This is a genomic window from Brucella lupini (assembly GCF_002252535.1).
GTDB lineage: Bacteria > Pseudomonadota > Alphaproteobacteria > Rhizobiales > Rhizobiaceae > Brucella > Brucella anthropi.
The window spans coordinates 114290-170337 of record NZ_NNRN01000038.1; the positions used below are offsets into that span (position 1 = coordinate 114290).

A 56048-nucleotide genomic window follows, 5' to 3' on the forward strand; every position below is an offset into this window, starting at 1 on the left:
TTGCCGTCGGCCTCCAGCGCAGGCGAGCGGAACTTGCGACCAGTGCGAATCAACAATGATGCCCACAAGCCGTTTATGACTGCGGCTACCGTGTTGATGCCAAGGCCAAGCCAGGGTTCATCGAGCGTTCGCGGTGATTGAAGCGCAAACCAGGCTTCGCGGAAGATCAAAAGTGCGGCGACCGTAATCAGAACGCCTTCCACAACAGCCGAAATATACTCGGCTTTGTGATGACCGAAGGGATGATTGTCATCGGCGGGCAGATAGCTGACCCGAATGGCCCACCAAGCGCCGATTGCCGCGATCACATTGACGATGGATTCCAGCGCGTCCGAATAAAGGGCCACGGAACCGGTCAATGCATAGGCCAGATATTTCAGACCCATCACACCAAAAGCAACGGGAATAGACCAAGCGGCAAGCCGCCGAACCTTTGCACTCGCGTCCATGATGAACCTTTGAATATCGTTATCTTGTCCCGAAATCGAGACGGGCCTACGCACAGCCCTTCACTCATTTGCTAGAGCGCGATTCGATCTGATTGAATCAGATCGGCGCTCTACGTGTTTGTTTTGAACCGCGCATCTGATCCGAAAACCGTTTCACACTTTTCGGGATACGCTCCAGCGCGCGGGACACATCCACAACGCATCTGGCATATGCAGCAGCAATTCACCGCCGTTCTATACCCCAGAAAAGCAAAACTTCGTACCCCTGTTTTCTCAGTTACGGCATTTAATTTTCTCCTGCAAATGCAAGGCATTACAGTTGCAAATGAGTTGCCAAAGCAGGCAATGGGCAAGCATAGCAAAAGCACAAAAAAGCCAGCCGCAGCGATGGCTGCGGCTGGCTCGAAATCGGAACGAAAAGCGTTCAATCAGTAGTTGGTACGGCGCGCCTTGTTCTTGCCCGCCAGATGCGTCACCACATTCTCGATCATGCGCATTCCGGCATTATGACCAAGGGTCATGATGGATTCCGGATGGAACTGAACGGCGGCAACCGGTTCCTTCTTGTGTTCGAAAGCCATGATGACACCGTCTTCAGTCTCTGCCGTCACCAGGAAATCGTCTGGCAGACGTTCCGGATCGGCGAAGATCGAATGATAGCGCCCGACCGTCACTTCCTTTGGCAGGCCCGAGAATATCCGCTCCGGCTTCGACACGCGAATGCGCGACGGCTTGCCGTGCATCGGAATACGTAACTGGCGCAGCGTACCGCCATAGGCTTCTGCCAGTGCCTGCAATCCAAGACAGACACCGAAGATCGGCAGTTCCCGCTTGCGCGCCTTGTCGATGGTCGCCTTGCAATCGAAATCCTGCGGCGTGCCCGGTCCGGGTGACAGAACCACGAGGTCAGGCTTGACCCTGTCGAACACATCTTCGGCAACAGGCGAACGCACCGTCGAGACCGTAGCGCCGGTCTGGCGGAAATAATTGGCGAGCGTATGCACGAAGGAATCTTCATGATCAACGAGCAAGATCGATATCCCCTCACCCACCTTTGCCGCCACGCGTTCTTCCGCAATTTGATTGCTCTTCTGCGCTTCACGCACAGCCGAGATCATCGCCGATGCCTTCAATTCGGTTTCGGCTTCTTCCTCTTCCGGATTGGAATCGAACAGAAGCGTTGCACCAGCCCGAATTTCGGCCACGCCATCCTTCACGCGGATGGTGCGCAGCGTCAGGCCGGTGTTCATGTCGCCATTGAAGTGCATCATGCCGATGGCGCCGCCATACCATGCGCGCGGGCTACGTTCGTTTTCCTCAAGGAAACGCATCGCCCACAGCTTCGGTGCGCCGGTCACGGTCACAGCCCATGCATGGCTGAGGAACCCGTCGAAAGCATCCATGCCGTCGCGAAGCCGCCCTTCAATATGATCGACCGTATGGATCAGCCGCGAATACATCTCGATCTGACGGCGACCGATGACGCGTACAGAACCCGGCTCGCAGACACGGCTCTTGTCGTTGCGGTCCACGTCCGAGCACATCGTCAGCTCGGATTCATCCTTCTTGGAATTCAGCAGTTTCAGAATCTGTTCCGAATCCGAAATCGCATCTTCGCCGCGCTTGATCGTGCCGGAGATGGGGCAGGTTTCGATACGCCGTCCGTTGACCCGCACGAACATTTCCGGCGATGCGCCGACCAGATATTCGTTGTCACCCAGATTGATGAAGAACGAATAGGGCGACGGATTAATCGTCTTCAACCGGCGGAAGATTTCCGATGGCGCGGTATGGCAGCGCTCATAGAAGGTCTGGCCCGGGACCACTTCAAAGAGGTCGCCGCGCTTGAAGCTTTCCTTGGCGCGCTCTACGAGCTTCGCATATTCGCCCGGATTGTGATCGCCGCGCGCAAGCTTGGCTTCCGATGGTTTGAAGGCCTGTGCAGGCGTTGCCCGTGCGAGACCATGCGTGGATGAGCCACCGCAGGTGAATTCATAACGATCCACCCAGGCACGTGCCGCATAGTGATCGGCCACGAAGATTTCATCGGGGATGAACAGCACCAGATCGCGCTGATCGTCGGGGCGCTTCAACTTGTACTGAACCGGATCGAACTGGAACGCCAGATCGTAACCGAAGGCACCGTAGAGGCCGAGATTGGCGTCTTCCTCAGAGAAGAACAGACCTACAATGGCACGCAGAACGGTGAAGACCGAAGGCATGCGCGAGCGCTCTTCCTCGGTGAAGGTTCCGCTCGGCTCGGCAATGGTCAGCTCGATGCGGTTTTCTTCGGCCTTGTCGACCGTTACTTCGGCAAGAGCCTTTACCGTGTCCAAGATAGGCCGCAGAAGAATGACGCCGCGCGCATTCAGCGCTTCGATGCGCATGGTGCGGGCGCGTGAGGTGATGACCACCGGAGGATCGACGATAGCCGTGTCCCATCGCGTATAGCGGCCCGGATATTCGTAGTTCGACGAAAATACCGCACCACGCCGTTCGTTCAGCGCATCGATATAGGTCTCGATCGCGCCCTTATAGGCCGTGAGGTGACGCACGCGCTCGACGACGATGCCGCCTGCCGTCTCGTGCTGGAATATCTCGCTATCCGCAATCTTCGCATTCATGATCGGCTATCCCAAATCTCAACTGTTTCCGAATATTTCCAGAACCCGGTTTCCCCGCCAGTCTTATTCAAACAGCCAAACAAAAAGGCCGCCCGGATAATCCCAGCGGCCTGTTTTCTAAACGCAAATGCACAAACGCCTGCGTGGCCGCTTTTAGCGGGCCCACCACCAACCGTTGATGACGATATTGCGCGAAATGTTCATGAACGTACTGTTAGCGTTCAATGTGTTCGCTTGCAACCGGAAAATTCAGCCACCCAAATGTGCCACGCAGGCCATCTTCGGGACAAAGTTCTACAGGTCTCGCAAAAGAAAATCCGGACAGTTTGGGGCTGTCCGGATTTCCTCAGAACCGGGATAAACGAAACGGAAGGAATGGGACGATTCCTCCAGTTTCAAACACCCCCTTACCCCATGCCAAAATTTACAGGTGCAATATAACTTTCAGTATGCACACTATCCTTATCACAGGTTGCGCATAATTTACAACCTGTGATTGTTATTTGCATATATGCTTACGTTTAAGCCGAATTCATCCGAGTAGTTCAAAAATTTGTAGGACCACCCAACAAGTTTCATCTTGCGTCGGGGACCGATTTCGGATTGATTTCCGTGGCAACTCAAACACATATGCAAAAATCAAGAACAGAGCCGTCACACATAAGCGGCCATTGGGGACAACTGATGAAGAATCTCGATGCGATGGACAGGAGTATTTTGCGCGCCCTTCAGGAGAACGGGCGTCTGACCAATACCGAACTGGCCGATCGCATAAATCTCTCGCAGACGGCAACTGCCGAACGCGTCAAACGACTGACCCGCGAAGGGTATATTCTCGGCTATTCGGCACGGCTTTCACCCAAGATGCTCGACCGGGCCATGCTGGTCTTTATCGAGATCAAGCTTGATCGCACCACGCCGGAAGTCTTTGAAACCTTCTCGACCTTCACCCGCAACAATCCCGACATTCTGGAATGCCACATGGTTGCGGGCGGCTTCGATTATCTCGTCAAAGCCCGTGTATCCGACATGGATCACTATCGGCGTTTCCTTTCGGAGGCGCTTCTTTCTCTGCCCGGCGTGCGGGAATCGCACACTTACGCCGTGATGGAGGAAGTGAAGGAAACCGCCTATATCGCCGTCTGAACCGGCGACAAGCCCTTCCTGAAGACATCGTTGCTGTCAGCAGAATGGCAGCAACGAACTCCCTACTTTTCACTTCCAACTTGCTATCGCTTATTTACGGGTATATACCCGCAATATGTCACATCCGTGTTTTTGTATCCTTCTGCGCCAGGCAGCCCGCAAGACATCGAGCGTCTATGACAACGCTCTGGCGCCGCTTGGCATCAATGTCGCGCAGTTCAGTACGTTGCGAAAAATCCGTCGTGCGGGTTCCATCTCGCTGACCGAGCTTGCACATCTGTCCGAGCTGGATCGGTCGACCATGGGCCGCAATGCGAAGGTTCTGCAGCGCATGGGGCTGATCGAGCCTGCGGCCAGCGACGACCATCGCGAGACCAGCGTAACGCTGACGGCAGACGGTCGCGATCTTGTGGAACGCGGCGGCCCGCTCTGGGATCAGGCGCAGGAAGAAATCGAAGCCAGGCTGGGAGAGGATGGCGTGGAACAGCTGGAAAGCCTGTTACGCAGCCTCGATTGACCGGAGACCGGTTGTCCCTTGACTGAAAACAATGACCTGAAGCCACGCGCCCGTTATGGAGCGAACGGTTTCGCCATCAAACGTATGGCTGGCCAAAAGCCAGCTTGAAACCAGCTTAAACCCGAAAGCGCCAAAGATGATTTCTGCCCGCCTTGCCAGCTTTCTCGCCCAGAGGAACATCCATTACGGATGGGTCGTCGCCGCCATCACCTTTCTGACCATGCTGGCGACAGCAGCTGCCATGGGGTCTGCGGGTATCCTGATCGAACCGCTCCAGCGTGAATTCGGCTGGACGAATGCGAATATCTCCTTCGCAATGGCGCTTCGCCTCGTTCTTTTCGGCCTGATGGGGCCGTTTGCGGCAGCCTTCATGAACCAGTTCGGCTTGCGTCGTGTGGTTGCAGCCGCTCTCATCATGATTTCACTGGGGCTTGTCGGTTCCATTTTCATGACCGAGGAATGGCAGATGGTTGCGCTCTGGGGCGTGGTGATCGGCCTTGGCACCGGCATGACGGCGCTCGTGCTCGGTGCAACCGTTGCAGCACGCTGGTTCGAAAAGCGGCGCGGTCTGGTCGTCGGCCTGATGACAGCCAGTAATGCCACCGGCCAGCTCGTCTTCATGCCGATCCTTGCCAGTGTCAGCCAGACCATCGGCTGGCGAACGTCGCTCACCATCGTCGTTTGCTTCCTTGTTGCCGCGCTTGTGTTGGTTCTCGCTTTGATGCGTGACCATCCGGCGGATATCGGCTTGAAGCCTTACGGCCGCACAGCGCCGCTCCCGGCACCCGGACCCAGAATGAGCTTCGGCACCATGCTGGCCTCACCCCTCGTCACGTTGCGCGAAGCGTCTTCAACGGCAACTTTCTGGGTCCTGTTCCTGACCTTCTTCGTTTGCGGCTTTTCCACAAACGGCCTGATCCAGACGCACTGGATCACGCTTTGCGGTGATTTCGGAATTGCGCCGGTCGGTGCGGCTGGCATCCTTGCCGTGATCGGCGCATTCGACCTGATCGGCACGATCATGTCCGGCTGGCTTTCCGACCGGTTCGACAATCGCTGGCTTCTGTTCTGGTTCTATGCGCTGCGCGGTCTCTCGCTGATCTATCTGACCTTCACCGACTTCACCGTCTACGAACTGGCATTGTTCGCCGTCTTTTACGGGCTGGACTGGGTGGCGACCGTGCCGCCAACCGTCAAGCTCGCCGCCGAGCGTTTCGGCCCGGAAAAGGCCGGGCTGGTTTTCGGCTGGGTGTTCACCGGCCATCAGATCGGTGCCGCAGCCGCAGCCGCTTTCGCCGGGCTCGTGCGTACCGACTATGACAGCTACACCCCTGCCCTGATCCTCGCCGGTGCCATGTGTTTTGCCGCTGCGGCCATGGTGTTCATCATCAACCGTCCTGCTGCAAGGCCAGTCCTGCAGGCTTCATGATGCCATACGCTTCCTGCCCTTCCTGTTCAGTGCCAGCACGCCGAGACTGATCAGGAAGGCGGCGAGCGTGTCGGTCCAACCGGGCACCTCGCCCAGAAGAACAAGCGCCAGAACCAGAGTGACGACAGGGATCAGTGCTGATAGCGCTGCCCCTGCCGCCGTTCCCAGCAGCACAACGGCACGGTTGAAGGCAAAGACGCCAAAGGCCGAAGTAAGTACGCCCTGATAGAAACCCTGCAGGGCAATATCACCCCAGGATGTCGCGCCAAGCCCCTTGGGCAGGAAGAGCATATAGATCGGCAAATAGACAATTGCCGAGGTGACGGCCGCGATAGCGGTCGCATGCAGCCCGTCCATTCCCTTTCTGCGAAACACCATGACATAAATCGCCCACACGAGTGCCGCGACGAGAAAGAAAAAGTGCCCGAGCATTTCCGGTCCGCCCAGTTGCGACAGACCGGCGATCAGCATGGCGCCGATCAGGATCAGCACGACCCCGGACCAGCGCGACGGCGCAAGACGTTCCTTGAGAAGCGCCATACCCAGAACGGCAACCATTGCTGTCATCAGCCCCGGAATGAGCGCTGCTGCATTGGATGCCGGAGCATATTGCAGACCACAGGTGGTCAGCAGCGCATAGGGAACACCTGCTCCGGAAACCAGAAGCACAAAGCCGAGCGGACCGAGCTTGCGAAAGCCGAACCCTTTCATCAGAACCACCGGCAACAGCACCAGCCCCGCCACGCCGAAACGCAACGCAATGATGTCGAAAGGCGTCAGTGCGGTCTTGAACCCGAAACGGGTCAGGACGAACGAACCGGACCACACGAGAACCCCGGACAGCCCCCAGGCCAGACCGCGTATGGTATCGGAAGTCGAGCTTGTCGGGGTGGTTTCGGTAATTACCGTCATGGTCACTCGCTGCAGGATGAGGGAAGAGCGCAGACTATTGCATCCCTGATATGCGCAAGCGTCACGGATAAGCGAGATATGAGATATTAGAGTTTCTTATGCCGCTCTGCTTCTGGCGTCCTGCGCCACGTCGCAGAACCGTTCGACCAGATGCCGGACCGGACTGTCGGCCCGAAAAACAATATAGACGGTGCGAAACGTCGGCGGATTGAGGCGGCGCGCCCGCAATCCGTGCAGATCGGCCCCCGGCAGACTGATTTCTGACAGAAGCGTCGTGCCGATGCCATGGCGCACCATTTCCAGCACCGTGGCAACGTCGCGGGTGCGCACCTGCTCGCTGCGCATTTCGCCGTCGCCATGAATGATCCTGTCGATAATCATTTCGCAGCCTGCTGCGGCGATCAACTGGCGATCCCGCAGGTCCCCGGCAGTGATTGTGTCGTTGCGCATGAAGGGGTCATCACGCCGTCCCACCACGACAAGTTCTTCACGGCCAACTTCCCGTGCTTCAAGCTCGGGCGTCGGCAGCGATGTAATGCCGAGATCGGCAATACCATCGCGCACCCATAGACTCACATCGTCGTGCCCGCCCTCGAAAGCGCTGAATTCAATGCCGGGATAAAGCCGCTGAAACGTCTTTCGCAGACCGGGCAGAACATATTCAAGCTGACTTGGAATTGCCGCGACGCGCAGCCGTTCGGGCGCGCTGGAAGCACTGCACCGTGCCTGCAGTTCTATCCGGTCGACTGCCGCGAGGGCGGCCTTGGTATCGGCAAGGATCGAATGCCCGAACGCCGTCAGGGCGGCTCCATCGCGCTTTCGCGCCAGCACATCGACCCCGAGGATTTTTTCCAATGTCGCAATCGCCTGACTGGCTCCCGATTGCGTGAGCCGCAAGCGCCGCGCAGCAGCACCGACACTGCCGGTTTCCGCGACAGCTTCAAGCAAACGTAACTGGACCAGACTGATCTTCATCGCTTTGGTTCCGGGCTTCGGTTCCGACTCAATCTTTCAATAATGCGTCGCCCCAGTCGGCGCGACGTGCCCAACGGAACAGATCGCCGTCGCGCTTGGTCAGAAGGCGTTCTTCCGCCCTGCCGTCATCCTTGCAGAGTTTAACCGAAACTTTGCCGCCGCCAACCCGTGTCGGCGCGATAACCCGCGCTTTCACTTCATCGACCGTCTCGCGCACCGCAGCAAGATAGATGAACTTCTCATCCTCCCACGGCACTTCGGCTTCCTTGGTCAGACGATGAATACGCGAGCGCGCAACGCGGCGCGAAAAATGGCACCAGTCAGGGGTGACCAGCGGGCAATCGAGCTGGTGCGGACAAGGCGCTGCAATGTTTGCGCCTTCCGCAATAAGCGCCCGGCGTGCATCGAGAATGCGCTGCCAGCCTGCCGGTGTGCCGGGTTCCACGATCACCAGCATTTGCCGTGCCGACGCCCACAAGCGCTCAATCAGTGCCTGCCGCTTTTCAGGAGCAAGCTCGTCAAGCACATAGGCAATGGTCACGAGATCGGCTTGCGGAAAATCAAGTTTCTCCCGAACCACATCCCCTGCCCGCCAGTCGAGGTCGGAAAATCCGCAATTTTGCGAAAGATCGCTGCCCACAGCTCTGATCGCAGGGCTTGCCTCGATCATCGTTGCCGAATGAAGCATGGGCCAGCATTGCTTTGCCGCCCAAAGGGCGGTTCCCGGTCCTGCACCCACATCGAGCATGGATTGCGGCGCGAAATCGGGACAAACCTCTGCTGCACTGTCCATACTGGCGCGAACCGCCGCATAGGTCGCAGGCAAACGTGCTGCCAGATAGGCCTTCGCGGCAAGATCATCGGAAATATGCATGCGTCCGTCCCGCGTCTCGGCGCGGTAACGGCGTGAAAGCATTTCAGATGCGCGCTTCAGATCGGCCAATGCCACGCCCTCAAGCGCAGCATCCACCGCCTGTCGCAATGAAGCTGGCAGTTCCATTGCCGGTCAGCGCTCCAGAACCTGTTTCACATCGACCAGATTCGAACGGACACGCAGAATGTAGAAACCCATCGTGGTCAGATGCGACGGCGTGAACCATGCATCCGGGCTACCGTTGGAAACGATGAAAGGCTGCATGTCGAGCGCGGCACGCATCTGCTTTTCCATCTCGTCCCACACACCGTCGAGGTGCTTCTCGGCCAGAACGCCGCGGAAATCCGAATGCGCCGCACGCAGCAGGCCGTAATAGGCATAGAGCTGACCATAGGCGAACCAGAAACGGTCATCTGCACGCGTATCGAACCAGCCGGCGTGGTAATTCTCGGCACGGTCCTTGAGGATGGCCGAAGTCGAACCGAGGTCGCTTGCGATACGGTCGACAAACTGGATCAGATTGTCGGCGCGGGCATCGAAGGTAGCCTGACAGTTTTCAAGCCGTCCGTTGAAGGAGCGCAGATCCTTGATCGCCGAACGGTAATAGCTCGGCGTCGGCGTCTTCGGACCGAACGGGCTCAGGCCGAAATACCAGGAATCTTCGGCAAATTGCAGATTGCCACGCGCCTTTTGCAGATCGCCGTCGATCTGCGACGTGCCGCGCAGACGGCCGATATTGTCGACGAGCTCAATCGCGGTACGGCGTACCGCTGCATTGATGCCGCGCTGGAACGACGCCTTATTGTCAAGGAACGGGGTGCGATCCCAGTCCATACCGAAAAGACCGAGCTTGTAGAGCAGCATGGATGAAATCCACGCGTTCTGGTTCACGTTGAAATCGGTGAGATCAGCGGCAACTTCCGCTATCGCCGAGCGTGAGCATTTGCGGGCCGAAGACGGGATTTGTGCCGCCTGAACCGGCTGATTCGCGGGAGCGGCATCGCCAGTCTGATTGGTTTCAGGCGTGGCAGCAGGCTGTTCCACGGGTGTTGCGGTGGACGGCGCTTCAGCCGGTGCGCCCTGCGCCTTTACCTCTTCGCCGGGCGTGGTCGCATCCTGATAGCTGTACTTGGCCGGATAGTCGGGATCGAAATTCGTCCATACCTGAGTCTGCCAGATGAAATAGACGTAAAGACCGCCAAGACCGATCACGACGACCGCAACCGCAACTTTCCACAAAATTCCGAGCCGCAGGAAAAGCCGCCACAAACCGCCGAGCGGAATGGCAATCAGGCGAGCAAGCGCGGCGATGAAACGGCCCAGGAAGGAAAAAACGCCCTTTACTGCATTCCACACTGTAAAAAATCCTTCCTTTTGCCCGAAAATCCGGGCTTTCCATCGCTTCTGCATCGCCCATGGACCTATGCATTACAAGTCCCGTTCGCAAGCAGCCAAACCTGAAAAGGCTTCACGCTCTCAAATAGAGTGTGCTCATCTTTTCGACAACCTGGAACGGTCATCCAACTGATTTTATCCGTCATTTTCCGCTGACAGGGTTGAATCCCGAGGGCCGATCCGTAACATGGCGCCAACTCGCTTCGGCCAAATGCGTGGCAATCCAGCCCGTTTCCCCTTGGCCGACGGTTCCGGAAAATGATGAGTGACAGCAGTTTCAAGTCAGGTGCGAAACGGTTTTCCGCCGGAAACTGCGACCAACGTCGCAATCGAGAACATTTTCGCCGCTGTGGTACTTGAATGGCGCAATCTTTGGTGTTTGCTAAAGCTGGAACCGGAAAAACAATCAATCCGTCAAAACGGCCCGGTAAATGGAGAGAACAATGAAGTCCGTATCGACCTATATGCTTACGCTTGCCTTGGGTGGGCTTGCCACGGGAACGGCAATGCTAAGCGCGCCTGCAACCGGTTTCGCCGCCGAACCTGAAAGCTGCTCGACCGTCCGTTTCTCGGATGTCGGCTGGACTGACATCACTTCGACGACGGCGGTGGCGACAGAAATCCTGAAAGGTCTCGGCTACAAAACCGACATCAAGGTTCTCTCCGTGCCGGTGACCTATGCGTCACTGAGCAAAAAGGATATCGACGTCTTCCTCGGCTATTGGAACCCGTCCATGACCGCCGACCTCCAGCCCTATCTGGACAACAAGACCGTCGAGACGCTGCGCACCAATCTGACCGGCGCGAAATACACGCTTGCCGTGCCAAAATATGCTTATGACGAAGGCCTCAAGGACTTCAAGGATATCGCCACGTTCAAGGACAAGCTCGGCGGCAAGATCTACGGGATCGAGCCGGGAAATGACGGCAACCGCCTGATCCTCGACATGATCAACAAGGATGCCTTCGGCCTCAAGTCATTCGAGCTGGCGGAATCGTCCGAGCAGGGCATGCTGGCGCAGGTCGCTCGCAGCATCAAGAGCAAGGAACCGGTCGTCTTTCTGGCATGGGAGCCACATCCCATGAACAAGCGTTTCGAAATCGCGTATCTCACCGGTGGTGACGATTTCTTCGGCCCCAATCTCGGCGGCGCCAAGGTCGAAACCAACGTTCGCACCGGCTACACGCAGGAATGCCCGAATGTTGGCAAGTTCCTCACCAATCTGGAATTCAAGCTCGATATCGAAAACGACATCATGGGCAAGATTCTCGATGATGGCGAAGAGCCTTCGAAGGCTGCGACCAACTGGCTGAAAGCCAATCCGGGCGCTCTCGACCAGTGGCTCGCCGGTGTAACCACCGTCGACGGCAAGGAAGGCCTGCCCGCCGTAAAGGCGGCACTCGGTCTTTAATCCCGACATGCTGCCGGGCGGTGACAAACGCGGCCCGGCAGTTTCAAGGATGCCCGCACCCTTTCTCTTTGTTTTACGCATTATCCTACGCAAATCGCATCGCACCTTTGCCGGAAATGCTCTAACACGCAGCAGGAGACTTGATCGTTGAACTGGCTGACGGACTACAAGATCCCTGTCGGACCGACCGCCAAATCCGTGGTGGACTGGCTGACGGACAATATGGGCGGCTTTTTCGATACCCTCGCCGCCGTCATGCAGAGCCTCATTGACGGGCTGCTTTTTCTTCTCAAGCTCCCGCACCCTCTGCTTCTCATCGCAATCTTCGCTGTCATCGCGTGGCTGATCCAGCGTCGTATCTCGGTGGTCGTGCTGACCGTGATCGGCTTCCTGTTCATCATCAATCAGGGTTACTGGGATCGAACGCTCGAAACCCTGACCCTCGTTTTGTCAGCTTGCTTTCTCTGCATGGCCATCGGCGTGCCGCTCGGCATCGCCGCAGCCCATCGCCCCGCGCTTTACGCCGCAATGCGTCCTGTGCTCGATCTGATGCAGACCCTGCCGACATTCGTCTACCTGATCCCGGCCATTGTCTTCTTCGGCATCGGTATGGTGCCGGGCCTGCTTGCAACGGCAATCTTCGTTCTGCCTGCGCCGGTGCGATTGACCCACCTCGGCATATCGTCCACACCCTCATCGCTGATCGAAGCGGGTGAAGCGTTCGGTGCGTCGCGTTCTCAGCTCTTGTGGAAGATTGAGCTGCCTTATGCCATGCCGCAAATTCTTGCCGGTCTGACTCAGACAATCATGCTGTCGCTTTCGATGGTGGTCATTGCAGCCCTTGTCGGCGCAGATGGCCTCGGCGTACCGGTTGTCCGGGCGTTGAACTCAGTCAATACCGCACTCGGTTTCGAGGCTGGACTTGTCATCGTCGTGGTCGCCATCGTGCTCGACCGTATCTTCCGCGCCGGACGCGAGAAATAGCATGATCCCGAAAAGTGGAAACCGGTTTTCGGAACAGATCATGCTCCAACAAAGATCAGGAGCACGCGGATGACCATCATCGCACTCGAAGACGTCTGCATCATTTTCGGCAGCAATGTCGATGACGCACTTGCTCTTGCGGATCGCGGCGCCACCCGTTCCCAGATTCAGGCTGAAACCAATCTCGTGCTGGGCGTGCACAACTGCACACTCAACATTGAGGAAGGTGAAATCCTCGTTCTGATGGGGCTGTCAGGCTCGGGCAAATCCACCCTTCTTCGCGCAATCAACCGGCTCAATCCGATTTCGCGCGGGCGCGTTCTCGTACGGGAAGGCGAGCGCGCCATAGATGTCGGCAAGGCCGACCGCGGAACCCTGCGCCATCTGCGCACCGAACTCGTCTCCATGGTGTTCCAGCAGTTCGGCCTGCTGCCTTGGCGTACGGTTGAAGAAAACGTCGCTTTCGGCCTGGAAATTTCCGGTATGGGCAAGGAAGACCGCCTTGCCAAAGCGCGCGACCAGCTTGAACTTGTCGGTCTGCAGGACTGGGCCAAGCGCAAGGTTGGAGAACTTTCCGGCGGCATGCAGCAACGCGTCGGGCTTGCCCGCGCTTTTGCAACCGGCGCACCGATTCTGCTGATGGATGAGCCATTCTCGGCCCTCGATCCGCTGATCCGCACGCGCCTGCAAGACGAGTTGCTGGCCTTCCAGTCACGATTGAAAAAGACCATCGTTTTCGTCAGCCACGATCTCGATGAAGCCATGAAGATCGGCAATCGTATCGCCATCATGGAAGGCGGGCGTATCGTTCAGTGCGGCACGCCGCAGGAGATTCTCCTGCAGCCTGCCGACGACTATGTCGCTGACTTCGTTGCCCATATGAACCCGCTCGGCGTGCTTCGGGCAGGCGACATCATGGTGCCCTTCGATCGCCAAGCGGCGCCACGTCCTTTTGCGGCCACTGCCCGGCGCGAAACGCTGGTACGCGAGTTGATGAATGCGGTGGCAGACAGCAGCGGCGATGTTGGCATCATCGAAAACGGCGCCATCGTCGGCAAGATTGCAGCAGATGACATCGTGCGCGCCCTCGCCTGGCATCAGCAACGCGGAACGTCCAGCTAGAGCGGAATGCGCTTATATTCGTTCGCGCTTTTGCTGGAGATGCTCAAAACAAAAAACCGCACATTTTCATGTGCGGTTTTTTCATTTCAGACTGCATATAGATGTAGATCAGCTATGCGCTGCCTGTCTGGCAGCAGCGCGTGCTTCCACGCGAGCCTTGATGGCATCGACATCCGCACGCGGCGTCGCAGCAAAAAGCTTCTTCGTATAGTCATGCTGCGGATTGTTGAAAACGTCGTCACGCGAGCCGTATTCAACCACCTCACCGAAATACATCACCATCACCTCATCGGCGATGTAGCGTACGACCGAAAGGTCATGGCTGATGAAAACATAGGTGAGACCGAACTCTTCCTGCAGATCAGACAGCAGGTTCAGAACCTGCGCCTGCACGGACAGATCGAGCGCGGAAACCGGCTCGTCGAGAATGAGCAGCTTCGGGTTGAGCATCAGCGCACGCGCAATGGCAATACGCTGGCGCTGGCCACCGGAGAACATATGCGGATAGCGGTTGAAGTGTTCGCGACCGAGGCCGACCTTCAACAACATCTGCATAGCCTTCGCGCGACGCTCCTCGGCTGACATGTTCGTATTCAGCAGCAGAGGTTCAGCCAGAACGTCACCGATCTTCTGGCGCGGATTGAGCGAGCCATACGGGTTCTGGAAAACGATCTGCACCTTCTGGCGCATTTCGGGCGTCAGGCCATCGCGAGCGATATCCACATCCTTACCGCCGATCTTCAGTTCGCCGGATGTCTGCGGGTCGATCATGGTGAGAATGCGGGCCAGCGTGGACTTGCCGCAACCCGATTCACCAACGATCGCCAGCGTCTTGCCTTTTTCGACCTTGAAGCTCACGCCCTTGACGGCATGAACCACTTTCGCCTTGCCGAACAGACCACCGCCAACATGATAATCGCGCTTGATGTCGCGCGCCTCGAGAACAATCTCGCTCATCGCGCTTCTCCCGCACCATTATTTTCAAAGACGAAATCGGAAACCGTCGGAAGACGATCACCGGTCGCATTTTCCGGCAGGGCCGAGAGCAGCGCACGGGTGTAAGGGTGCTTGGGCGCAGAGAACAGCGACAGCACGTCGGCATCCTCCATCTTGTGGCCCTTGTACTGCACGATCACACGGTCCGCCGTTTCAGCCACGACACCCATATCGTGGGTAATCATGATGAGACCCATGCCGTGTTCCACCTGAAGCCGCATCAGAAGATCGAGAATCTGCTTCTGAATCGTAACGTCGAGAGCCGTTGTCGGTTCGTCGGCGATAAGGAGCTTCGGGTTGCACGCAATCGCGATAGCGATCATAACGCGCTGGCACTGGCCACCCGACATCTGATGCGGGAAGCTTTTCAGGCGTTCCGCAGCATCGCGAATGCCGACGAGTTCCAGAAGCTCGATAGCACGCGCACGGCTCGCCGAGCCGTTCATGCCCATATGCTGCTTCAGCACTTCCTCAAGCTGATACCCGACCGTGAAGCACGGGTTTAGGCTGGCAACAGGTTCCTGGAAAATCATCGAAATATCACGACCGATGATCTTGCGGCGCTCCTTGTCGGACATTGCCTGCAAGTCCTTGCCATCGAAGGTCATGGTGTCTGCGGTAACAGTTGCCGTCTTAGGCAGAAGCCCCATGACGGCAAGCATGCCGACCGACTTGCCCGAACCGGACTCGCCGACAATCGCAAGCACTTCGCCTTTGTCGACCCTTATGTCGATCCCGTCGACCGCCCTGAACGGGCCGGTCGAGGTGTCGAAAGAAACCGTGAGGTTCTTGATTTCAAGCAGAGCCATCGATCAGCTCCTCTTCAGTTTCGGGTCAAGCGCATCGCGCAGACCGTCGCCAATCAGGTTGATGGCGAGAACAGTAATCAGGATAGCAAGGCCGGGGAAAGTAACGATCCACCAGGCACTCAGGATGAACTCACGCGCTTCGGCAAGCATCGTGCCCCATTCTGGCGTTGGCGGTTGCGCGCCCATGCCAAGAAAGCCCAGAGCCGCAACGTCGAGGATGGCGTTGGAGAACGACATCGTTGCCTGCACCACAAGCGGAGCAAGGCAGTTCGGCAGAATCGTCTTGAACATCAGGCGCAGCTTGCTTGCACCGGCAAGCTTGGCCGCGGTCACATATTCGCGTTCCTTTTCCGCCATGACGGCAGCGCGGGTGAGACGCGAGAAGTGCGGCAGCAGAACCAGCGTGATCGCCAGAACGGCATTGATCAGGCCGGGTCCGAGGATTGCCACCAGAACCAGAGCCAGCAGGAGCGACGGGAATGCCAGGATAACGTCCATGATGCGCATGAACACCGTATCGACGCCGCCACCGAAATAGCCGGTGATGAGGCCGATGGTGATGCCGAGGCACATCGAAATAATGACGATAACAAAGCCCACGAGCAGCGAATACTGCGCGCCATAGATCAGGCGGGACAGAATATCACGCCCGACAGCATCCGTTCCCAGAAGGAACTGGGTCGAACCGCCATCTTCCCAGAAGGGTGGAACCTTCACGAATTGACGGAACTGTTCCGTAGGATCGTGCGGCGCAATCAATGGAGCGAAGATCGCCACCAGAATAATCGCGAGGAATACGAAAAGACCGATCACAGCGCCACGGTTGACGCTGAAATAAAACCAGAAGTCCTTCAGCGCACGCATCTTGCCAATGTCGTTCGCGGCTTCCGGCTGAATAGCTGAGTGTGTCATGATACCCTCACTTGTGCCGGATACGCGGATTGATAAGGCCGTACAGCAGATCCACGACCAGATTCACCAGCATGATGATGAATGCAATCAGCAGCAGTCCGCTTTGCACGACCGGATAATCGCGACGGAAAATGGAATCGAGCATCCATTTGCCGATACCGGGCCATGAGAAGATCGTCTCGGTCAGGATCGCACCAGCCATCAGAACGCCGACCTGCAGGCCGATGGTCGTGATAACAGGGATCATCGCGTTGCGAAGTGCGTGCAGTCCGACAACGCGACGAACCGGCAGGCCCTTGGCGCGAGCGGTGCGCACATAGTCCTCGCCTAAAACTTCCAGCATGGCGGAGCGGGTCTGACGCGCGATAACGGCGAGCGGAATGGTCGCAAGCACGATGGTCGGCAGGATGAGATGCGAGACCGCCGAGGCGAAAGCGCCCTTCTGATCCGACAGCAGACTGTCGATCAGCATGAAACCGGTCACAGGCGGGAAGAAATAGAGCAGCGATATACGACCGGAAACCGGTGTCCACTGCAGCACGCCCGAGAAGAAAATGATGAGCAGCAGCGCCCACCAGAAAATCGGCATCGAATAACCGACCAGCGAAATGCCCATCAGGCCCTGATCGAACCACGAACCGCGCTTGACAGCAGCGATGACGCCGGCAGGAATGCCAAGGAGAATAGCCACGATGATCGCGCAGATGGACAACTCGACAGTTGCAGGAAACAGCGCGAAAAATTCGACGAGAACAGGCTTCTTGGTCACCAGAGACTGACCGAAATCGCCATGCAGCAGGTTCCAGACATAGTCCAGATATTGCTGCCAGATCGGGCGATCGAACCCAAGTTGCGCCATCAGCTCGGCATGGCGCTCAGGGCTTACGCCGCGTTCGCCGGCCATCAGTAGCACAGGATCGCCGGGAAGAACCCGGACGAAGGCGAAGGCTACGATTGTAATGCCTATGAAGGTCGGAACCAGATAGACGAGTTTGTTGAATATGAAACGGAACATACAAAAACTCCGACCGGGTGCAGGGGATCACCCTACACCCGGCCGCTTGTGTTGTCAGATTTTACTCGGAAATATCAACGTCTTCGAAGCGATAATCGCCGAGCGGGCTCTGTTTGAAGCCCGTAACCTTGGCCGACATCGGCACAAAGACCGTCGAGTGAGCAAGCGTATTCCAAGGAGCCTGCTCCTTAAAGATTACCTGTGCTTCTTCGTAAAGCTTCGTGCGCTCTTCCTGGCTGGTCGAAACCTTGGCCTTCTGGATCAGGTCTTCGAACGGCTTGTAGCACCACTGGGCGCGGTTGTTATTGCCAACACCGGCGCAGCCGAGAAGCGTACCCAGGAAGTTGTCCGGATCGCCGTTGTCACCGGTCCAGCCGAGGATGACGGAGCCGTCGCGGTCCTTGTCAGACGACTTCTTGAGGTATTCACCCCATTCCATCGAAACGATTTCAGCACTGACGCCAACTTTGGCCAGATCGGACTGCATGAGTTCAGCAGTACGACGTGCGTTCGGCATGTACGGGCGGCTGACAGGCATGGCCCACAGCTTCATCTTCAGATCCTTGACGCCAGCGGCTTCGAGAGCCTTCTTGGCAGCTTCCGGATCGTACTTGTCGTCCTCGACCTTGTCGTTGTAGCCCCACATTGTCGGCGGGATCGGGTTCTTGGCAACCTGACCCTGACCCTGGAACACGGCATCGACGATGGCCTGCTTGTTGATAGCCTGGTTCAGCGCCTTGCGCACTTCCGGCTTGTCATAAGGTGCCTTCAGCGTGTTGTACGCGAAGTAAGCCACATTGAGGCCAGCCTGTTCGTCAACCTTGAGGTTGGAATCGGCCTGCAGGCCCTTGATGTCTGCCGGAGCGGGATAGGACATCAGGTGGCATTCGCCAGCCTTGAGCTTCTGCGCGCGAACAGCAGGATCGGTCGTGATTGCGAAGACGAGATCGTCGATCTTCGGCTTGCCACCCCAATAGTTTTCGTTGGCCTTGAAGCGGACGACGGCGTCCTTCTGGTAGGCAACGAACTGGAAAGGACCAGTGCCGACCGGAACCTGATTGAGATCGTCCTTCTTGCCGTCGGCGGCAAGCTTGTCCGTGTATTCCTTCGAAATGATCGAAGCGAAAGGCATCGAGATATTTGCGAGGAACGGTGCTTCTGGACGGTTCAGCACAAACTTGACGGTATAATCGTCAACCTTGGTGATTTCCTTGATCAGCGCACCCATTTCCATGCTGTCGAAATATTCGTAGGTGATGCCAGCGGTGTACTGGTGCCAAGGATTGTCCTTGTTGCGCATGCGATCAAACGAGAAAATCACGTCGTCGGCGTTGAAATCACGGGTCGGCGTGAAATAGTCGTTCGAATGGAACTTGACGCCCTTGCGCAGATGGAAGGTGTATTCCAGACCATCGGCGGAAACATCCCAGCTTTCTGCGAGACCCGGCACAACTTTCGTCGTTCCGTTTTCGAATTCGGCAAGGCGGTTGTAGACCGGATGCGCCGAGGCATCGAACGTATCGCCGCCGGTATAGGCAGCCGGATCGAAGCCTTCAGGCGAAGCCGGCGAGCAATATACAAAGGTCTTTGCCGATGCAGCACCGCTCATCAGAGCCACCAGCGCGGTTGCTGCCAGGAGTTTTTGGTAGAATTTCATTATTGTCCGCCTCCACGGAAAAGCATGCCGCGCGCACCCCATTGCCCGCAGCTTGCGCTTATCGAAACGCGTGGACTGTCACTTTGCAAGCGCAATCTGTAGAACCAGTTCACATTCTCAACGGGTTTTGGCCCCAATGGTTAGATTTTTATTCCATCAATCGACGCAATTTCGAAATATTGCGCTAAAGCCCCTTGATTTATAATATTATTCGCACGCATTTTGCATGGGATAATGCAACTTATGCATCACCGACTCAGGCGCGACATCAATGCGGCCGATCAATCGGAAATTGCTTGCAGTTTTGAACGTCCGGCATAAGGACTCCACCGAATTCGCTGGCTCTATCGAATAAGGCACAGTATTAAGTGGATAATATTTGTCATATTTGAGTCTGACAGCCATGCCTGAAACCAATCCAATTCGCCCGACCACGCCTGAAGCCATTCAGCTTGCCAAAACCCTGTTGCGGACATCGCGCTACGGTGCCATCGCCGTTTTCGACGCTGCGACCGGCAGGCCACTGGCAAGTCGTGTCTCCGTAGCGACGGATATGGACGGAACGCCTCTCATCCTGGTTTCCGGATTGGCGGCACACACACCGGGGCTGCTGGCAAACCCGGCCTGCTCGCTTCTGCTCGGCGAGGTTGGCAAGGGAGACCCCCTCGCCCATGCGCGCGTCACGCTTCATTGTCAGGCCCGGAAAGTTGAGAGAACAGCGGCTGACTACCCCCGCATTCGGCGACGCTATCTCAATCACAATCCGAAGGGTTCGCTTTATGTGGATCTCGGAGACTTTGTCTTTTTCCGGCTTGAACTGGAAAGCGCCAGCTTGAATGGTGGCTTTGGCAAGGCATTCAACCTGACACAGGACGACTTGCTCTGCGCAGCGTCGATCAGCGCGGACTTTGCCGAAAGCGAGCAAAATGCGCTCGACAGCATGAACGAGTATCACGCACCAAAAATTGCGCAAATTGCTCAACAGCTTTTAAAAGCAGGAACCGTCAAAGATCAGCAGAAGGTGATAGGATTGGATCCAGATGGCGTCGACATCGCCAATGGCGACCTTGTTCTGCGTTACGTTTTTCCTTCGAATCCACCTTCCGTAAGGGAAGCTGTTACAGCACTGACCAAACAGTAAATAAAGCCCCCTGAAACAAAACCGCATTTTTTTGGGACGAAATTGCACGTCTTTATACTGGATTGAATATAAGCAAGGGCTTTTCAAATTCTGCATATGGCATTATTTTCAATATGCATGCTTATGAAAATTCGCATGTATATTTTTAACTTTGTCGAGTCTTACGGGGGTATGACGGCAAATGAGCAACGAGAATACTTTCTTTGATTTAATTGAAAATGTAGATCAGGCTGCCGACTTCCTGTCGGCACTTGCTAACAATAAGCGATTACTAATTTTATGTAAGTTGCTTCATAATGAAATGTCGGTAGGTGCGCTTGCCAAGGCGATTGACCTTAGCCAATCCGCCTTGTCTCAGCACCTGGCAAAATTGCGAGCCCTTGACCTCGTTTCTACCCGTCGCGACGCGCAGACCATCTATTATATGGTCTCTTCGCCGCATATCGAGTTGATGTTGTCGACACTTTCAAGTCTGTATATGAGTCCAACACCGCGCAGACATAATCTGGCGGCAGTCGCTCACGCATAATCACATGAGGTCACAGCCGTGCGATGAACCAAGACAATCATTCGCACGGCTGCGTCCAGCAGATCGACGATCCGAACGACATCCGCTTGTCCCCTTATCGCGATATTCGCGAAAAGGATCTTGTAGGACGCCAGCAGCGGTTTATCGCTGAAGGTAAAGTGGTTCTGAACGTCCTGTTCTCATCTTCGGCACGTTTTGAGACAGAATCGCTGCTCGTTCTGGAGAACCGGCTTGCGGGCCTCGGCGAACAACTCAGCCAATTGCCCTCAGAGGTTCCTGTCTATTCCGTTCCACAAACTGTTATGGATGCGGTCGCGGGATTTCATGTCCATCGCGGCATTCTTGCAGTGGGCTGTCGCAAGACGCCGCCAAGCCTTCAGGCAATGCTGGATACCCTGCCCGCAAAATCACTCGTCGTCGTTTTGTGCGGCATTTCCAATCACGACAATGTCGGTTCGATCTTCCGCAATGCCGCCGCTTTCGAAGCCGACTGCGTCCTGATGGACGATACGTGCTGCGACCCGCTTTACCGCAAGGCTATTCGGGTATCAGTCGGCGCCACGCTGAAAGTTCCCTATTTCCACGGTGGAAGCATTGATGAGATCATCGCTGCGCTGGGCGATGCCGACTTCAACCTGCTTGCGCTCAGCCCGTCATCGTCGCTCAGTGTCTACGATGCGACCAAGCACGGCCGACAGGCGCTCCTGCTCGGCACGGAAGGCGAAGGATTACCGCCACGCCTGCTTGAGAAGCTGCAAACAGCGCGAATTCCCATGTCCACTGCGTTCGACAGCCTGAATGTTGCAACCGCATCCGGCATCGCCTTGTCGCGCTTCAGCAAGTTTCAGTAGATTTCTCGTTTGCCTGACGATGGCAATACCGCTGCTATCAACCGGCCGTCGATGGCTGCCAATCCTGCGGCGATCATTGCCATGCCGATCAAATGCTTGGCTTGCAAAGTCTCGCCAAGAAAGAGCACTCCGAGCAGGATTGCACTAACGGGAATGAGAAACGTCACCAGCATGAGATTGACCGCGCCCGCCGTCGAAAGAATACGGAAAAAGAGAACATAAGCGAGTGCTGTTGAAAGAAGCGCAATACCGGCCAGCGCTCCCCAGACTGCCGCGCTCGGAGCGGCCAGCGTCCAGGGATGATCGACCAACAAAGCCACCGGAATGAGCATGACGGTCGTGGCCGTCACCTGGCCGGTAGCGGTTATCAACGGCGCGACCCCCATCGCTTTGAAGCGACGACCGAAAATTCCCGCCAGCGAATAAGAAAAAGCAGCACACAGAACCGCAAGCTGCGGCCACAGATTGCCTCCAAGCCCGCTGATGGCATCGGGTCCGATCATGATTGCTACACCGCAAAAGCCGATCAAAACGCCAGCAATCTTGTTCCTGGTGATCTTTTCATCCACCGTCAGAAAATGCGCAACAATGACGCCGAAGAGCGGTGTCGTGGCATTGAGGATGGAAGCCAGCCCGCTGGCAATCTGGGTCTGCCCCCAGACGATGAGACAGAAAGGCAGCAGATTATTGAGAAAGCCCATTCCGAAAAACGCCAGCCATACACGGCGGTCTTTTGGCAGCGACAGGCCCATCATGCGAATCAATACGACCAAAGCGAGCGCAGCCAGCCCCACCCGTAGCGTGACGATACTGAAAGGCGGCAATTCTCGAACAGCAATGCCGTTGAAGAAGAATGAACCGCCCCAGAGAACGGAAAGAACAAGAAGCATCGCCCATTCCTTCCACCCCATCATTTTCTGCGCCGTCATCTTCAAGACCTCTGAAGCCAAAGCTTGGAGTGCATCCCGAAAAGCGTGAAACGGTTTTCGGATAAGATGCGCATCAAAACAAAAAGTTGGAGCGCCGATCTGATTCGGCCGGATCAAAACGCGCTCAAAATACCGCTCACTATGAGCTTAGACGCAGCCAGTGCAATTGACTTCCCGTTTGTCGCTTTCAAACTCTGGAGCATGTATCTCGAAAGTGGAAACCGGATTCGGAATAAAGACATGCATAACAACGAATGCTCTAACTGAGATAGCATCTTGCTGACAGACATAAAAAAAGCGGATGCTCTCGCACCCGCTTTTCATTCATCGATCAGAAAAAGCTTCAAGCTGCCGAGGCACTTGCCGTGTTGGCGACAAGGCGGCGCAACATCTCTTCTGCCTGCGGCTCGCGTTCCGAACGGCCAATAAAGCCGCCGCCAAAGACGCGCGCAGTGTTGCTTTCATCGGAATAAAGCACACAGGCCTGTCCCGGAGCGATACCGCTTTCACCATCGACCAGCTCAACCCAGGTCTGGCCATCGGCATGGCGCAGCACGGCAGGGCGTGGCGGTCGAGTCGAGCGAACCTTCGCGAATACTTCCATTCCGCCTTCAGGCAAATCGCTGATCGGCGCATCGCCCAGCCAGTTGATGTCGCGCAGGAAGACTTTGTGCGTTTCCAGCGCTTCACGCGGACCGACGATAACCCGCGCATTGGCGGCATCAAGATGCACGACATAAAGCGGTTCACCCGTGGCAACGCCAATGCCACGGCGCTGGCCAACGGTGTAATGCACAATGCCATCGTGACGACCGAGCGTACGGCCATCGATATGGACAATATCGCCGGGATTGGCCGCTTCCGGCTTCAGTTTGGAGATAATGTCGGAATATTTGCCCTGCGGCACGAAGCAAATGTCCTGGCTGTCCTGTTTCTTGGCGACAGTCAGGCCCATTTCCTCTGCAATTTCACGCACCTGTGCCTTCGGCAGATGACCGAGCGGGAAGCGCAGATAATCGATCTGCTCCTGCGTGGTTGCAAACAGGAAATAGCTCTGGTCGCGATCCGTATCGACCGGACGATAAAGCGCACGGTGCGCACCATTGGCGCGGCTGCGAATGTAATGTCCTGTCGCCAGCGCGTCGGCGCCAAGATCGCGTGCGGTCTGGAGAAGATCGGCGAACTTGACCGTCTGGTTACAGGAGACGCATGGAATCGGTGTTTCGCCGCTGACATAGGAATTCGCAAATGGATCGATCACAGCTTCGCGGAAGCGCGCTTCGTAATCGAGAACATAATGCGGAATGCCGAGACTTTCCGAAACGCGGCGGGCATCTTCGATGTCCTGTCCCGCACAGCAGGAACCAGCGCGATGAACGGCTGCGCCATGATCATAAAGCTGCAGCGTCACGCCAACGACATCGTAACCTTCACGTTTGAGAATCCCGGCCACAACAGATGAATCGACGCCGCCCGACATGGCGACGACAACGCGCGTGTCTTCCGGCTTTCCCGGCAGATCGAGGCTGTTCAGGCTCATGATTGATTCCAGCTTCCGGGCATACGCCCTGCTTCTCAAAATTTAGATTTCTGCGCCCTATATAGGCTAAAGTGCGGCAATTTGCCAAGGGTCCGGGAACAATCATTGTCCAGATTGCGACAGGCAAGGCACACTTCCCCGTGAGGTTTTCCAGACATATGTCGCAAAAACGCCGGCAATAGGGCGAAAACGAAAATTTTTCCAAGTCTTACCAGAGAGTTACCAGCTGCTTAGGTAATTTTTAAAGCTGTCGCGTTAGTCTCACACTCGATTAGGTCCTTGAGTGTTGTGTAGAGAGTACAATGACCGATCTGGTAAGACCGCGTATAAAATATGTTATCGGTCCTGATGGCAGCCCGCTGACCATCGCGGACCTTCCCCCCGCCAATACAAGGCGCTGGGTCATCCGCCGCAAGGCCGAAGTTGTCGCTGCTGTTCGCGGCGGACTTCTGAGCCTTGAGGAGGCATGCCAGCGTTATACATTGACGGTGGAGGAGTTCCTTGGCTGGCAATCCTCGATCGACGAGCATGGTCTCGCCGGTCTCAGGACCACCAGAATACAACAATATCGTCACTAAGACCTGTCTCGCCAAAACCGGGACAGGTTTTGGAAGGACGGGGATCATGGCCTCGGTGGAGCAATATCTTCCGCGCTTGTCATGGATCGACAAATCGAAAACCGGCCCACGTGGCCGGTTTTTATTTGCACATTCCGTTCCTATGTTGTGAACTTGATGCGTTGATCAGGACACGTATTTGTTCAGGAGGATGGCATGAGCGGGACTATCGAGATTCGCAAGGAAGACAGCTCCGACGGCGGACGCTATGCGGCTGTTCTTGACGGCAGCGAAGCCGAAATGACCTATACGAAGCTTGGTCCCTCATTGATTTCCATCGACCACACTTTCGTGCCGGATACGATGCGTGGCAAAGGCGTCGCGCAGGCGCTTGCCAAGAATGCCGTTCTGGACGCGCGGCGCAGCGGATGGAAAATCATCCCGCGCTGCAGCTTCATGCACGCGCAGGCGATGCGTCATCCCGACTGGTCGGATGTTTTCGGCAAGGAATAATTGCGAACTAAAGCATGTCTCCCAAAAGTGGGAACCGCCTTCGCGGGGAAATCAGTCCACTGGGCTGATTTCTGATTTCGCAACAATGGGATAAAGATGCACGTAAAAACAAAGAGATAGAGCATTTCCAACGATTCGATTTAAACTGGAAATGCTCTATTGCAGGTCGCGAATGCGGCGCGCCAGACTTTTGGGGCCGGATTTCTTGTCTTTTCCTGTGTCAGATTTTTCTGCCGCTTCAAGAATTGAATGGATCGGAGATTCCGGTCCTTCTTTTTCAGCGGTCGCAGCCACCATGCGGGCGGCGAGCACGGCCATTTCTTCACGAAGCGCTGCATTCTCGCGTTCGATTTCGGCCAACTCGGGGCTGTCACTCGCGCCAGCATTCTTACGGCTATAGCGCTCGATTTTTTCCTGCGCGTCGGAAAGCTCGGATATCAGCTTTTCAAGCTTCTGCTGCAGTTCACCATTGCGCCGCTTTTCGCTTTTCAGTTCCGTTTGTGCAGAGGTCAACTGGGTCGAAACTTCGTTGTAACGTGCTGCGGCTTCCTTGCGATCTCGACGCATTTCAGTCATCTCGTTTGTCAGACGGCTGTACTCCGTCTCGCTTCCACTTATTTCGATACGCAAGGTATCGGCCAGTCCCTCGAGCGCGCTGTAGTGGCTTTGCATCCGTTCCAGTTCCGCCTGGAGGATTTCTGCCTTTTCCAGCGCCGTGTCACGCGCCGTCTCGGCTTCTTTCGTCACCCGCTCGTGCTCTTCCAGTTGCTTGTCGATCTCAGCCTGGCTTTCTTCGAGCAGCGGAATGCGTTTCAGCTCTTCATATTGCCGGGCGAGCGTCACCTTCTGTTCCGCGTTCTTGTGGCGTTCGAGCTTCAGCAATTGTTCCTGACGGCTGACCGCAACGGCGTGTTCGGCGCGCAACCCGTCGCGGTCGGCACGTATCTCGGCCAGCGTTATCGGCAGTTCCGCCTGAACCTGCCGGCGCGCCAGAAAAAAGGCGCGGCGCCAGACCGAAGGGCCGAGCAGAACCACGACGAAAACTGTCACAAGAACGCCGAATATGAAAAAGAGAGCGGACTGGATCACGATTTCAAATAGGCCCGAACGGTTTCAGACAAGTATTTCCTATTCATAGTGCGCAATCGACCGTCTTTCCAGCCAGCTAAAACAATCTCCGGCTGAAAAGACACCTATGCGCAACTCATCCTTAAAACGGATTCCACGTCGGCGCAGCGGACAGCTTCAGATAACCGATATTCACGCCCAGCCTCGCGCCCACACCGGTGCGGATCGGCACCAGCATGATGTTCTCGCGTTTCAGGACGTTGAAGCCGACACCCGCAATGACATAGGCAGAGCCTGCAACACCGGCATAACGACCGTAAAGGTTCTGGATGTCGTCGAGATTGTAGACGAGCATCATCACACGAGAACCCTGCCCGCCGAAATCCCAGCCAAGCGAAGGGCCTTGCCAGTAGGTCTTATGGTCGCCTGCGTTCTTGGTATAGAGCGTGCCTTCGCCGTAGGTCAGGCCACCGATGAAAGCGCCGGAGCCTTCTTCACCAAGAATATAGCCGTTGGGCAGACCAAAACTCTGGAACGCCTTTTCGACCGCGCTTGCGATGCCACCCGAAGTCGACCCGAAGAACCTGTGACCAGATTCGACGATTTCCTCGGCAGTGTATGTATTCTGTGCTCTGGCCTGATTTGGCAGAGCGATGAAAGAAACAAACAGCGCCGCAAAAAACGCAACGAAGCACGCCGCATTGCGGAATCTGATTTGCGACAGGGATTGTATGGCCATGTAAAATTCCTTTTGGCTCTCCGCTCCTCTGTCTGACGGCCCTGTTAAAAGCCAGACCACGTCTCTTACGGACATTTCGGTCGAATCGCGCCTATTTTAGACCCGAATTTATTGTCCAAACCTTTAAGCATCGAAATTGGCTTTACGAAGGCATACGATTTCCAGCTTTTCACACTGATGTGAGGGAATGCCGGAGCCCGAAAGAACCGAAAAGAGAGCTTTGTTGCGGCGGTCCGATGGCGCGTGTATCCAGTTAAATCGACATTCCGGGCGATTCGCCCACCTTCATGCAGCGCGCAAACTCTGGCTTTGCGAACTGTCTCGTTAACCGATAACGGTCTGCTCACCCAACACGCTGGGACGAGCGGGATCGATCCGCGTTCCGGAGAAAACGCCATGCCAATGCCCGTTACCCTTTCTGCGCTCGACCTCGGTGCGCTTCTGTGCAGCAGGATCTGTCATGACATCATTTCGCCGGTTGGCGCGATCAATAACGGTCTGGAACTGCTGGAAGAAGGCGGAGCCGACGAAGACGCCATGGCGCTCATCAAGTCGAGCGCCCGCAATGCCTCCGCCCGCCTTCAGTTTGCCCGCATCGCTTTTGGCGCTGCAGGTTCGGCTGGCGTGCAGATAGACACAGGCGATGCACAGAACGTCGCCACTGAATATTTCAAGAACGAAAAGCCGGAATTCACTTGGGAAGGCACGCGTGTCCTTCTGCCCAAGAACAAGGTCAAGCTGCTTCTGAACATGCTTCTGATCGGCAATGCAGCCATACCACGTGGCGGCTCACTGGCTGTGCGCCTCGAAGGCGGAGATACCGAACCGCGCTTCGTCATCACCGTGAAGGGTCGTATGCTGCGCGTTCCACCGAAGTTCCTTGAGCTTCACTCGGGTGCTGCCCCGGAAGAGCCGATCGACGCCCATTCCGTCCAGCCTTACTACACTCTGCTTCTGGCCGAAGAAGCCGGTATGAAGATTTCCATCCACGCCACTGCGGAAGACATCGTATTTTCTGCTGAATAAGCGCCCCTGAGCGCGGGGCCGACCCGCGCTCACACTGGCAAACAGTCATAAAACCCTCTATCAGTCAGGCAACGCATTTCCGGTGAGGATATGCGTCAGAAGATATTCAGCGAAGGCGTGACAGCCAACACGCATTTGTGGAGGGGGACTGCATGGCGAATGAACCAATGACAGGTTATTGCCTGCTGGTCGACGATTCCTCCGTCATTCGCAAAGTCGCGCGCCGCGTCCTTTCCGAAACCATTGCAGAATTTGCTGAGGCCTCAACCGGCCGGGAAGCGCTCGAAACCTGTTTTGCGCGCATGCCAGACGTCGTTCTGCTCGACTATGACCTTCCGGACATGACAGCGCTGGAGGTCGTAACCGAGCTCCGCGCCATGCCGGGCGGCGGCCGCCCCCGCATCATCCTGTGTCTTTATGAACTCGATGTGACCCGCATTATGCGGGCGAAGCGCGCAGGCGCCAATGGCTACATCCTGAAGCCGTTTGACCGCGCCTATCTCACCGAACAATTTTCAGGCATCCTGTCCGCCTAAATCCGAAAGCAGTCCCCAAAAAGCAAAAGCTCCGCCGAAGCGGAGCTTTTTACATTTCGAAGCCTGTTGCCGATCAGGCGCTTTCGCGCATTTCCGCATCCGGCTCACGCAGCACATAGCCGCGACCCCAGACAGTCTCGATGTAGCTCTGGCTACCGGAAACAGCGTCAAGCTTCTTGCGCAGCTTGCAGATGAAGACGTCGATGATCTTCAGTTCCGGCTCGTCCATGCCTCCATAGAGATGGTTGAGGAACATTTCCTTGGTGAGCGTCGTACCCTTGCGGAGCGAAAGAAGCTCCAGCATCTGGTATTCCTTGCCGGTCAGATGAACGCGCTGGCCGGAAACTTCGACCGTCTTCGCATCCAGATTGACCACCAGGTCGCCCGTCGTGATGACCGACTGAGCATGCCCCTTGGAACGGCGCACAATCGCATGAATACGTGCGATCAGCTCGTCCTTGTGGAACGGTTTGGTCATGTAGTCATCGGCGCCGAAGCCCAGACCGCGAACCTTGTCCTCGATACCGGCCATGCCGGAAAGGATAAGGATCGGCGTCTTCACCTTGGACAGACGCAAGGTGCGAAGAACTTCGTAACCAGACATATCCGGCAGGTTCAAGTCCAGCAGGATGATATCGTAATCATATAGCTTGCCGAGATCGATGCCTTCTTCGCCCAGATCGGTCGTGTAGACATTAAAACTCTCGGACTTAAGCATCAACTCGATGCTCTGTGCGATAGCACTGTCGTCTTCAATCAAAAGGACGCGCATCTCTTATCCCCTTTCCGCAGCCGACCCGATGTCCCTCACGGCAGCACACGGAACTATCGTTGCCTGTGCATGAAGGTGCCAGCAAATGGTTAACAAAATATGATTCTGCTTGGCAAGCATATTTCTGCCCTGTTTAGAAAATTCTCTTACGCGCCTGAATCATAAAGACATTCTCATTCTGATGACTCTAAAGCATCGCATTAAGAATCTTCGCTAAGCGATTCATCTGACTCTAGCTTTCGCCTGTTGCCGAAAAACCACACGAGGTTTACCGAGCCTTAAGTCCTAACGCGTATGATTAACTTCGCCGGTAAAGGAATGGTTACCAAACGAGCGAATTCTTAACTTTTTGTTTCGCTTGTTGAGCCCTTTCGGAAGAACGGCTGCGATGATTTCCCCTTTAGGGGCTTGGATTCGCAAGGAGATTCGGCGGTGGATCGGGTGCGTTTTGCTCGTTTACACCTGTTAATAAAGTCGGGGGGAACGCCCCAACACATGAAGCTGGTTGGTGTTCAAGGAGTATTGCGTATGAAGCCACGTGAAAGCCTAGTCAGGCTGAAACTGTTCCAGGTGAAGGAAAAACGCCGTCAACTGGGCCAGCTCGACCTGATGATCGGCGAGTTCGAACGGATGGCCGGAGAACTCGACGCCCAGATTCTATCGGAAGAGAAAAAAGCTGGCATCACTGACATCAATCATTTCGCTTATCCGACCTTCGCCAAGGCGGCACGCCAGCGGCGCGACAATCTCTTCGTCTCGATTCGCGACCTGATGTCCCAGAAGGAAGCGGCCGAAGCCGAATTGTCGGCTGCGGAAACCGAACTGACGAAAGCCGAAGCGCTCGAAGAACGCGACGGTGGCAAAGCTCCGCGGGAAGTGATCGAGCGCCCTGTCAACCAGCGCCGCGCCATGATCGGCTGATCGAAGCGGCCATACGGAAATTCAAGACGCTGCTTTTGTGGAAAAGCGGCGTCTTGCCGTTTGCTGCAAGCACCTCATTTTCCTCAGTATATTGATATTTAGAAATCAATATTTCCCGAGTAAAATCGGATTTGCATAGCTTCCTCCCCAGATGTAGTGAGGAAGGGCAATGCAGAAAACCTCCCCCTCAGGGCCGAATTCGACCCCAAGCAAATTCAGTTTCAGGAACAGAGCCAAGCCAATCCAATGGGTCTTGCTGGCTGTGTTTTCCGCTATTCTGATTTTTGCAGGGGAAGTGCTGCAGCTACCTGCCGCCATGCTCCTTGGCGCGATGCTCGGCGCAATCCTGATGGCTGCAGGCGAAAGCACCTTGCGGGTTCATCGCTGGCTGTCGCTGTTAGCCCAAGGCGTTGTCGGCTGCCTTATCGCCCGTTCGATCACGGCGGAGTTTTTCACCAGCATGGGGCAACACCTGCCCGTTATCCTGCTCTCCGTCGGCTATGTGCTGTTTACCAGCACTTTTATCGGCTATCTGCTCGCGCGGTTTCGCATCCTGCCCGGAACAACTGCTGTATGGGGATCTTCTCCGGGCGCTGCCACCGCAATGACGCTGATGGCCGAAGCCCATGGAGCCGATGCTCGTCTCGTCGCCTTCATGCAATATCTGCGTGTGGTGCTGGTCGCCACAGCCGCTTCGCTCGTCCTGCGCCTCAGCACAGGCGTGGAGACCGTTGCGCCTGTCGAAATCGTCTGGTTTCCGCCCATCGACTGGTCCACCCTCGGCCCGACAGTGCTTCTGATTGTCGGCGGCTCGTTCCTTGGAGAAATTCTCCGCATCCCCACCGGCGCCATGCTCGTGCCGCTTATACTGGGCGCATTGCTTCAGGACACCGGTTTCATCACCATCGACCTGCCACCATGGCTGCTCGCGGTCAGCTATCTGCTTATCGGATGGCGCATCGGCCTTGGCTTCTCACGCGCCATCATCGCTCATGCCGCGCGGGCTTTTCCAGCGGTGCTGACATCCACGCTGCTCCTCATTGCCGTTTGCGGACTGTTCGGCATGGCACTCGGTCACGTGCTGGGACTCGATCCGCTGACCGCCTATCTCGCTACCAGTCCGGGCGGCGCCGATACGGTCGCAATCATCGCAGCATCAAGCAATGTCGACCTGCCCTTCATCATCGCGATGCAGACCAGCCGCTTCTTCATCGTGCTTCTGGCAGGTCCTGCCATCGCCCGCTTCATCGCTGCGCGCATCGATAAGCGGATCATGAAAAAGAACCTTTAATACCAAGTCTCGTTGCGTTTGACTCATCGAGACTTGGTTAAGCCCGTGCGGCGATTGAGCATTCTCAGGGCGTGATGCGTTAGCATCTTAGCGCCCTGCTATAACAGCCCGATTGCCGAAACTGGCGGGGCCGTGTTACGCTTTCTGAATGACACAGGTTTGCACCCATCTCATGTTTCAGGGCAGTGCAGGCGCAGCTCTGGAAACATATCGTTCGATCTTTCCCGACTTCCTGATCGAGTCGATCAAAATCTATGACGAAGCGAGCGGCAGTCCCGGCAAGGTGCAGATTGCGCGCGTGACCTTTGCCGAACACCGGCTGATCGTCATCGACAGCCCCATTCCGCATCAGTTCGATTTCAATCCATCCATATCGCTGTTCGTCGATTTCCATGATGAGGAAAGCCTGACCAGCGTTTTTGAAAAGCTTTCAGAAGGTGGTGAGACGCTGATGCCGCTCGACAATTACGGGTTCAGCAAGCTTTTCGCCTGGATCAAGGACAAATACGGCGTTTCCTGGCAATTGAACTTACAGGCATGACAAATAAAAAAACCCGGCTTTCGCCGGGTTTTTCGTCAATGAGGTTGAGATAGATCAGGCCTTCTTTCCGTGGAAACCACGGATGGCGCCGATGATCTTGTCATGATCGGCTTCCGACAGATAGGGGTGCATCGGCAGGCTCAGAATGCGGTTCGGCAGGCTTTCCGAAACCGGAAGTCCACCCGGCGCAACCGGGTAATGCTTGTATGCCGTCTGCTGGTGCAGCGGCTTCACATAATAGATGACCGAAGGAATGCCTTCCGCCTGAAGATGCGCCTTCAGGCCGTCACGGTTTTCGCTCTCGATGGAATACTGAGCCCATGCCGAACGGTTGCCAGCCGGAAGGGCGGGAACCTTGACGACATCCTTCAGCGCTTCGTTGTAGCGCTTGGCGATGCGGTCACGTGCTTCCATTTCGTCTTCCAGGATCGCAAGCTTTTCCAGAAGGACGGCAGCCTGAATCGTATCGAGACGCGAGTTGATGCCGATACGGACATTGTCGTACTGGGTTTCGCCCTTGCCGTGGAACAGGACCGAGCGCAGCGTATCGGCCAGTTCGGCGTCGTTGGTGAACATGGCACCGCCGTCGCCATAGCAGCCGAGAGGCTTGGCCGGATAGAAGCTCGTCGCGCCGACATGGCCGAAAGCACCACACATGACATTGTCACGCTTGCCGCCGATCGACTGCGCAGCATCTTCGATGACGAACAGGCCTTCGCGGTCAGCGATGGCGCTGATGCGATTATAGTCAGCAGCCAGACCGAACAGATCGACCGGGATAATCGCCTTCGGCTGCAGACGGCCTTCCTTACGGATAGCGGCGATGGCAGCTTCAAGCTGTTCGATATTCAGATTGTATGTATCCGCGTCTACGTCGATGAACACCGGCTCTGCGCCAACCAGCGCAACAACTTCCGCCGTAGCAGCGAAGGTGAAAGACGGAACGAAGACGGCATCACCCGGACTGATGCCGCGTGCCATCAGGGGCATCTGCAAGGCGTCGGTGCCGTTGGCGCAGGCGATGACATGCTCCACACCCAGATATTCACCGAGCTTCTTTTCGAATTCGGCCACTTCCGGTCCAAGAATATAACGGCCTTCCGCAACAACCTTGGAAATGGCGGCATTGAGACGGTCTTCGATACGCGCGCGCTGCGCTCCAAGATCAATAAACTGCATGTTGGCTCCAATATATCTGGCCCGCACAAATGGATATGCGAATCCTCGGCAACCTATTTATTCGCTTGCGCCCTGCCCGGCTATGGCCAGAGCGTTCAAAGTTTTGCGATTCCTGTAACACCGCTTGACGCAGTTGACGCGGATCGCACGGCTCCCCTTTAGTGCGGGTGCCGGACAGTGCCTTCCGTGAGGATACGCAGCACACTGATTGCTTCCTTGCCATCGGTACGCGGCTTTTCGCGCGTCTCGATGCAATGCAGGAAATGCTGCAATTCGCGTGTCAGCGGCATGCCTTCCTCAACCGGGATATAGACAGGCTCGACGGATTTGAAAGACCACTGGTCGTTTTCCCGCCAGACTTCATGGCTGTAGAGCGCAAGCTTGCGATCCCATGGCTCGCCGTCATCGAAGACAGCCATGCCCTTTGTGCCGGTAACGGTCAGGCGGCGCTCACGATAGGCATTCAGGCGCGATGCAAACAGGTGGCCGCGGATGCCATTCGGAAAATCGAGATGAAGATGGGCGATGTCGGTGAGATGATCGAGCGTCGCAACACCCTCTCCGCGAACCGCGCTCGGTTCCTCCCCGGTGATAGCCAGGATCATCGAAAGATCGTGCGGCGCAAGATCCCACAGGGCATCGAACTCGTTGTGGAACTTGCCGAACCCGACGCGATGCGATTGCACATAGCGAATGTCGCCGAGCTCACCGCTTTTCACCATGTCGAGAAGCTTCTCGAAGGCCGGGTGGAAACGCAGCACATGGCCAACCATGAACACGCGACCGTTTTCGCGGGCAGCTTCCACTTCGGCTTCTGCAGCCGGAATGTCGAGCGCGATCGGCTTTTCGACCAGAACGTCCTTGCCGTTTTTCACTGCCTGAATGGCATATTGTGAATGAAACTGCGCTGGCAGCGCCAGAACGATGCCATCAATGTCTGGATGCGTGAACAATTCATCGACGGGAATGCTCGGAACATTGAACTCGGTCGCGAAGCGTTCCGCCTGTTCTGCCCTTGAGTCCGAGACTGCCTGAAGCGCACCGAGGCTCTTCAGGGTACGAATGTGATTGCCGCCCCAATAGCCGCAACCCAAAACCGCAATACGAGGTGCCATAAAACTATGCCTTTGCTGATGCCAAGTTCCTTATCGGTGCAAATGATAGAAAACAAGACGAAAGCTATGCGAAGAGTGCTTGACAGCATTTCATTCCGCACATATACCGCCGCCATTCCTTGCAGGAACAACGATTTGTCCCACCGGAAACGGCGATCATGAAGTTGTCTCTGTAAAGCGACGCGTGGCGGAGTAGCTCAGTAGGTTAGAGCAGAGGAATCATAATCCTTGTGTCGGGGGTTCGAATCCCTCCTCCGCTACCATCGTTCTCCCTCTCCAGACATCTGTGTCAAATGCCTATAGCTTGACCGGCTATCGATGCGCTTTATGTTGTGCGCGTCATTATTTAACGTCGGCACATTCATGCAAATCATCGCTCTCGATCATGTTCAACTGGCAATGCCTGAAGGTCAGGAGCAGAAAGCGCGCGATTTTTATGGTTCGACCCTCGGCTTTGCGGAAGTTCCAAAGCCTGAGAATCTGGCGGCTCGCGGCGGTTGCTGGTTTGAGAATGGAGCAATCAGGCTTCATCTGGGCGTCGAACGCCCTTTCGCACCTGCGCGCAAGGCACACCCTGCATTTCTGGTCGATAACCTCCATGACACGATCGCGCATCTGACGCGAGCGGGCATCGAAACCATCGGGGATGAGCCGCTGCACGGTTATGAGCGTTGCTACATCCACGATCCGTTCGGCAATCGTATCGAATTGATGCAAAAGATAGCCTGACGGCGATGGCCATCAGGCTATAAGTTTTAATTCGCTGCAGCTGCGATGATGCGACAAAGCCCTTCGCGTACCACCGACTTGCTGGTAGCCTGCCCCGCCTGAATACTGAAGATCGCATCGACACGAGTGCCTTTACCCTGCGCCCGTGCAGTGACGCGCAAGGTCTGGATGCGACCCGATCCGGTTGTTTCCTGAAACGCGTCAATCGAAGCGAGCTGCTTGTTGATCTTGATGCCAGAAAAGCCTTCGGCTGCGACGGCTTGCGCCAGACGCTGCAAGGCGGTCGACGATTTCACACCGGCAAAGCTTTGTGTCGAGCGATAGCTAATCGCTGTTACGAGTGGAACACCCTCGGACTTGAAATTCTGTTCGCACGAAGCAGCAAAGCCTGCCCCGGTTGTCGCCAGGGTCAACAGACCCGTAAGCAGAAACACCCGCATTCATCTCTCCCTCAACTATATTAGACAGTTAGACTATTAAATCGTGGCAGCGGCTTCGCCAACGGGAAGTTGATGGCCATGCGGCAACACTTCACTGGATTGTGGCCGACGCAGCGACTATATCCGGCCCAAAGCCCGCTACCCGGCGAAAGGCAATCGACAAGCGATCATGACTGTTCTCATCAACCAGCCTCACCCGTCCATCGATCCGGTTTCAATCGAGAAACTAGTGGCCACTTTCTATGGACGCGCACGCGAGGATGAAGTCATCGGGCCGATCTTTGCCGATGCGGTTCATGATTGGGATCATCACATCGCACAGATCGCCGCGTTCTGGTCGTCGGTTATTCTCAAGACCGGCAATTATGAAGGCCGCCCCATGGCGCCACATCTGAAACTGGGACTCAAGAACGAACATTTCGACCGTTGGCTCGACCTTTTCGAGACAACCGCACGCGAAATCTTCCCGCCGGAAGCCGCGATCATTTTCATAGACCGGGCACGGCGCATTGCCGACAGTTTTGAAATGGCGATTGCTACCAATACGGGTCAGATTTCCGCACCACGGCATTCGCGCCGCCCTCTTTAACCAAAAGAGGACGCAACCCTTACGGGCAATGCCACCCATCTTGTCATCGAATATTTAACTATATAAGCACGTCCGCAGAATAGCCGGGCCGCAATTCAGTTGCGTCAATAGAAAATAAAGGCTTGCGGGAGCAGATAAAGCCTGACGCACGATGGTGTGCTTGCGGATTAACTAATATTCGCAACATATCACTTGCATAAAGGGGCAGAATTTCGAACAGTTACCGCAGCTTTTTTGAAAGCTCGATAGATCGTGTATCGCGTCAACCCAGACGTGAAGTTTCGACTTGAGCGGATATGCAGGGAGTTAAACTATGAATGAATCCATTCGCGAACTTTTGGCCAAGGTCGGCGGCCTGCCGGGCCCGGTGACGGACATCGCCGACGATGCCGACCTTTACAGCGCGGGCCTGTCCTCCTTTGCATCGGTCCAGCTCATGCTTGGCCTGGAAGACAAGTTCGACATCGAATTTCCAGACCAGTATCTCAATCGCAAATCTTTTGCGAGCATCAAGGCCATCGAACAGACGATCACCCAAATTCTCAAGGACAAAGAGGCCGCATAATGAATGCCGGGGCGGGAAACAGTCTTTCAGAGCGCGTGGGTCGCGTTGCGGCCATAGCGGGTAAATTTTCCGATAGCGTCGATAAGGAAGGCCGCTTCCCGTGTGAAGCAATCGATGCGATGAAGGCCGAAGGTCTGCTGGGCATTCAGGTGCCGAGCGAATTCGGCGGCGAGAGTGCAGAGATCGACCAGATTGCAGAACTGTGCTGTGTTCTTGGTCAGTCTTGTGCATCGAGCGCAATGATTTTCGCCATGCATCACATCAAGCTTTCAAGTCTGGTGGAGCACGGCCAGACGGTTGAATGGCACCGGGACTTCATGCGCAAGGTCGCAAAGGACCAGCTGCTGCTTGCTTCGGCTACGACCGAAGGCGGCATTGGCGGCGATCTGCGCAACTCGATCTGCGCCATCGAGGTCGAAGGTGATATCTGCCGTCTGGAAAAGAACGCCACCGTCATTTCCTATGGTACCTATGCGGATGCCATTCTGATCACATCGCGCTCCCACAAGGATGCCGCATCGTCGGATCAGGTGATGACCGTGTTCCTGAAGGACCAGTACACGCTCGAAAAGACCCATGACTGGGACACGCTCGGCATGCGTGGCACCTGCTCGGAAGGTTTTGTATTCCGTGGCGAGGCGGACAAGGTGCAGATCCTGCCGCATCCCTTTGCCGAAATCGCAGCCCAATCCATGCTGGCGCAGTCGCATACGCTGTGGAGTTCGCTCTGGTATGGCATCGCCGTCGATGCGGTCAACCGCGCGCAGGCATTCGTGCGCGCCGCAGCGAAGCGCAATCCGGGTGCGCCGCAGCCGGGCGCTCTGCGCGTAGCCGAAGCGTCCAACATGCTTCAGATGCTGAAATCCGAAATCGTCGCTTGCCTCAAGACCTATCGCGAAGCAAAGCACGATCCGGACAAGCTGGCCTCGATGGGCTTTGCGATTGCGATGAACAATCTCAAGATTGCCGCATCGCAGACGATCCTTCAGATCATCAATCATGCCATGCTGGTCTGCGGCATCATGGGCTACAAGAACGGTACGCCTTTCAGCCTCGGCCGCCATCTGCGTGACGCGCATTCGGCGCAGTTGATGATTTCAAACGAGCGCATCCTCGGCAATACAGCCACCATGCTGCTCATTCACAAACAGAACACCAGCCTTTTGGGGTAATTGCCATGGATGCTCAGAGATCATTTCTAGACCGGCTTTTCGATTCCGGTCTCCTGATCGACACCGGCGTGGAAGGCCTATACGGACGTTCCGGCCAGTTCGAAGATGTCATCCAGGCGTTTGAACGCCTGATCGACCGTACCGGAGGCAATGACGGCGCCGAAGCGATCCGCTTTCCACCCGGCATGAACCGCGCTTTTTTCGAAAAAAGCGGCTACATGAAAAGCTTCCCGCAGCTGGCCGGCACCGTGCACAGCTTCTGTGGCTGCGAGCTTGACCACGTCAATCTCATCAAATGCATGGATGAAGGCACGGACTGGACGCTGGAGCAAAAGGCAACAGACATCGTGCTGACGCCTGCGGCCTGTTATCCGCTCTATCCGACTGTAGCCAAACGCGGACCGCTGCCGCAGGGCGGCGGGCTTTACGACCTGCAATCCTATTGCTTCCGTCATGAACCGTCGGTCGACCCTGCCCGCCAGCAGCTTTTCCGCATGCGGGAATATGTGCGCATGGGCACCGAAGCCGATGTGATGTCGTTCCGCCAGCTCTGGATCGACCGTGGCACTGAAATGATGAAGAAGGTCGGACTGCCGGTCGAAATCGACGTCGCCAACGACCCGTTCTTCGGACGCGCAGGCAAGTTGCTGGTCAACAACCAGCGCGACCAGAACCTGAAATTCGAGCTGCTGATCCCGATCACCAGCGTCGAAAAGCCGACCGCTTGCATGAGCTTCAACTATCATCAGGACCAGTTCGGCGTGAAATGGGGCCTCTCCCTCGATGACGGTGCGGTGGCGCACACGGCCTGCGTCGGGTTCGGACTGGAGCGCATCGCGCTGGCACTCTTCCATCATCACGGTCTGGATGTTGAAATCTGGCCGAAAAACGTACGCAAGGAATTGTGGGGCTGATCACGACCATGCAGGCAGTTTTTCCGAACATCGCGCCCGACCGTTACACGCCGCACGCTTTGCATGCCCAGACGCGTATCTGGCCGGAAACAAACTGCTATGTCGATCTTTGGATCGAAGTGCTGGCAACATTGGGTGTCGCTCCGGAAGCCATGCTCGGTTTCACGCTGACACAGGATTTCGAGGGCGACCAGTTCACCTTCTTCAAGGTGCCGCTGGAAGACCTCGAAGCCCTTTATGGCGTGCGGGCGACGGAGCTTGCGATTTTCGACCGCGTGGAAAGCCATGTCGCCGAGCAGATCGCGCGCGGACGCCTCTGCATGATCGAAATGGACAGCTACTTCATGCCGGATACGCATGGCGTCAGCTATCGCACGGAACATGGCAAGACGACCATCGCCATCAACCGTATGGACGTCGAAAACCGCTTGCTGGACTATTTCCACAATGGCGGTTTCTATCATCTCGAAGGTGAGGATTTCGACGGTGTCTTCCAGCGTCATCTGACGGAAGCCGACCTGCCCTTCCTGCCCTATACGGAATTCGCCAAGTTTCCGAAGCATGTGCCGGATGAAGCGCATCAGCGACGCGTTGCCGAAATCCTTCTGCCCCGCCACTTTGCCCGCAGGCCGAAGGAAAACCCTATTCGTGCCTTTGCCAGCGTGTTTCCGGGACAGGTTGAAGCAATCGCGGAACGCCCGTTCGGCTTCTTCCATAAGTATGCATTCAACACGCTGCGCCAGCTCGGCGCGAATTTCGAACTCGCGGCAAGTCATTTCGACTGGCTCGGGCAAGGCAGGCGCTTTGCAACGGCCTCGGCAGATGCCTTGCAGATTGCGGAAACGGCAAAGGCTGTTCAGTTCCAGCTCGCCCGCGCCGTCATGCGCAAGAAATTCGACGCATTGGCCGGAACGCTACAACCGGCGGCAGATGCCTGGGATCGGTTGACGGCAGCGCTTGCAGCGGAACTTGGTCGCGATGCGGCTTGAACTAAACCCGACCAAACGACCGCTCTCGACCGGCTGGCGGCTTGCTGTCACCGGCCCGGATGCGACGCAAACGCCGCATGATGCCAAGTCCAGTACGGCGATCAATGGTGCGCCGGTGCCCGGCACAGTGGCGGAAGCTCTGGAAAAATCGGGGCATTTCGACCGAAACAATCCCGTAGCGCTCGATAACAGGCAAGCCTGGTATTTCCTTGATATCGAGGAGACACCCGGCCCCGCCACACTCCATTTTGGCGGGCTTGCCACGATTTGCGACATCTTTTTCAATGGCGAATTGCTGCTGCAAACCGACAGCATGTTTCTCGGCCATGATCTGCCCGTTACACTGACCGGCAAGGACGAGCTTGCCCTCTGTTTCCGCGCGCTCGCGCCTCGCCTCAGCCAAAAAGGCCCGCGTGCCCGCTGGCGCACGCAACTGATGAACACGCAAGGTCTGCGCCTCATCCGCACGACCGCGCTTGGCTATATGCCAGGCTGGTGCCCGGAAGTGCATGCCGTGGGTCCATGGCGTCCGATTTCCATCAGCCGTTCTGATACGGAAACCATATCCGACATCGCCATTCAGGCAAGAATGACAGAAACCGGCGATGGCGAACTTCAGGTCAGTTTTACCTATAGCGGCAAGGCCGAGGCACCCACTCTCCATTGCGCGGGGCAGCAGATCGCCTGCGAGCGCCAGACTGACAATCATTGGACGGCAAGGCTGACGCTTCCCAATATTGAACCATGGTGGCCACACACGCATGGCAATCCAACGCTTCACAATGTCGAACTTTCGCTCGACGGCGTACTACGCCTGCTGGGGCGCACCGGGTTCCGCCGCATCGAGGTCGATCGCGGACCAGACCGCAAGGGTTTTGCACTCAGGATCAATGGCGAGAAGATTTTCTGTCGCGGCGCGGTATGGAGTTCTGCCGATATCGTCCGCCTTCCCGGCGCGCGCGACGATTACGAGCCATGGCTGAAGCTCGCGCAGGAAGCGGGCATGAACATGCTGCGGCTGAGCGGCATCACTGCCTATGAGACACCAGATTTCTATGCGCTTTGTGACGAGCTGGGCATCATGGTGTGGCAGGACTTCATGTTTGCCAATTTCGACTATCCGGTAAAGGACGAAGCGTTTGTCGCAAAAGTGCAGGCCGAAGCTTCACAGCTTCTCACCGCTGTCAGGCATGCGCCTTCGCTGAGCATCCTCTGCGGCGGTAGCGAAATCTATCAGCAGGGCGCAATGATGGGCCTGCCGGAAGCGACCTGGAAAGGCCCGCTTACCGAGGAAATCCTGCCCGGTATCGCCAGTAAACTTTGCCCGAATATTCCCTATGTGCCGAACTCGCCCTGCGATGGCGCCCTTCCCTTCATCAGCAATGAAGGCGTCAGCCATTACTATGGAGTCAGCGCTTATTGCCGTCCGCTGGACGATGCGCGGCGCGCGGAAGTACGCTTTGCGACCGAATGTCTGGCCTTCTCCAACGTGCCCGAAGCGCGCACGCTCAAAACCCATCTCGATGTACCCCCGGTTCACGATCCGCGCTGGAAAGCACGCGTGCCCCGCGACCGTGGTGTGTCCTGGGATTTCGAGGATGTGCGGGACGCCTATCTGGAGATGCTGTACGGCTATGATCCGGCACGGCTGCGGCGAGAGGATGTGGAACAGTATCTCCACCTTTCCCGCGCTGTCACGGCGGAAGTGATGGAAGCGACCTTCGCCGAGTGGAGACGACCGGGAAGCACCTGTTTCGGTGCACTTCTCTGGATGTTTCAGGACCTGCTGCCCGGTGCCGGTTGGGGCATGATCGATGCGACCGGCGAACCCAAAGCCTCATGGCATGGTTTGAAACGCGCCTTCCGTCCACAGCAGGTCGCCTTGACCGATGAAGGCGTCAATGGCCTCGCGATTCATGTTCTGAATGAGCAGGCAGAATCCGCTGATCTTTCGCTTGAACTGACCTGTTTGCGCGCCGGTTCGCAGCCGGTGGTTTCCGGCCGCCGTGATCTTTCAATTGCCAGTCGTTCAGCGATCACCATTGCCGCAACGGATTTGTTCGGCGCATTCTTCGATGTCACTTACGCCTATCGTTTCGGCCCTCCGGCCCATGACGTGACCGTTGCGCGACTGAAGCGCAATGACATTACGATTGCCGAGGCATTTCACTTTCCGCTCGGACGAACAAAGGCATTTCACGACGCCACTATCGAAGTAGCTCCCATCGAAGAGAACGGAAACTGGTTCCTCGATCTGAAAACGCCAGTTCTGGCCCAATCTGTCAGCATCGATGCAGGTGACTGGCGGGCTGTCGAGAACTGGTTTCACCTTGCTCCCAACGAGACGAAACGCATCGCCCTTGCTCCACGTAAGGCAACACTCGAAAAACCGTCTGGAGAAATCCGCATCGCCGGTTCGTCACGGATCGTCTGGTTCTAACCCCGCAAGGCCATTGCGCGGATCGCGCCGATATAAATCTCGCGCGAATGTTCCGGCGTCAGATTATGATCGGCATCCGGAATGATGGCGACTGACGCATTGTCGAAGCCCTGCAGCTTGGTGCCCGCCTGATCAAAATAGAAATTGAAATGTTCGCGCCCGATATCCTTTTCGGCATAGACCAGCGCCAGCGGCACCTCACGCTGCTTCAATTCGTCAAAAGCCGAATAGACTGCCCGTCCTTCCACTGTGCGGCTGCGCAGAAGCTTGCGTGCAAGCCCGAGAATACGCCCGACAACCCCGCGCGAGATGTTACGCAGGATGGCACGGATATCCAGTTCACCGCGAAACAAGCGCTGGAATGTTTCGGCGCGGAGCGCGCGGCTGCCATAATCCTCCAGCGTGCGCTTGCCGTCGCGAACGGCATCTTCCACAGAGCGTCCCGGCGCCCAATAGAACGTCTCCGGATTGACGAGGACCGCACCGGAAATGCGCTCGTCTTTCAAGGCACTGTGGAATCCCAGAAAAGCACCGCTGCATCGTCCTGCGATAATGGGACGGCCCCAACCAATAGTGTCGAGATAGTCGAGTGCTTCGGCAACATCGGCCTCTGCCCCGTTGGTATAAAGCACCTGTTCCGGCATCCCCGGATTGGGCGGGCTGTCGCCTGCATTCGCAATATCGAAGCGCAGTGATGCTATCCCTTCCCGCGCAAGCTTGCGCGCCATATCGACGGTCGTACGCCCCCACCCGACACGTCGATCATAGGCTGCGGAGAGGAACAGGACCGTCCTGCCGCGCCGCTCACCCACGGGTGCGCAGAGAACGCCTGAAAGGCGATTGCCGGAACCGAACGAGACAGGCGTTTCCACAAAACCGTCACCCGTCAAAGTGCCGCCGAGTGCCCTTTCATCCGGCTTGTTCTGCGCAGGCTGCGAACCTGCCAGACCTGCCGCCCAGTCGACAAGCCGGTCCGCGACTTCCAGCGGCAGGCGCGAGATGACAGGGTTCGAAATCAGCTTGTCGTAGTCGGTAAAAGCTTCAACCGTCACATCGGCGCCCAGCTTTTCCAGATGCGTTGCCAATTCGGCATCGTTCGGACGGTCCGTCCGCGCCAGCAAAAGGCATTGAGGCGCAGGCTTCGTCTCCAGCGACAGAAGATTGATCTTCTTTACATCGGCGGCCACTTCCGGCTGCATTGTCAGCGATGCGATGGAAACGCTGTTCTTGATCCTTTGCTCGTCCGTCAGGCCCAGATCGGCATCGACCATACTCGACCAGACGGCCAGTTCACGCGTGTAGAACCGCCCGGAGATGACCGGCGCCAGAAGCGCCAACGCTGCGATGCCTTCGATCCGGGCCGTAGTTTCGGCAGCAATCGCTGCACCAAGGCTCTGTCCAATGATGATAACGCGGCTTGCCCCGGACAGGTCACGCGCCTTCCGGGCAGCTTCAGCAAGCGTATTGCGCCAGAGCTCCAGCCCTTTGGAAAATTCGATGTCGTCGCGTCCATCGCCCGTACCGGGCCAATCGAAGCGGAACGAGCCTATCCCCTGCACCGAAAGTCCGTCGGCGATGATGCGCCAGAATTTGCGTGTCGTGCAGAGCTCTTCCAGCCCCCAGGGGCTTGCGAACAAGACAACCGTATCAAGAGATGGGCCAACAGGGGCCTGATAAAGGCCCAGCGTGTCGCAGAAGACGACCGGACTGGCGGCAGACCGCACAACATTCGCCGGTTGCCTGTAGGATGTTTCGTTTTCCACCCTGTCGCCCATGCCTGATGCACCCCATCACAGAAATCACATCCTGCAATAATGGAAATCGCGCAAGGCACCAAGGATTTATCGCAGCGACTGCGAAAACGTGCCCCTGCCGTGCATCAAGCGCGGCAGGGTTGCAACAGGTAGAGCCCGTCTTCCAAAAGTGGAAGCTGTTCAAAAGACCGGATCAGGCCGCTGGCTTGGTCTTTTCGCCTTCCAGCAGCTTTTCGTGACGCAGCAGCATGCCGTAGAGATCGCGAGGCTCATCTGGATCGGCAAGAAGATCCAGCTTTTCGTAGAAGCCGGTGTCCTTCAGCTTGTCACGCACATAGCGCAGGGCCGAAAAATCCTCGGTCGCAAAGCCGACGGAATCGAACAGCGTAATCTGGCGGGCATCGTTGCGTCCGGCGATCTTCCCGGTGATGACTTCCCAAAGCTCGTTGACCGGATAATCTTCCGGCAGCTGCTGGATTTCGCCTTCGATGCGGGTCTGCGGTGGGTACTCGACGAAAATGTCCGAACGGCGCAGAATATCGCCGTGCAGTTCCGTCTTGCCGGGGCAATCGCCGCCAACTGCATTGATATGCACGCCAGCGCCAACCATGTTGTCGGTCAGGATCGTCGCATTGGCCTTGTCGGCGGTGACGGTGGTGATGATGTCCGCACCCTCGACAGCCTCTTCGACCGTCTTGCAGGCAACGATGTCGAAACCGGCGCCCTGCAGGTTGCGCATGCACTTGGCAGTCGCTTCCGGATCAAGATCGTAGAGACGCAGCTTGTCGACGCCGAGCAGTGCCTTGAAAGCCAGAGCCTGGAATTCGCTTTGCGCGCCATTGCCGATGATGGCCATCGTGTTGGAATTCTTCGGGGCCAGGTGCTTGGCGGCAACTGCCGAAGTCGCGGCAGTGCGCAGCGCGGTCAGAATAGTCATTTCGGTCAGCAGCATCGGATAACCGCTGCCCACATCGGCAAGAACGCCGAATGCCGTAACGGTCTGGAGACCTTCACGCGTGTTCTTCGGATGGCCGTTCACATATTTGAAGCCATAGAGCGTTCCGTCGCTCGTCGGCATCAGCTCAATCACGCCTTCCTTCGAGTGCGACGCCACACGCGGCGTCTTGTCGAAGTTTTCCCAGCGGCGGAAATCTTCTTCGACATAGTCAGCGAGTTCCTTGAGGAAGGTTTCCACGCCGACGGACAGCACCAGCTTCATCATATGATCGACGCTGACGAAGGGGACGATATTGAGGTTCGGTTGGGTCATTATTGCTCCTTGAGCGCATCCCGAAAAGTGCGAAGCGGTTTTCGGAACAAGATGCGCGTAATACAATTAGCTTGAGCATTCTGCCGCCGGATGGAACCATCCGGCACTTCACGAATGCGGCCTCCTGAATTCAGTAATTGATGGTTGGACGGTCCATAACGCTGCGGCCCAAAAGGCTCGCCATCAGGTCGACCATCACCGTTGCGGTACGTCCGCGTTCATCGAGAAACGGGTTCAGCTCGACGAGATCGAGGCTCGTCACCAGATCGCTGTCATGCAGCATTTCCATGATGAGATGCGCTTCACGGAAGGTCGCGCCACCCGGAACCGTGGTGCCGACAGCCGGCGCAATCGAAGGTTCAAGGAAGTCGACATCGAGGCTGACGTGCAGAAGGCCGTTTTCGTCCTTCACGCGCTTAAGGAAGCGACGCAGCAAGGCAGCAACACCATGTTCGTCGATAAGGCGCATGTCATAGACGGCAACATCGGTCTGCTTGATTGCAGCGCGTTCTGCCGGATCAACACTGCGAATACCCATCATGCAAACATTGGCGGGATCAATCGGTGCTGCCAGGGCCGGGAAGTAGCCCTCAAAGCCCTTCTGGCCCGTGTAATAGGCAACAGGCGTGCCGTGCAGATTGCCGCTGCCAGTCGTTTCCAGCGTGTGGAAATCCGTATGGGCATCGAGCCACAACACAAACTGCTTGCGACCCTTTTCTGCAGCGCGGCGCGCGATACCCGGAACAGTGCCTGCAGCGAGCAGATGATCGCCACCGAGGAAGATCGGGAAACCTTCTTCACTCTCACGATATGCGGCTTCGCTGATGGCTTCGATCCAGGCAACAGCCTGCGGCAGCGCCTTGATCACAGGATTGGGATGGGCCAGCGGGCGCAGTTCGGCCGGGGCCAGATTACCGAGATCGGTAAACTCGTGACCGAGTTCGCGAATCGCATCCGCAATGCCAGCGGCGCGATAACCGTCAGGGCCCATATTGCAGCCCAGACGGCCCGTGCCTTCCTGAACAGGCAATCCCAAAATCTTGCAATGCATAAACTGCTACTCCAGAGAAATTATTACCCTAGATTGACCATTTACGCTTGGCGATGTGAAGCAACCGGATTGGCAATTTTAACGGTTTGGTTTATCAGAATGTCGGATTGGCTTTTCAAAATGGAGAAAACATGGACGATCTGGATGAAAAGCTCATCACGCTTTTACGTCACAACGGACGGCGCAGTATTTCGGATGTGGCAATCGATCTCGGCGTTTCCCGCGCAACGGTCCGCGCCCGTATGGAACGATTGGAACAGTCCGGCGACATCATCGGCTACACGGTGATCCTGCGGTCCGATGCAGTTGATCTGCCGGTGCGCGGTATCATGATGATCGAAATCGAAGGCAATGTCGCCGACCGTGTAGTCAAGGCGCTCGGCGGCTTCTCGGAAGTTTCCGCCGTTCACACCACCAATGGCCGCTTCGATCTGGTAGTGGAACTGGGTGCTGCGACGCTCACCGATTTTGATGCCGTGCTGCGCCGCATCAGGCTGGTGCCAGGCATCAAGGCCAGCGAAACCAACCTGCTGCTTGCCACACCGCGCTCGACGCGGGCGCGTCTGTAACAAAAAGCCCGGCAATTCGCCGGGCTTTTTTCGCTGTTAGGCAAGGATCGGATAATCCGTATATCCCTTGGCGCCGCCGCCATACATATGCTGCTGGTCCAGCTCATTAAGCGGTGAATTATCCTTCAAGCGACGCACAAGATCAGGGTTCGAGATGAACGGCTTGCCAAAGGCCACGACGTCAGCGCGACCGCTTTCTATCTCTTCTTCCGCCAGTTCACGATCATAGCCATTATTGACCATCCAGGCAGCTTCGCCGCCAGCATCGCGATAAACCTGCTTAAGATGTGCATAATCGAATGGCTGCGGGCCCTGTTGGAAGTCCCGCGGACCGCCCGTTGCACCTTCAATGATATGAACATATGCAAGACCGTAAGCGGCGAGCTTGTCGAGCACATAGTCGAACAGCGGCTGCGGATCGGAATCCGACGCGTCATTGGCGGGCGTCACTGGCGAAAGACGAATGCCGACCTTGCCCGGCGCAACCGACTTGGTGATCGCATCCACCACTTCAAACAGGAAGCGGGCGCGGTTTTCGATAGAGCCGCCATATTCATCGGTACGATGGTTGCTGTCCGAACGCAGGAACTGATCGATCAGATAGCCGTTTGCCGCATGAATTTCGACGCCGTCGAAACCAGCCACTTCAACGGCATCCTTGGCAGCCTTGGCATAGGTCGCAACGATTTCCGGAAGCTCGTTCTTTTCAAGTGCACGCGGTTCGGAGGTTGGCGCAAATTCGCCGGTGCCATCGGGATGCACAAGATAGGTCTTTGACTTGGCGATGATGGCCGAAGGCGCAACCGGCTTGCCGCCATTTGGCTGCAACGTGTTGTGTGAAATACGCCCCACATGCCACATCTGCACGACGATCTTGCCGCCTGCGCTGTGCACCGCATCCGTTACGCGCTTCCAGCCTGCCAACTGTTCGGCGGAATAAAGGCCCGGCACATCGGCATAGCCCTGTCCCTGATGGCTGATCGGCGTTGCCTCCGTGATGATGAGGCCCGCACTGGCGCGCTGTTCGTAATAGGTGACGTTGAGATCATTCGGCACGGCGCGCGGTGAGCGATTACGCGTCAGCGGTGCCATAACAATACGATTGGCAAGCTTCAGATCGCCGATTGTAACTGGATCGAACAATGTGGCCATGGATACATTCCTTCAAATGGGAAAGATTGGGCAAATGGGAAAGATTGGACTGGTGAATTAAAGATCGGATACAGCTTTGATGAAGGCGGCTATCGCCTCTTCATCACGCTTGTAGAACGTCCATTGGCCAACACGATGGGGCATGATCAGCCCCGCTTTCGTCAGCACGGACAAATGAGCAGAAACGGACGACTGGGAGAGGCCGCACCGTTCGAACTGGCCCGCGCACACGCCCATCTCCAGAGGCATGTGCTGATCGGAGAAATGGTTCTCCGGTTCCTTGAGCCAGCTCAAAATGTCGAGCCGCACTGGATTGGCGAGCGCCTTGAGTATCTCGTCCAAGGGTATAGACTGAACATCCGACATCGCAGTCACCTCGCTGATCCTTTGATACGTATCGTCATTTCCCGATATAAGTATTGAGTGAATCCGATTTATAAAGGGGTCTGCCGTTCACATGCGCGTGAACGGGAAAAGCGACGCCTTTCCTGTGGAACATCAATACTGCCTTGATTGCGCCGAACCGGCATCCGACTATGTTCGCCGTGACAGTCGAGAATTGGAAAATACATGGCGGACATTACCAAGCGCATTGCCGGGATCATCGCGGCGGAAATCAACGCAAAGCCGGATCAGGCACTGGCGGCCATCGGCCTGCTGGACGAAGGCTCAACCGTGCCTTTCGTCGCCCGTTACCGCAAGGAAGTCACCGGCGGCCTTGATGATACGCAGCTGCGACAGCTTTCAGAGCGCCTCGCTTACTTGCGCGAACTTGAGGCGCGGCGTTCGTCCATTCTGGAATCGATCCGCGGGCAGGAAAAGCTAACGCCGGAACTCGAACTGAAAATCGCAGGCGTCCAGACCAAGGCCGAGCTTGAAGACCTGTATCTTCCCTATAAGCCCAAGCGCCGCACCAAAGCAGAAATCGCACGCGAACGTGGTCTTGGCCCGCTTGCCGAAGCTATTCTGAGCGACCGCAGGCTGGTCCCTACCGAGATTGCTGCGCAATATGTCACCGGTGAAGTTGCCGATGTGAAGGCTGCACTGGATGGTGCGCGCGACATCATCGCCGAAGGCTTTGCGGAAAATGCCGAACTGATCGGCAATTTGCGCAACTATCTCAAGGAACGTGCTGTTCTGCGCTCACGTGTGGTCGATGGCAAACAGGATGCAGGCGCAAAATTCTCGGATTATTTCGACCATTTCGAGCGCTGGGCAAATGTTGCAGGCCACCGGGCTCTGGCCATGCTGCGCGGACGCAACGAGGATTTCCTGTCGCTCGACATTGAAATCGACGCCGACGACACCTCGCCGGTAAAGCCTGTCGAACGCAAAATCGCAGCCGCTTACAATATCGGCGCAACCCTGCCCGGCGACCGCTGGCTGATGGAAGTTGCAGGCTGGGCATGGCGCGTCAAACTCTCGCTCTCCCTGTCGCTCGACCTGATGCGCGACCTGCGTGAACGCGCCGAGGAAGAAGCCATCAACGTCTTCGCCCGCAACCTCAAAGACCTGCTGTTGGCCGCGCCTGCCGGTTCGCGTGCCACCATGGGTCTTGATCCGGGCATCCGCACCGGCGTCAAGGTCGCAATCGTCGATGGCACTGGCAAACTGCTCGACACAACGACGGTCTATCCGTTTCCGCCAAAGAACGATGTGCGTGGCACACAGGCCGAACTCGCAAGCCTGATCCGCAAACACAAGATCGAGCTGATTGCCATCGGCAACGGCACAGGCAGCCGCGAAACCGAACGTCTTGTCGTGGATATGCTCAACGACTTGCCAGCGCCAAAGCCGCTCAAAGTCATCGTGTCGGAAGCAGGCGCATCAGTCTATTCGGCATCAGAAGCCGCAGCGGCCGAATTCCCGCAGCTCGACGTATCGCTGCGCGGTGCCGTTTCCATCGCCCGCCGCCTGCAGGATCCTCTGGCAGAGCTCGTCAAGATCGAGCCGAAATCCATCGGCGTCGGCCAGTATCAGCATGATGTCGATCAGTCCCGTCTGGCGCGTTCGCTCGACGCAGTGGTCGAAGATGCAGTGAACGCTGTCGGCGTTGATCTCAACACGGCATCCGCCTCACTGCTGGCGCGTGTGTCCGGTCTCGGAAAGTCGCTCGCCGAAGCAATCGTTGCGCATCGCGATGACGCCGGTGCCTTCAAGAACCGCAAGGAACTTCTGAAAGTCGCCCGCCTAGGCAACCGCGCTTTTGAACAATGCGCAGGCTTCCTGCGTATCGCCAACGGCACCGAGCCGCTTGATGCATCCTCCGTTCACCCGGAAGCCTATGGCGTTGCCAAAAAGATCGTTTCCGCCTGCGGCCGCGATGTGCGCAGCCTCATGGGTGATAGCGCAGCACTCAAGGCGCTCGATCCGCGTGTCTTTGTCGATGAGCGTTTTGGTCTGCCAACCGTGCGCGACATTATCGCTGAGCTTGATAAGCCGGGCCGCGATCCCCGCCCTGAATTCAAGACCGCGACCTTTGCCGATGGCATCGATGACATCAAGGACCTGAAACCCGGCATGATGCTTGAAGGCACCGTCACAAACGTTGCGGCCTTTGGTGCCTTCGTCGATATCGGTGTGCATCAGGACGGACTTGTCCATGTTTCGCAGCTCGCCGACCGCTTCGTCAAAGACCCGCATGAAGTGGTCAAGGCTGGCGATGTGGTGAAGGTGCGCGTGACGGAAGTGGATGTGCCACGCAAGCGCATCGGCCTGACGATGAGAAAGGACGGCGGTGAAGCCCCTGCCCCACGTGGTCCTGCAAACCGCGACCAGCGGCCTGCCAAAAACTTCACTCCACAGCGCAAACAGGAACAGCCATCAACCGGCGGTTTCGGTGCAGCACTTTTGGAAGCGATGAAGAAGAAATAAGCTAAATCTTGTTGCCGATTGGAAAGCCGGTTGAGACTTTTCTCACCGGCATTTCATCGGTGGGAATAATCCAGCCATTGTTAATGGCAACGCGAACCTCGTCGCCTTCTTCCAGTCGCACCGGATCACGCACTTCAAAATGCAGGTGAATATCCGGCTTGCTGAGCGGATGTGCCTCGATGCGCGAACCGCCACCGCGATAAACAGAGCGCTTGACCCGCACGGAAATGCCGCCGGTTTCGGTCAATGTCAGATCTTCTGCACGAACGCAGAGCTGTGCATTGGCACGCGGCATTTCAATGCCAGAACAACGCACCTGCGCCCGGCTTCCCAGCACCAGCGCCTCGCACTGTCCTGCCTGCGCAAAGGACACGACCTCAGCAGGCAGAACCATGCCATGCGCGATGAAGGACGCGACCATTTCGCTGGCCGGTTCCTCGTAAAGCTTGCGCGGCGTATCGAATTGCTGAAGCTTGCCATGATCAAGCACCGCAATCCGGTCGGCAAGCGCCATGGCCTCAGCCTGGTCATGCGTGATGTAGATAATCGTCGTACCGGTACGCTTGTGGAAAGCCGCAAACTCGTCTTCCATCGAAGCACGCAAATGCACATCGAGATTGGCGAGTGGCTCGTCAAACAATACCAGCGAAGGGGCTGCTACCAGACAGCGGGCCAATGCCACGCGCTGCCGCTGACCACCCGAAAGATTGGCCGGGCGGCGATCACCGAAACCGTCGAGATCGACCAGCGCGAGCGCTTGCTTCACACGAGCCTCGCGTTCGGCTTTGGCAACTTTGGCCACCCGCAGACTATAGCCGACATTCTCTGCGACCGTCATATGCGGCCAGAGCGCATAGTTCTGGAAGACGATACCGACCTGTCGCTTCTCCGGCGGCACGTTCCCGTCAACATGGGAAACGCGGCTGTCACCAATGTGGATTTCGCCGCCATCGACGTCTTCAAAACCTGCAATCATCCGCAGAAGCGTGGTCTTGCCGCAGCCGGACGGTCCGAGAATAGCAACAAACTCGCCGTCCTTCACATCGAGCGACACTTCAGACAGGGCCTGAAACTCGTTGAAGGCCTTGGAAACAGAAGCGATTTTCAGTCGCGCCATGGCAGCACTCCGTTTGGAAGACGCCGCGCAAACAGATTTGTTGCAAGCATCAGCATGAATGTCACCGCAACGGCCAGAATGGATATGGCAGCCGCATAGGCGGAATCGCCCGCCTGTTCGAAAGAAAACATCACCACGCCCAGCGTTTCCGATCCCGACGCCCAAAGAAGCGCTGAAACCGTCAGCTCACAGAAGGCGGTCATGAAAATGAGCACGCCGCCTGCAAGCGTCGCCGGGGCGACCAGAGGGAATATAATGGTCCGCAGCCGATAGAAAAGCCCCGCCCCCGCAACGCGCGCTGCTTCTTCCAAAGCACGGTCGATCTGGTGCAGCCCGGCAACCGTTGGCCGCAGCGCCAGCACGAAGAAGCGCGCAAGATAGGCAAACAGTATGATCCAAAGCGTGTTGTAGAAGCTAACACCAACCACTGGCAGCGGCTTTAAGAACATCAGCAGACAGGCAATCGCGAGAACTACGCCCGGTAACGCATAGGGCATCTCGGCTGCGAAATTGAGGATCGGCGTCCAGCGCCGTTTACGCCATGCCAGCATATAGGCAAGCGGAACTGCTATCAGCACCGCAAAGAATGCTGCCGCCAACGACAGAACCGCACTGTTGCGGAAAGCGCGCGCAGCACCAGCATGTTCAAGCAGCACGAAACGGAAATTCTCGGCTGTTGCCGTCGCAAATGTCAGCGGCACACCATAGGCCGGTACCAGAGCGGACAACGTAAGACCGATCAACGGCAGAAACAGCACGATAACAATCAGGAGCCATGCCGCGGCTTCCACCAACACGCGCCAGCGGCCAAGCGCGAAGGGTGCAGCAGGCAGCGACGTCGAAACAATGCGAAAATCGCGGCGGCGCGAGGCATATTCCTGCGCGGTGATGCCTGCCATTGCAATCAGCCCGATCAGAACCGACAGCACGGCGACGCTGGACAGCACAGCTGGGCCGCCGCCCGCAAGACGCTGATAAATCAGCGTCGGCAGAACCAGATAATTGGACGGAATTCCCAAGAAGGCTGGGATGCCGAAATTGCCGACGCAGGAGACGAAGGCCAGAGCGGCTGCGCCGATGATCGACGGCGTCATCAGCGGCAGGATGATGGTGCGCAGAACTGCCCATTTGCTGGCACCGGCACTCAGACCCGCTTCCACCAGTTCGCGTGGGAGTTTGCGCAGGCCTGCCCGCACGATCAGAAAGACCAGCGGTCCATATTGCACGCCAAGCAGAAAAATAATGCCCCAGACAGAATAGAGCGGATTGCGGCTGCCAAGCGGCGGCGCCATGCCGATGATCTTGAGGAACTGGCTGGAAGGCCCGAAAAGCTGGAGCCACGCCAGCGCTGTTACCTGCGGGGCGATCAGCAGCGGGGTGACGTAGAAAAGCACAAAGACATTGCGCCCGCGCATGTCGGTGAGACCGACGAGCAGCGCCGCAACAATGCCAAACGCCAGCGCCAGCAGCGTGCCGCCAATGCCGATCTGCAGCGAATGCCATGTCGCTACCCAGGTCGATTGACTGCCAAGCGTTTCCACCAGCGCCGAGGTCGAAAACTGCCCCTGCGGCGCGACCAGTTCGACCAGCAGCCTGCCCATTGGCAGAAGCGACAGAACCGCCACGATCAGGGTTACGCCAGCAATCAGGGCCGCATCGCGGCCCTGAAGGTCTTTCATGATGCGCATCGAAATGCCTTATCCACCAAACAGCTCGGAGAACTGCTTCTTGTCGGCATCAGTCTGATCGAGAACCTTCTGGGTGTCGATAGACATGATATTGATCTTGGTGCCTTCCGGCAGCCATGCCGGGCGACCAACGCCTTCCTTGGCAGGCAGATAGCCCTGCTCCAATGCCAGCTTCTGGCCATCATCCGACAGGATGAAATCGACGAACTTCTTGGCACCGTTGACGTTCTTGGCGGTTGCCATGATCGCAACCGGTTCGGTCACGGCAGGCACACCTTCCGACGGGAAGACGAACTCGATCGGCGAACCCTTGGCCTTGGCATTGAGCGCCATGAAGTCAACCAGAATGCCATATGGCTTTTCGCCGCTCGCAACCGACTTCAGCACGGCGCCATTGCCTTTAACGCTTGCCAGCTCATTGGCCTTGAGGTTCTTGAAGTAATCCCAGCCAATATCCTTGTTGAGTGCAAAGCCGCTCAGGAGATAGGCAGCAGCGCCCGAATAAAGCGGGCTTGGCATGACCACCTGGCCTTTGTAATCGGCCTTGGCGAGATCGGCCCAATGTTCCGGCTTCTGTGCGGCACCCGTGTTGTAGGCGATGCCGGTGGTGATCAGTTTGGAGCCGAAATAGGTCTTGTCGGCGTCATAGCTATCCGCAGCAAAACCATCAACCTTGGCTTCCGGATAGCTAAGCAGGCGCTTGTCCTTCTTGAGACCTTCCATCGTCACCGCATCAGCGATCAGCAGAACGTCAGGCTGCGGCGCGCCAGCCGAAAACTCGGCGGCAAGCTTGGTGAGGAGTTCGCTCGTGCCAGAGCGGAAAATCTGCACATCGGTGTCCGGATTGGCCTTGCGGAAAGCTTCAACCGTCTTTGTCGCATCCGCTTCCGGCTGTGACGTATAGAGCGTCAGCGTATCAGCCTGTGCCACGGCAATGGAAAGAGCAAGAAGCGCAGGTACGACGGCAGCCCGCTTCAGCATCTTGTTCATGGGATTCGCTCCTCGAATTTCTGTATAATGTTCGCCAGCATGACCAGCGATGCCGGTACAATCCTGACGCGTGCGAAGTGATAGCGCGCAGATACTGCCATGGCGATAGGCACGATCATTTCCATTCATGGTGCACCTGTCAAACATCCTGCAACGTGAACCCGGAAAAGCAAAAGCCTCCCGGCGGAATCATAACCATCGGAAGGCTTGTAAGACATTGAATGTTTTGCCGAACAGCCATCCGTATCTCCAAGTATGGAGAAGATGCGGATGGCATTAGAGGAATTGCAATGCGGTTTTATGACAACCGCAAACGCATTCCCGGTAAAAAGATCAACAGATCAGATAACAATCTCGGCGACATGTGCAACCTGCGCACCCGCCTCGTAATAGGCTTCACGCAGACCGCGGAAATTCTGTTCCTTCGGATCGCTGACCGGCAGCGGCAGATCGTCTTCGTTAATCTCGCCTGAAACAAGCTGCGAAAGCAGTTTTCCGAAGACTGTGCCCGGCGCGATGCCACGGCCGTTGTAACCGGAGAATCCAACCACATTGCGCGCGAGGCGATGGAATTTCGGCAGGCTGTCATTGGTCATGCCGATCTTGCCATACCATTCGGCTTCGAACTCGACCTCGCCAATCTGCGGAAAAAGACGCTTCAACGATTTCTTCGCCCATGCCTTATGCACGGCAGCGCCGGTATTGCGCAGCGCGCCAACGCTTCCGAAGACAAGGCGGCCCTGTTGGTCGAAACGGAAGGATGAAAGGACTTCCTTTGTATCCCACACACCCTGACGTTCCGGCAGAATGGAGCGCTTGATATTGTCCGAAAGAGGCTTGGTGGCCATGTTGAAATATGGCAGATGAACCAGCTCGGCGCGCACTTCCGGCCATGGCGCATTGGTGTAGGCATTCGTCGCCACAACCACCCAGTTGGCCGTCACGGAACCCTTGGCAGTCTTGACCACCCATTTGCCGTTCTTTTCTTCGGCACCGATCACCGGGCTTCCGGTAAATACTGTCGCGCCAGCGGTAATGGCGGCATGGGCAAGCCCGCGCACGTAAGCGAGCGGCTGGATCGTACCGGCGCGCAGATCGAGCAGCGATCCGGCATAGGCCTTGGTTCCAACCTTGGCTTCGGTTTCTTTGGCGTCGAGCAGCTTCACATTGGCGCCGCGGCGCGCCCACTGCTCATGGCGGTCTTCAAGTTCCTCCAGGCCCTTCTTGCCAACAGCGCAATGAAGCGTGCCCTGCTTCTCGACTTCACAG

General features: G+C 56.7%; 54 protein-coding genes and 1 tRNA gene (2 of these 55 running past the window's edge). 27 read left to right on the forward strand and 28 right to left on the reverse strand.

Translation table 11 applies throughout. The features are described from left to right. Positions 1-449: the 5' portion of a cation diffusion facilitator family transporter gene (locus CES86_RS06830; protein ID WP_010659582.1), read on the reverse strand. It extends 460 nt beyond the left edge of the window; only the first 449 of its 909 coding nucleotides appear in the window; its start codon is at positions 447-449; the stop codon falls past the left edge of the window. Positions 450-563: 114 nt separating this feature from the next. Here CES86_RS06830 and CES86_RS27125 point away from each other — a divergent pair, with 114 nt between their 5' ends. After that, positions 564-884, forward strand: coding sequence for a hypothetical protein (locus tag CES86_RS27125; protein ID WP_125334467.1), 321 nt, complete (start codon positions 564-566; stop codon positions 882-884). Here CES86_RS27125 and CES86_RS06840 read toward each other — a convergent pair. Continuing rightward, positions 878-3073 carry an anthranilate synthase component I gene (locus tag CES86_RS06840; RefSeq protein ID WP_094514002.1) on the reverse strand — a complete coding sequence of 732 codons (2196 nt, stop codon included), beginning with the start codon at positions 3071-3073 and terminating at the stop codon, positions 878-880. The genes CES86_RS27125 and CES86_RS06840 overlap by 7 nt on opposite strands. 684 nt (positions 3074-3757) lie before the next feature. Here CES86_RS06840 and CES86_RS06850 point away from each other — a divergent pair. The 3 genes from CES86_RS06850 to CES86_RS06860 all read left to right on the forward strand — a co-directional run bounded on the left by CES86_RS06850 (position 3758) and on the right by CES86_RS06860 (position 6165). Beyond that, positions 3758-4219, forward strand: a complete 462-nt coding sequence (locus tag CES86_RS06850; protein WP_006472719.1) for an Lrp/AsnC ligand binding domain-containing protein — start codon at positions 3758-3760, stop codon at positions 4217-4219. A 115-nt stretch (positions 4220-4334) separates the two neighbouring features. Continuing rightward, complete coding sequence (locus CES86_RS06855; protein ID WP_012091638.1) at positions 4335-4736, forward strand: MarR family winged helix-turn-helix transcriptional regulator; 402 nt, start codon at positions 4335-4337, stop codon at positions 4734-4736. A gap of 136 nt (positions 4737-4872) precedes the next feature. Beyond that, positions 4873-6165 (forward strand): MFS transporter, encoded by a 1293-nt coding sequence (locus CES86_RS06860; protein ID WP_010659578.1) that lies wholly within the window; start codon positions 4873-4875, stop codon positions 6163-6165. Here CES86_RS06860 and CES86_RS06865 read toward each other — a convergent pair. From CES86_RS06865 to CES86_RS06880, 4 genes are all read right to left on the reverse strand, one after another. Beyond that, positions 6160-7077 (reverse strand): DMT family transporter, encoded by a 918-nt coding sequence (locus tag CES86_RS06865; protein WP_094514003.1) that lies wholly within the window; start codon positions 7075-7077, stop codon positions 6160-6162. The genes CES86_RS06860 and CES86_RS06865 overlap by 6 nt on opposite strands. Before the next feature lie 96 nt (positions 7078-7173). Continuing rightward, on the reverse strand, positions 7174-8052 hold the full coding sequence (locus tag CES86_RS06870; protein WP_010659576.1) for a LysR family transcriptional regulator: 879 nt from the start codon (positions 8050-8052) through the stop codon (positions 7174-7176). Positions 8053-8080: 28 nt separating this feature from the next. Continuing rightward, on the reverse strand, positions 8081-9052 hold the full coding sequence (locus CES86_RS06875; RefSeq protein ID WP_010659575.1) for a small ribosomal subunit Rsm22 family protein: 972 nt from the start codon (positions 9050-9052) through the stop codon (positions 8081-8083). A gap of 6 nt (positions 9053-9058) precedes the next feature. Beyond that, on the reverse strand, positions 9059-10336 hold the full coding sequence (locus tag CES86_RS06880; RefSeq protein WP_010659574.1) for a DUF2333 family protein: 1278 nt from the start codon (positions 10334-10336) through the stop codon (positions 9059-9061). 428 nt (positions 10337-10764) lie between these two features. Here CES86_RS06880 and CES86_RS06885 point away from each other — a divergent pair, with 428 nt between their 5' ends. The 3 genes from CES86_RS06885 (at position 10765) to choV (ending at position 13839) form a co-directional block, all read left to right on the forward strand. Then, on the forward strand, positions 10765-11733 hold the full coding sequence (locus CES86_RS06885) for a choline ABC transporter substrate-binding protein (protein ID WP_010659573.1): 969 nt from the start codon (positions 10765-10767) through the stop codon (positions 11731-11733). A 147-nt stretch (positions 11734-11880) separates the two neighbouring features. Further along, on the forward strand, positions 11881-12717 hold the full coding sequence (choW, locus tag CES86_RS06890; protein WP_012091632.1) for a choline ABC transporter permease subunit: 837 nt from the start codon (positions 11881-11883) through the stop codon (positions 12715-12717). Between the two features lie 69 nt (positions 12718-12786). Next, complete coding sequence (gene choV, locus CES86_RS06895) at positions 12787-13839, forward strand: choline ABC transporter ATP-binding protein (protein WP_010659571.1); 1053 nt, start codon at positions 12787-12789, stop codon at positions 13837-13839. A gap of 108 nt (positions 13840-13947) precedes the next feature. On the opposite strand, the gene CES86_RS06900 is transcribed toward choV, so the two are convergent. The 5 genes from CES86_RS06900 to CES86_RS06920 form a co-directional block, all read right to left on the reverse strand. After that, the gene (locus tag CES86_RS06900; protein ID WP_010659570.1) at positions 13948-14796 is read right to left on the reverse strand and encodes a dipeptide ABC transporter ATP-binding protein; all 849 of its coding nucleotides are present in this window, start codon (positions 14794-14796) and stop codon (positions 13948-13950) included. Continuing rightward, positions 14793-15644, reverse strand: a complete 852-nt coding sequence (locus CES86_RS06905) for an ABC transporter ATP-binding protein (protein WP_010659569.1) — start codon at positions 15642-15644, stop codon at positions 14793-14795. The genes CES86_RS06900 and CES86_RS06905 overlap by 4 nt, the downstream gene beginning before the upstream one ends. Before the next feature lie 3 nt (positions 15645-15647). Next, entirely contained in the window at positions 15648-16556 is a 909-nt protein-coding gene (locus tag CES86_RS06910) for an ABC transporter permease subunit (protein ID WP_010659568.1), read from the reverse strand. Positions 16557-16563: 7 nt separating this feature from the next. Then, the gene (locus CES86_RS06915; RefSeq protein ID WP_010659567.1) at positions 16564-17571 is read right to left on the reverse strand and encodes an ABC transporter permease subunit; all 1008 of its coding nucleotides are present in this window, start codon (positions 17569-17571) and stop codon (positions 16564-16566) included. A 61-nt stretch (positions 17572-17632) separates the two neighbouring features. Beyond that, entirely contained in the window at positions 17633-19228 is a 1596-nt protein-coding gene (locus tag CES86_RS06920) for an ABC transporter substrate-binding protein (RefSeq protein ID WP_010659566.1), read from the reverse strand. Positions 19229-19631: 403 nt separating this feature from the next. Between CES86_RS06920 and CES86_RS06925 the strand changes: the two genes are divergently transcribed. The 3 genes from CES86_RS06925 (at position 19632) to CES86_RS06935 (ending at position 21749) form a co-directional block, all read left to right on the forward strand. Next, positions 19632-20369, forward strand: a complete 738-nt coding sequence (locus CES86_RS06925; RefSeq protein WP_029929187.1) for a HugZ family pyridoxamine 5'-phosphate oxidase — start codon at positions 19632-19634, stop codon at positions 20367-20369. A gap of 181 nt (positions 20370-20550) precedes the next feature. After that, positions 20551-20898 carry an ArsR/SmtB family transcription factor gene (locus CES86_RS06930; protein ID WP_010659564.1) on the forward strand — a complete coding sequence of 116 codons (348 nt, stop codon included), beginning with the start codon at positions 20551-20553 and terminating at the stop codon, positions 20896-20898. Positions 20899-20921: 23 nt separating this feature from the next. Next, the gene (locus CES86_RS06935) at positions 20922-21749 is read left to right on the forward strand and encodes a TrmH family RNA methyltransferase (protein WP_029929189.1); all 828 of its coding nucleotides are present in this window, start codon (positions 20922-20924) and stop codon (positions 21747-21749) included. Here CES86_RS06935 and CES86_RS06940 read toward each other — a convergent pair. Together CES86_RS06940 and mnmA are read right to left on the reverse strand one after the other, a co-directional pair. Beyond that, positions 21743-22678 (reverse strand): DMT family transporter, encoded by a 936-nt coding sequence (locus tag CES86_RS06940; protein WP_029929190.1) that lies wholly within the window; start codon positions 22676-22678, stop codon positions 21743-21745. The two genes, CES86_RS06935 and CES86_RS06940, sit on opposite strands and share 7 nt — an antisense overlap. Positions 22679-23021: 343 nt before the next feature. Continuing rightward, entirely contained in the window at positions 23022-24218 is a 1197-nt protein-coding gene (gene mnmA, locus CES86_RS06950) for a tRNA 2-thiouridine(34) synthase MnmA (protein WP_012091625.1), read from the reverse strand. Between the two features lie 302 nt (positions 24219-24520). On the opposite strand from mnmA, the gene sciP reads away from it, so the two are divergent. Both sciP and CES86_RS06960 read left to right on the forward strand, forming a co-directional pair. After that, entirely contained in the window at positions 24521-24796 is a 276-nt protein-coding gene (sciP, locus tag CES86_RS06955) for a CtrA inhibitor SciP (RefSeq protein WP_010659559.1), read from the forward strand. Between the two features lie 195 nt (positions 24797-24991). Beyond that, on the forward strand, positions 24992-25288 hold the full coding sequence (locus CES86_RS06960; RefSeq protein WP_010659558.1) for a GNAT family N-acetyltransferase: 297 nt from the start codon (positions 24992-24994) through the stop codon (positions 25286-25288). Between the two features lie 156 nt (positions 25289-25444). Here CES86_RS06960 and CES86_RS06965 read toward each other — a convergent pair whose 3' ends face one another. Beyond that, positions 25445-26353, reverse strand: coding sequence for a coiled-coil domain-containing protein (locus CES86_RS06965; protein WP_029376051.1), 909 nt, complete (start codon positions 26351-26353; stop codon positions 25445-25447). 145 nt (positions 26354-26498) lie between these two features. After that, positions 26499-27095 carry a DUF1134 domain-containing protein gene (locus tag CES86_RS06970; protein WP_010659556.1) on the reverse strand — a complete coding sequence of 199 codons (597 nt, stop codon included), beginning with the start codon at positions 27093-27095 and terminating at the stop codon, positions 26499-26501. A gap of 396 nt (positions 27096-27491) precedes the next feature. On the opposite strand from CES86_RS06970, the gene chpT reads away from it, so the two are divergent. Further along, entirely contained in the window at positions 27492-28121 is a 630-nt protein-coding gene (gene chpT / locus CES86_RS06975) for a histidine phosphotransferase ChpT (protein WP_006467394.1), read from the forward strand. 152 nt (positions 28122-28273) lie between these two features. Next, complete coding sequence (locus tag CES86_RS06980; protein ID WP_094514005.1) at positions 28274-28657, forward strand: response regulator; 384 nt, start codon at positions 28274-28276, stop codon at positions 28655-28657. A gap of 73 nt (positions 28658-28730) precedes the next feature. On the opposite strand, the gene ctrA is transcribed toward CES86_RS06980, so the two are convergent. Further along, the gene (gene ctrA / locus CES86_RS06985; protein WP_010659553.1) at positions 28731-29429 is read right to left on the reverse strand and encodes a response regulator transcription factor CtrA; all 699 of its coding nucleotides are present in this window, start codon (positions 29427-29429) and stop codon (positions 28731-28733) included. A 528-nt stretch (positions 29430-29957) separates the two neighbouring features. Here ctrA and CES86_RS06990 point away from each other — a divergent pair. The 3 genes from CES86_RS06990 to CES86_RS07000 all read left to right on the forward strand — a co-directional run bounded on the left by CES86_RS06990 (position 29958) and on the right by CES86_RS07000 (position 32182). Next, positions 29958-30350 carry a hypothetical protein gene (locus tag CES86_RS06990; protein ID WP_006472627.1) on the forward strand — a complete coding sequence of 131 codons (393 nt, stop codon included), beginning with the start codon at positions 29958-29960 and terminating at the stop codon, positions 30348-30350. Between the two features lie 169 nt (positions 30351-30519). Next, positions 30520-31641, forward strand: coding sequence for an AbrB family transcriptional regulator (locus tag CES86_RS06995; RefSeq protein ID WP_029929194.1), 1122 nt, complete (start codon positions 30520-30522; stop codon positions 31639-31641). 148 nt (positions 31642-31789) lie between these two features. Beyond that, complete coding sequence (locus CES86_RS07000) at positions 31790-32182, forward strand: VOC family protein (RefSeq protein ID WP_012091620.1); 393 nt, start codon at positions 31790-31792, stop codon at positions 32180-32182. 54 nt (positions 32183-32236) lie between these two features. On the opposite strand, the gene CES86_RS07005 is transcribed toward CES86_RS07000, so the two are convergent. Both CES86_RS07005 and CES86_RS07010 read right to left on the reverse strand, forming a co-directional pair. Then, positions 32237-33361 carry a DegT/DnrJ/EryC1/StrS family aminotransferase gene (locus CES86_RS07005; RefSeq protein WP_094514006.1) on the reverse strand — a complete coding sequence of 375 codons (1125 nt, stop codon included), beginning with the start codon at positions 33359-33361 and terminating at the stop codon, positions 32237-32239. Between the two features lie 158 nt (positions 33362-33519). Continuing rightward, positions 33520-34476, reverse strand: coding sequence for a Gfo/Idh/MocA family protein (locus CES86_RS07010; protein ID WP_029929198.1), 957 nt, complete (start codon positions 34474-34476; stop codon positions 33520-33522). A 186-nt stretch (positions 34477-34662) separates the two neighbouring features. Here CES86_RS07010 and CES86_RS07020 point away from each other — a divergent pair. Continuing rightward, positions 34663-34739, forward strand: a tRNA-Met gene (locus CES86_RS07020). A 100-nt stretch (positions 34740-34839) separates the two neighbouring features. After that, entirely contained in the window at positions 34840-35205 is a 366-nt protein-coding gene (locus tag CES86_RS07025) for a VOC family protein (RefSeq protein WP_010659548.1), read from the forward strand. A 26-nt stretch (positions 35206-35231) separates the two neighbouring features. Here the strand turns inward: CES86_RS07025 and CES86_RS07030 are convergent, their stop codons facing one another. Next, positions 35232-35645, reverse strand: coding sequence for a hypothetical protein (locus tag CES86_RS07030; RefSeq protein WP_010659547.1), 414 nt, complete (start codon positions 35643-35645; stop codon positions 35232-35234). A gap of 169 nt (positions 35646-35814) precedes the next feature. On the opposite strand from CES86_RS07030, the gene CES86_RS07035 reads away from it, so the two are divergent. From CES86_RS07035 to CES86_RS07060, 6 genes are all read left to right on the forward strand, one after another. After that, positions 35815-36234 (forward strand): group III truncated hemoglobin, encoded by a 420-nt coding sequence (locus tag CES86_RS07035; RefSeq protein WP_010659546.1) that lies wholly within the window; start codon positions 35815-35817, stop codon positions 36232-36234. A gap of 313 nt (positions 36235-36547) precedes the next feature. Beyond that, a complete protein-coding gene (locus CES86_RS07040; RefSeq protein WP_006467457.1) occupies positions 36548-36799 on the forward strand; it encodes an acyl carrier protein in 252 nt (83 codons plus the stop codon). After that, complete coding sequence (locus CES86_RS07045; RefSeq protein WP_010659545.1) at positions 36799-37971, forward strand: acyl-CoA dehydrogenase family protein; 1173 nt, start codon at positions 36799-36801, stop codon at positions 37969-37971. Before CES86_RS07040 ends, CES86_RS07045 begins: the two co-directional genes overlap by 1 nt. Positions 37972-37976: 5 nt before the next feature. Beyond that, complete coding sequence (locus CES86_RS07050; protein WP_094514008.1) at positions 37977-38885, forward strand: amino acid--[acyl-carrier-protein] ligase; 909 nt, start codon at positions 37977-37979, stop codon at positions 38883-38885. A gap of 8 nt (positions 38886-38893) precedes the next feature. Next, on the forward strand, positions 38894-39874 hold the full coding sequence (locus CES86_RS07055) for a DUF1839 family protein (RefSeq protein WP_029376049.1): 981 nt from the start codon (positions 38894-38896) through the stop codon (positions 39872-39874). Then, positions 39864-42314 (forward strand): glycoside hydrolase family 2 protein, encoded by a 2451-nt coding sequence (locus tag CES86_RS07060; RefSeq protein WP_029929203.1) that lies wholly within the window; start codon positions 39864-39866, stop codon positions 42312-42314. Before CES86_RS07055 ends, CES86_RS07060 begins: the two co-directional genes overlap by 11 nt. Here the strand turns inward: CES86_RS07060 and CES86_RS07065 are convergent. The 3 genes from CES86_RS07065 to rocF all read right to left on the reverse strand — a co-directional run bounded on the left by CES86_RS07065 (position 42311) and on the right by rocF (position 46389). Further along, complete coding sequence (locus tag CES86_RS07065; RefSeq protein WP_094514010.1) at positions 42311-44089, reverse strand: alpha/beta fold hydrolase; 1779 nt, start codon at positions 44087-44089, stop codon at positions 42311-42313. The two genes, CES86_RS07060 and CES86_RS07065, sit on opposite strands and share 4 nt — an antisense overlap. 172 nt (positions 44090-44261) lie before the next feature. Next, positions 44262-45338 (reverse strand): ornithine cyclodeaminase, encoded by a 1077-nt coding sequence (locus CES86_RS07070; RefSeq protein WP_029929207.1) that lies wholly within the window; start codon positions 45336-45338, stop codon positions 44262-44264. Positions 45339-45468: 130 nt separating this feature from the next. After that, positions 45469-46389, reverse strand: a complete 921-nt coding sequence (gene rocF / locus CES86_RS07075; protein ID WP_029929208.1) for an arginase — start codon at positions 46387-46389, stop codon at positions 45469-45471. A gap of 131 nt (positions 46390-46520) precedes the next feature. Here rocF and CES86_RS07080 point away from each other — a divergent pair, with 131 nt between their 5' ends. Next, positions 46521-46958: an Lrp/AsnC family transcriptional regulator gene (locus CES86_RS07080; protein WP_010659538.1), complete on the forward strand. Its 438-nt coding sequence runs from the start codon at positions 46521-46523 to the stop codon at positions 46956-46958. Positions 46959-46994: 36 nt separating this feature from the next. Here the strand turns inward: CES86_RS07080 and CES86_RS07085 are convergent, their stop codons facing one another. Further along, positions 46995-48110 (reverse strand): alkene reductase, encoded by a 1116-nt coding sequence (locus CES86_RS07085; protein WP_029929210.1) that lies wholly within the window; start codon positions 48108-48110, stop codon positions 46995-46997. Between the two features lie 57 nt (positions 48111-48167). Continuing rightward, the gene (locus CES86_RS07090; protein WP_012091525.1) at positions 48168-48476 is read right to left on the reverse strand and encodes an ArsR/SmtB family transcription factor; all 309 of its coding nucleotides are present in this window, start codon (positions 48474-48476) and stop codon (positions 48168-48170) included. A 204-nt stretch (positions 48477-48680) separates the two neighbouring features. Between CES86_RS07090 and CES86_RS07095 the strand changes: the two genes are divergently transcribed. Then, positions 48681-50984 carry a Tex family protein gene (locus CES86_RS07095; protein ID WP_029929212.1) on the forward strand — a complete coding sequence of 768 codons (2304 nt, stop codon included), beginning with the start codon at positions 48681-48683 and terminating at the stop codon, positions 50982-50984. A 1-nt stretch (position 50985) separates the two neighbouring features. Here CES86_RS07095 and CES86_RS07100 read toward each other — a convergent pair whose 3' ends face one another. The 4 genes from CES86_RS07100 to CES86_RS07115 all read right to left on the reverse strand — a co-directional run. After that, the gene (locus tag CES86_RS07100; protein WP_029929214.1) at positions 50986-52101 is read right to left on the reverse strand and encodes an ABC transporter ATP-binding protein; all 1116 of its coding nucleotides are present in this window, start codon (positions 52099-52101) and stop codon (positions 50986-50988) included. Then, on the reverse strand, positions 52089-53789 hold the full coding sequence (locus CES86_RS07105; RefSeq protein WP_029929216.1) for an ABC transporter permease: 1701 nt from the start codon (positions 53787-53789) through the stop codon (positions 52089-52091). The genes CES86_RS07100 and CES86_RS07105 overlap by 13 nt, the downstream gene beginning before the upstream one ends. Positions 53790-53798: 9 nt before the next feature. Then, positions 53799-54779: an ABC transporter substrate-binding protein gene (locus CES86_RS07110; protein ID WP_029376048.1), complete on the reverse strand. Its 981-nt coding sequence runs from the start codon at positions 54777-54779 to the stop codon at positions 53799-53801. 341 nt (positions 54780-55120) lie between these two features. Beyond that, positions 55121-56048, reverse strand: partial view of an NAD(P)/FAD-dependent oxidoreductase gene (locus tag CES86_RS07115; protein ID WP_094514012.1) — the 3' portion only. It continues 356 nt past the right edge of the window; the window shows 928 of its 1284 coding nt (coding positions 357-1284); the start codon falls outside the window, past its right edge — the gene reads right to left on this strand; the stop codon is at positions 55121-55123.

What these genes read in the sequence shown, in the direction of transcription:
- CES86_RS07035 (WP_010659546.1), top strand. Translation starts at nt 35,815, where the DNA reads ATGACTGTTCTCATCAACCAGCCTCACCCGTCCATCGATCCGGTTTCA.
- CES86_RS06875 (WP_010659575.1), bottom strand. Translation starts at nt 9,052, where the DNA reads ATGGAACTGCCAGCTTCATTGCGACAGGCGGTGGATGCTGCGCTTGAG.
- CES86_RS06840 (WP_094514002.1), bottom strand. Translation starts at nt 3,073, where the DNA reads ATGAATGCGAAGATTGCGGATAGCGAGATATTCCAGCACGAGACGGCA.
- CES86_RS06885 (WP_010659573.1), top strand. Translation starts at nt 10,765, where the DNA reads ATGAAGTCCGTATCGACCTATATGCTTACGCTTGCCTTGGGTGGGCTT.
- CES86_RS07055 (WP_029376049.1), top strand. Translation starts at nt 38,894, where the DNA reads ATGCAGGCAGTTTTTCCGAACATCGCGCCCGACCGTTACACGCCGCAC.
- CES86_RS07025 (WP_010659548.1), top strand. Translation starts at nt 34,840, where the DNA reads ATGCAAATCATCGCTCTCGATCATGTTCAACTGGCAATGCCTGAAGGT.
- CES86_RS06870 (WP_010659576.1), bottom strand. Translation starts at nt 8,052, where the DNA reads ATGAAGATCAGTCTGGTCCAGTTACGTTTGCTTGAAGCTGTCGCGGAA.
- CES86_RS06905 (WP_010659569.1), bottom strand. Translation starts at nt 15,644, where the DNA reads ATGGCTCTGCTTGAAATCAAGAACCTCACGGTTTCTTTCGACACCTCG.
- CES86_RS06915 (WP_010659567.1), bottom strand. Translation starts at nt 17,571, where the DNA reads ATGTTCCGTTTCATATTCAACAAACTCGTCTATCTGGTTCCGACCTTC.
- CES86_RS07000 (WP_012091620.1), top strand. Translation starts at nt 31,790, where the DNA reads ATGACACAGGTTTGCACCCATCTCATGTTTCAGGGCAGTGCAGGCGCA.
- CES86_RS07050 (WP_094514008.1), top strand. Translation starts at nt 37,977, where the DNA reads ATGGATGCTCAGAGATCATTTCTAGACCGGCTTTTCGATTCCGGTCTC.
- CES86_RS06930 (WP_010659564.1), top strand. Translation starts at nt 20,551, where the DNA reads ATGAGCAACGAGAATACTTTCTTTGATTTAATTGAAAATGTAGATCAG.
- CES86_RS06935 (WP_029929189.1), top strand. Translation starts at nt 20,922, where the DNA reads ATGAACCAAGACAATCATTCGCACGGCTGCGTCCAGCAGATCGACGAT.
- choV (WP_010659571.1), top strand. Translation starts at nt 12,787, where the DNA reads ATGACCATCATCGCACTCGAAGACGTCTGCATCATTTTCGGCAGCAAT.
- CES86_RS07085 (WP_029929210.1), bottom strand. Translation starts at nt 48,110, where the DNA reads ATGGCCACATTGTTCGATCCAGTTACAATCGGCGATCTGAAGCTTGCC.
- CES86_RS07105 (WP_029929216.1), bottom strand. Translation starts at nt 53,789, where the DNA reads ATGCGCATCATGAAAGACCTTCAGGGCCGCGATGCGGCCCTGATTGCT.
- CES86_RS07045 (WP_010659545.1), top strand. Translation starts at nt 36,799, where the DNA reads ATGAATGCCGGGGCGGGAAACAGTCTTTCAGAGCGCGTGGGTCGCGTT.
- CES86_RS07065 (WP_094514010.1), bottom strand. Translation starts at nt 44,089, where the DNA reads ATGGGCGACAGGGTGGAAAACGAAACATCCTACAGGCAACCGGCGAAT.
- CES86_RS06850 (WP_006472719.1), top strand. Translation starts at nt 3,758, where the DNA reads ATGAAGAATCTCGATGCGATGGACAGGAGTATTTTGCGCGCCCTTCAG.
- CES86_RS06980 (WP_094514005.1), top strand. Translation starts at nt 28,274, where the DNA reads ATGGCGAATGAACCAATGACAGGTTATTGCCTGCTGGTCGACGATTCC.
- CES86_RS06990 (WP_006472627.1), top strand. Translation starts at nt 29,958, where the DNA reads ATGAAGCCACGTGAAAGCCTAGTCAGGCTGAAACTGTTCCAGGTGAAG.
- CES86_RS06925 (WP_029929187.1), top strand. Translation starts at nt 19,632, where the DNA reads ATGCCTGAAACCAATCCAATTCGCCCGACCACGCCTGAAGCCATTCAG.
- CES86_RS07090 (WP_012091525.1), bottom strand. Translation starts at nt 48,476, where the DNA reads ATGTCGGATGTTCAGTCTATACCCTTGGACGAGATACTCAAGGCGCTC.
- chpT (WP_006467394.1), top strand. Translation starts at nt 27,492, where the DNA reads ATGCCAATGCCCGTTACCCTTTCTGCGCTCGACCTCGGTGCGCTTCTG.
- CES86_RS07010 (WP_029929198.1), bottom strand. Translation starts at nt 34,476, where the DNA reads ATGGCACCTCGTATTGCGGTTTTGGGTTGCGGCTATTGGGGCGGCAAT.
- mnmA (WP_012091625.1), bottom strand. Translation starts at nt 24,218, where the DNA reads ATGAGCCTGAACAGCCTCGATCTGCCGGGAAAGCCGGAAGACACGCGC.
- sciP (WP_010659559.1), top strand. Translation starts at nt 24,521, where the DNA reads ATGACCGATCTGGTAAGACCGCGTATAAAATATGTTATCGGTCCTGAT.
- CES86_RS06960 (WP_010659558.1), top strand. Translation starts at nt 24,992, where the DNA reads ATGAGCGGGACTATCGAGATTCGCAAGGAAGACAGCTCCGACGGCGGA.
- CES86_RS07030 (WP_010659547.1), bottom strand. Translation starts at nt 35,645, where the DNA reads ATGCGGGTGTTTCTGCTTACGGGTCTGTTGACCCTGGCGACAACCGGG.
- CES86_RS06855 (WP_012091638.1), top strand. Translation starts at nt 4,335, where the DNA reads ATGTCACATCCGTGTTTTTGTATCCTTCTGCGCCAGGCAGCCCGCAAG.
- CES86_RS06920 (WP_010659566.1), bottom strand. Translation starts at nt 19,228, where the DNA reads ATGAAATTCTACCAAAAACTCCTGGCAGCAACCGCGCTGGTGGCTCTG.
- CES86_RS06995 (WP_029929194.1), top strand. Translation starts at nt 30,520, where the DNA reads ATGCAGAAAACCTCCCCCTCAGGGCCGAATTCGACCCCAAGCAAATTC.
- CES86_RS06865 (WP_094514003.1), bottom strand. Translation starts at nt 7,077, where the DNA reads ATGACGGTAATTACCGAAACCACCCCGACAAGCTCGACTTCCGATACC.
- CES86_RS07100 (WP_029929214.1), bottom strand. Translation starts at nt 52,101, where the DNA reads ATGGCGCGACTGAAAATCGCTTCTGTTTCCAAGGCCTTCAACGAGTTT.
- CES86_RS06970 (WP_010659556.1), bottom strand. Translation starts at nt 27,095, where the DNA reads ATGGCCATACAATCCCTGTCGCAAATCAGATTCCGCAATGCGGCGTGC.
- CES86_RS06900 (WP_010659570.1), bottom strand. Translation starts at nt 14,796, where the DNA reads ATGAGCGAGATTGTTCTCGAGGCGCGCGACATCAAGCGCGATTATCAT.
- CES86_RS07060 (WP_029929203.1), top strand. Translation starts at nt 39,864, where the DNA reads ATGCGGCTTGAACTAAACCCGACCAAACGACCGCTCTCGACCGGCTGG.
- CES86_RS06880 (WP_010659574.1), bottom strand. Translation starts at nt 10,336, where the DNA reads ATGCAGAAGCGATGGAAAGCCCGGATTTTCGGGCAAAAGGAAGGATTT.
- ctrA (WP_010659553.1), bottom strand. Translation starts at nt 29,429, where the DNA reads ATGCGCGTCCTTTTGATTGAAGACGACAGTGCTATCGCACAGAGCATC.
- CES86_RS07070 (WP_029929207.1), bottom strand. Translation starts at nt 45,338, where the DNA reads ATGACCCAACCGAACCTCAATATCGTCCCCTTCGTCAGCGTCGATCAT.
- CES86_RS06910 (WP_010659568.1), bottom strand. Translation starts at nt 16,556, where the DNA reads ATGACACACTCAGCTATTCAGCCGGAAGCCGCGAACGACATTGGCAAG.
- CES86_RS07040 (WP_006467457.1), top strand. Translation starts at nt 36,548, where the DNA reads ATGAATGAATCCATTCGCGAACTTTTGGCCAAGGTCGGCGGCCTGCCG.
- CES86_RS07005 (WP_094514006.1), bottom strand. Translation starts at nt 33,361, where the DNA reads ATGCAGTTTATTGATCTTGGAGCGCAGCGCGCGCGTATCGAAGACCGT.
- CES86_RS07095 (WP_029929212.1), top strand. Translation starts at nt 48,681, where the DNA reads ATGGCGGACATTACCAAGCGCATTGCCGGGATCATCGCGGCGGAAATC.
- CES86_RS06940 (WP_029929190.1), bottom strand. Translation starts at nt 22,678, where the DNA reads ATGACGGCGCAGAAAATGATGGGGTGGAAGGAATGGGCGATGCTTCTT.
- rocF (WP_029929208.1), bottom strand. Translation starts at nt 46,389, where the DNA reads ATGCATTGCAAGATTTTGGGATTGCCTGTTCAGGAAGGCACGGGCCGT.
- CES86_RS06860 (WP_010659578.1), top strand. Translation starts at nt 4,873, where the DNA reads ATGATTTCTGCCCGCCTTGCCAGCTTTCTCGCCCAGAGGAACATCCAT.
- CES86_RS07110 (WP_029376048.1), bottom strand. Translation starts at nt 54,779, where the DNA reads ATGAACAAGATGCTGAAGCGGGCTGCCGTCGTACCTGCGCTTCTTGCT.
- CES86_RS07080 (WP_010659538.1), top strand. Translation starts at nt 46,521, where the DNA reads ATGGACGATCTGGATGAAAAGCTCATCACGCTTTTACGTCACAACGGA.